This is a genomic window from Oligoflexus tunisiensis (assembly GCF_001748245.1).
GTDB classification, from domain to species: Bacteria; Bdellovibrionota_B; Oligoflexia; order Oligoflexales; family Oligoflexaceae; genus Oligoflexus; species Oligoflexus tunisiensis.
This window is the reverse complement of sequence record NZ_BDFO01000001.1, coordinates 4,013,924-4,071,594: the sequence shown is the minus strand read 5'-3', so window position 1 is coordinate 4,071,594 and position 57,671 is coordinate 4,013,924. Positions and strand designations below refer to the sequence as shown.

42 protein-coding genes, 1 tRNA gene and 1 pseudogene (1 of these 44 cut by a window edge) are annotated in these 57,671 nt (G+C 50.3%); 12 read left to right on the top strand and 32 right to left on the bottom strand.

All coding sequences use genetic code 11. The features are described from left to right. The 4 genes from OLTU_RS16965 to OLTU_RS16950 all read right to left on the bottom strand — a co-directional run. On the bottom strand, window positions 1–1,130 hold the 5' end (the start) of the coding sequence (locus OLTU_RS16965; RefSeq protein WP_176736707.1) for a 7TM diverse intracellular signaling domain-containing protein. It extends 1,681 nt beyond the left edge of the window; 1,130 of the gene's 2,811 nt are visible here — the first part of the coding sequence; the start codon lies at window positions 1,128–1,130; its stop codon lies off the left edge, out of view. Window positions 1,131–2,017: 887 nt separating this feature from the next. Then, window positions 2,018–3,283, bottom strand: a complete 1,266-nt coding sequence (locus OLTU_RS16960; protein WP_369696353.1) for an IS256 family transposase — start codon at window positions 3,281–3,283, stop codon at window positions 2,018–2,020. A 308-nt stretch (window positions 3,284–3,591) separates the two neighbouring features. Continuing rightward, window positions 3,592–3,825 (bottom strand): hypothetical protein, encoded by a 234-nt coding sequence (locus tag OLTU_RS16955; protein WP_141733951.1) that lies wholly within the window; start codon window positions 3,823–3,825, stop codon window positions 3,592–3,594. After that, complete coding sequence (locus OLTU_RS16950; protein WP_141733950.1) at window positions 3,826–10,173, bottom strand: FG-GAP-like repeat-containing protein; 6,348 nt, start codon at window positions 10,171–10,173, stop codon at window positions 3,826–3,828. It lies immediately after the preceding gene. Between the two features lie 351 nt (window positions 10,174–10,524). On the opposite strand from OLTU_RS16950, the gene OLTU_RS16945 reads away from it, so the two are divergent. After that, window positions 10,525–12,057, top strand: a complete 1,533-nt coding sequence (locus OLTU_RS16945) for a hypothetical protein (protein WP_141733949.1) — start codon at window positions 10,525–10,527, stop codon at window positions 12,055–12,057. Window positions 12,058–12,135: 78 nt separating this feature from the next. Here OLTU_RS16945 and OLTU_RS16940 read toward each other — a convergent pair whose 3' ends face one another. From OLTU_RS16940 to OLTU_RS33220, 3 genes and pseudogenes are all read right to left on the bottom strand, one after another. Beyond that, window positions 12,136–12,576 (bottom strand): hypothetical protein, encoded by a 441-nt coding sequence (locus OLTU_RS16940; RefSeq protein WP_141733948.1) that lies wholly within the window; start codon window positions 12,574–12,576, stop codon window positions 12,136–12,138. Between the two features lie 330 nt (window positions 12,577–12,906). Then, on the bottom strand, window positions 12,907–13,614 hold the full coding sequence (locus OLTU_RS16935) for a rhomboid family intramembrane serine protease (protein WP_245676825.1): 708 nt from the start codon (window positions 13,612–13,614) through the stop codon (window positions 12,907–12,909). Window positions 13,615–13,674: 60 nt separating this feature from the next. After that, window positions 13,675–13,953 (bottom strand): annotated as a pseudogene (locus OLTU_RS33220) (zf-TFIIB domain-containing protein); the annotation flags it as partial. Between the two features lie 316 nt (window positions 13,954–14,269). On the opposite strand from OLTU_RS33220, the gene OLTU_RS16930 reads away from it, so the two are divergent. Next, window positions 14,270–17,284, top strand: coding sequence for a WD40 repeat domain-containing protein (locus tag OLTU_RS16930; RefSeq protein WP_141733946.1), 3,015 nt, complete (start codon window positions 14,270–14,272; stop codon window positions 17,282–17,284). Between the two features lie 313 nt (window positions 17,285–17,597). Here the strand turns inward: OLTU_RS16930 and OLTU_RS16925 are convergent, their stop codons facing one another. Further along, entirely contained in the window at window positions 17,598–17,972 is a 375-nt protein-coding gene (locus OLTU_RS16925) for a hypothetical protein (RefSeq protein ID WP_141733945.1), read from the bottom strand. A gap of 552 nt (window positions 17,973–18,524) precedes the next feature. On the opposite strand from OLTU_RS16925, the gene OLTU_RS16920 reads away from it, so the two are divergent. Together OLTU_RS16920 and OLTU_RS16915 are read left to right on the top strand one after the other, a co-directional pair. Next, window positions 18,525–18,893, top strand: coding sequence for a hypothetical protein (locus OLTU_RS16920; RefSeq protein WP_141733944.1), 369 nt, complete (start codon window positions 18,525–18,527; stop codon window positions 18,891–18,893). 23 nt (window positions 18,894–18,916) lie between these two features. Then, on the top strand, window positions 18,917–20,638 hold the full coding sequence (locus OLTU_RS16915) for a S8 family serine peptidase (protein WP_141733943.1): 1,722 nt from the start codon (window positions 18,917–18,919) through the stop codon (window positions 20,636–20,638). A gap of 138 nt (window positions 20,639–20,776) precedes the next feature. On the opposite strand, the gene tnpC is transcribed toward OLTU_RS16915, so the two are convergent. From tnpC to OLTU_RS16885, 6 genes are all read right to left on the bottom strand, one after another. Further along, on the bottom strand, window positions 20,777–22,336 hold the full coding sequence (tnpC, locus tag OLTU_RS16910) for an IS66 family transposase (RefSeq protein ID WP_141733942.1): 1,560 nt from the start codon (window positions 22,334–22,336) through the stop codon (window positions 20,777–20,779). A 26-nt stretch (window positions 22,337–22,362) separates the two neighbouring features. Then, a complete protein-coding gene (tnpB, locus tag OLTU_RS33215) occupies window positions 22,363–22,722 on the bottom strand; it encodes an IS66 family insertion sequence element accessory protein TnpB (RefSeq protein WP_141733941.1) in 360 nt (119 codons plus the stop codon). Further along, window positions 22,719–23,006 carry an IS66 family insertion sequence element accessory protein TnpA gene (tnpA, locus tag OLTU_RS16900; protein WP_141733940.1) on the bottom strand — a complete coding sequence of 96 codons (288 nt, stop codon included), beginning with the start codon at window positions 23,004–23,006 and terminating at the stop codon, window positions 22,719–22,721. Before tnpA ends, tnpB begins: the two co-directional genes overlap by 4 nt. A gap of 478 nt (window positions 23,007–23,484) precedes the next feature. Then, window positions 23,485–23,727: a hypothetical protein gene (locus OLTU_RS16895; RefSeq protein WP_141733939.1), complete on the bottom strand. Its 243-nt coding sequence runs from the start codon at window positions 23,725–23,727 to the stop codon at window positions 23,485–23,487. 7 nt (window positions 23,728–23,734) lie between these two features. Then, complete coding sequence (locus tag OLTU_RS16890; RefSeq protein ID WP_141733938.1) at window positions 23,735–27,397, bottom strand: RHS repeat domain-containing protein; 3,663 nt, start codon at window positions 27,395–27,397, stop codon at window positions 23,735–23,737. A gap of 1,775 nt (window positions 27,398–29,172) precedes the next feature. Continuing rightward, window positions 29,173–29,538 (bottom strand): hypothetical protein, encoded by a 366-nt coding sequence (locus OLTU_RS16885; RefSeq protein WP_141733937.1) that lies wholly within the window; start codon window positions 29,536–29,538, stop codon window positions 29,173–29,175. 24 nt (window positions 29,539–29,562) lie between these two features. Here OLTU_RS16885 and OLTU_RS33210 point away from each other — a divergent pair, with 24 nt between their 5' ends. Further along, window positions 29,563–29,793: a helix-turn-helix domain-containing protein gene (locus OLTU_RS33210; RefSeq protein ID WP_141733936.1), complete on the top strand. Its 231-nt coding sequence runs from the start codon at window positions 29,563–29,565 to the stop codon at window positions 29,791–29,793. Between the two features lie 272 nt (window positions 29,794–30,065). Here OLTU_RS33210 and OLTU_RS16875 read toward each other — a convergent pair whose 3' ends face one another. The 3 genes from OLTU_RS16875 to OLTU_RS16865 are packed head-to-tail and all read right to left on the bottom strand — an operon-like array spanning window position 30,066 to window position 31,884. Continuing rightward, window positions 30,066–30,878, bottom strand: coding sequence for a hypothetical protein (locus OLTU_RS16875; RefSeq protein WP_141733935.1), 813 nt, complete (start codon window positions 30,876–30,878; stop codon window positions 30,066–30,068). Window positions 30,879–30,890: 12 nt separating this feature from the next. Further along, entirely contained in the window at window positions 30,891–31,178 is a 288-nt protein-coding gene (locus OLTU_RS16870) for a hypothetical protein (RefSeq protein ID WP_141733934.1), read from the bottom strand. A gap of 10 nt (window positions 31,179–31,188) precedes the next feature. Beyond that, window positions 31,189–31,884, bottom strand: coding sequence for a hypothetical protein (locus OLTU_RS16865; protein WP_141733933.1), 696 nt, complete (start codon window positions 31,882–31,884; stop codon window positions 31,189–31,191). A 976-nt stretch (window positions 31,885–32,860) separates the two neighbouring features. Between OLTU_RS16865 and OLTU_RS16860 the strand changes: the two genes are divergently transcribed. Further along, window positions 32,861–33,907, top strand: coding sequence for a hypothetical protein (locus tag OLTU_RS16860; RefSeq protein ID WP_141733932.1), 1,047 nt, complete (start codon window positions 32,861–32,863; stop codon window positions 33,905–33,907). Between the two features lie 37 nt (window positions 33,908–33,944). Then, entirely contained in the window at window positions 33,945–35,234 is a 1,290-nt protein-coding gene (locus tag OLTU_RS16855) for a DUF2135 domain-containing protein (protein ID WP_141736809.1), read from the top strand. Window positions 35,235–35,596: 362 nt separating this feature from the next. Here OLTU_RS16855 and OLTU_RS32920 read toward each other — a convergent pair whose 3' ends face one another. Both OLTU_RS32920 and OLTU_RS16850 read right to left on the bottom strand, forming a co-directional pair. Continuing rightward, window positions 35,597–35,719, bottom strand: a complete 123-nt coding sequence (locus OLTU_RS32920; RefSeq protein ID WP_281181237.1) for a hypothetical protein — start codon at window positions 35,717–35,719, stop codon at window positions 35,597–35,599. Window positions 35,720–35,800: 81 nt separating this feature from the next. Further along, window positions 35,801–36,448, bottom strand: a complete 648-nt coding sequence (locus OLTU_RS16850; RefSeq protein WP_141736808.1) for an IS5 family transposase — start codon at window positions 36,446–36,448, stop codon at window positions 35,801–35,803. 163 nt (window positions 36,449–36,611) lie between these two features. On the opposite strand from OLTU_RS16850, the gene OLTU_RS16845 reads away from it, so the two are divergent. After that, window positions 36,612–38,063: a serine hydrolase domain-containing protein gene (locus OLTU_RS16845; protein ID WP_141733931.1), complete on the top strand. Its 1,452-nt coding sequence runs from the start codon at window positions 36,612–36,614 to the stop codon at window positions 38,061–38,063. Window positions 38,064–38,316: 253 nt separating this feature from the next. On the opposite strand, the gene OLTU_RS16840 is transcribed toward OLTU_RS16845, so the two are convergent. Beyond that, on the bottom strand, window positions 38,317–38,670 hold the full coding sequence (locus OLTU_RS16840; protein WP_141733930.1) for a hypothetical protein: 354 nt from the start codon (window positions 38,668–38,670) through the stop codon (window positions 38,317–38,319). 254 nt (window positions 38,671–38,924) lie between these two features. After that, window positions 38,925–39,857, bottom strand: a complete 933-nt coding sequence (locus OLTU_RS16835) for a hypothetical protein (RefSeq protein WP_141733929.1) — start codon at window positions 39,855–39,857, stop codon at window positions 38,925–38,927. A gap of 257 nt (window positions 39,858–40,114) precedes the next feature. On the opposite strand from OLTU_RS16835, the gene OLTU_RS16830 reads away from it, so the two are divergent. The 3 genes from OLTU_RS16830 to OLTU_RS16820 all read left to right on the top strand — a co-directional run bounded on the left by OLTU_RS16830 (window position 40,115) and on the right by OLTU_RS16820 (window position 42,868). Then, window positions 40,115–40,561 (top strand): hypothetical protein, encoded by a 447-nt coding sequence (locus OLTU_RS16830; protein ID WP_141733928.1) that lies wholly within the window; start codon window positions 40,115–40,117, stop codon window positions 40,559–40,561. Window positions 40,562–40,974: 413 nt separating this feature from the next. Further along, a complete protein-coding gene (locus OLTU_RS16825; protein ID WP_141733927.1) occupies window positions 40,975–41,328 on the top strand; it encodes a hypothetical protein in 354 nt (117 codons plus the stop codon). 508 nt (window positions 41,329–41,836) lie between these two features. Beyond that, on the top strand, window positions 41,837–42,868 hold the full coding sequence (locus OLTU_RS16820; protein ID WP_141733926.1) for an IS481 family transposase: 1,032 nt from the start codon (window positions 41,837–41,839) through the stop codon (window positions 42,866–42,868). Between the two features lie 609 nt (window positions 42,869–43,477). Here the strand turns inward: OLTU_RS16820 and OLTU_RS33205 are convergent. From OLTU_RS33205 to OLTU_RS16780, 8 genes are all read right to left on the bottom strand, one after another. Next, entirely contained in the window at window positions 43,478–43,597 is a 120-nt protein-coding gene (locus OLTU_RS33205) for a glycohydrolase toxin TNT-related protein (RefSeq protein WP_369696385.1), read from the bottom strand. 197 nt (window positions 43,598–43,794) lie between these two features. Next, a tRNA-Val gene (locus OLTU_RS16810) sits at window positions 43,795–43,871 on the bottom strand. Window positions 43,872–43,991: 120 nt separating this feature from the next. Further along, a complete protein-coding gene (locus tag OLTU_RS16805) occupies window positions 43,992–46,007 on the bottom strand; it encodes a hybrid sensor histidine kinase/response regulator (protein WP_141733925.1) in 2,016 nt (671 codons plus the stop codon). A 15-nt stretch (window positions 46,008–46,022) separates the two neighbouring features. Then, a complete protein-coding gene (locus tag OLTU_RS16800) occupies window positions 46,023–46,472 on the bottom strand; it encodes a response regulator (RefSeq protein ID WP_141733924.1) in 450 nt (149 codons plus the stop codon). After that, complete coding sequence (locus OLTU_RS16795) at window positions 46,469–50,011, bottom strand: CHASE domain-containing protein (RefSeq protein WP_176736703.1); 3,543 nt, start codon at window positions 50,009–50,011, stop codon at window positions 46,469–46,471. Before OLTU_RS16795 ends, OLTU_RS16800 begins: the two co-directional genes overlap by 4 nt. A gap of 192 nt (window positions 50,012–50,203) precedes the next feature. After that, window positions 50,204–51,367, bottom strand: coding sequence for a hypothetical protein (locus OLTU_RS16790; protein WP_141733922.1), 1,164 nt, complete (start codon window positions 51,365–51,367; stop codon window positions 50,204–50,206). A 300-nt stretch (window positions 51,368–51,667) separates the two neighbouring features. Then, window positions 51,668–53,041: a malic enzyme-like NAD(P)-binding protein gene (locus OLTU_RS16785; protein WP_141733921.1), complete on the bottom strand. Its 1,374-nt coding sequence runs from the start codon at window positions 53,039–53,041 to the stop codon at window positions 51,668–51,670. 217 nt (window positions 53,042–53,258) lie between these two features. Continuing rightward, window positions 53,259–54,188, bottom strand: a complete 930-nt coding sequence (locus OLTU_RS16780; protein ID WP_141733920.1) for an ABC transporter substrate-binding protein — start codon at window positions 54,186–54,188, stop codon at window positions 53,259–53,261. 249 nt (window positions 54,189–54,437) lie between these two features. On the opposite strand from OLTU_RS16780, the gene OLTU_RS16775 reads away from it, so the two are divergent. Further along, complete coding sequence (locus OLTU_RS16775) at window positions 54,438–55,562, top strand: ThiF family adenylyltransferase (RefSeq protein WP_141733919.1); 1,125 nt, start codon at window positions 54,438–54,440, stop codon at window positions 55,560–55,562. Here OLTU_RS16775 and OLTU_RS16770 read toward each other — a convergent pair. The 3 genes from OLTU_RS16770 to OLTU_RS16760 form a co-directional block, all read right to left on the bottom strand. Continuing rightward, window positions 55,559–56,353, bottom strand: coding sequence for an energy transducer TonB (locus OLTU_RS16770; protein ID WP_176736702.1), 795 nt, complete (start codon window positions 56,351–56,353; stop codon window positions 55,559–55,561). The two genes, OLTU_RS16775 and OLTU_RS16770, sit on opposite strands and share 4 nt — an antisense overlap. Before the next feature lie 110 nt (window positions 56,354–56,463). Further along, window positions 56,464–56,754: a rhodanese-like domain-containing protein gene (locus OLTU_RS16765; RefSeq protein ID WP_141733917.1), complete on the bottom strand. Its 291-nt coding sequence runs from the start codon at window positions 56,752–56,754 to the stop codon at window positions 56,464–56,466. Window positions 56,755–56,759: 5 nt separating this feature from the next. Continuing rightward, window positions 56,760–57,623 carry an MBL fold metallo-hydrolase gene (locus OLTU_RS16760; protein ID WP_141733916.1) on the bottom strand — a complete coding sequence of 288 codons (864 nt, stop codon included), beginning with the start codon at window positions 57,621–57,623 and terminating at the stop codon, window positions 56,760–56,762. Between the last annotated feature and the right edge of the window lie 48 nt (window positions 57,624–57,671).

Genomic DNA, 57,671 nt, shown 5'->3' with positions numbered 1-57,671 from the left:
GATTCAGCCACACGATGGAAGGCGCTGGAGAATCGCCGGGCCAGCAGAAAGGACTGGAAAAAGATGAATGTCAGGAGACCGAAGGCGCCGATGGGAACCGACTCGAAAACCTCCTGAATCAGAAGGATGTCATGAATGGTTACCGTGGCCATGATAAAGGCTCCGGCTGAGAATGTCTTCGCACCGTCCTCGCGCCTGAGGCAGACCAGAGTCATGACGCGGACCAGATAGATAATGACCACAGCCGTGAGAATCTGAATGACAGCGGTCCTGTCGATGAAGTCGCGCGGCTCGGCAAAGATCGTATAAATAACGAATGAGCCGTTTATGATCACCATGGCCTGGGCGAGTCTCTTCGAGAAATAGCGTGGGAACAGCTCATGAGTGAAGAAGGAGAAGAAGGCAGGCGCGAGCATCCACACCTGATGAGTCCTTATAATGCCAGCGAACGAAATGCCTGGCACGATGATATCCACCACGCGTCCCTTGCCTGCGAGCATATAGATGGCAAGAACGAGACAGAGAAGCCCAAAGTAAAGAGATGAGCGATCATCCGTACGTAGAGCGAAGAGACAGATATGGTAAAGCCCCATGATAGCCAGTGCGCCGAGGATGGAGAAGGCGAAGCCAATATCTCGTTCACGTTCCAGCGCGATGGCTGCAGGTTTGCCAAGAGCAGGTGGGCTGTGGGTCAAGCCAGCCCGGTAGATCTCGAAGCTGGACGCATGGATGACAATATCAAACTCGAGGCCGCGCGGGAGAAACGTATAGTAACGTTCGGCAATCCGGGGCGTATAACGTTGAGGCTCGGCCTCTGGTCCCACTTTCCCAATCTCGGCAATCAGCTTCCCATCGATAAAGATCCGGCTGGCTGCATAGATCACGGGAACGTAGAGAGCCAGTTCCTCGACCTTCGCGAGCCTGATATGGGCGCGATATGTGGCGTATCCAAAACGTGGATAGGGCTTTTCCGCTTTCGTCCAGCTGCCTGGAACTTTGATCAGCTCGTATGGTGGCGGAGTCGGACTCTGGAATGCGAGGGGTTCGATGAACTTTGACCAGTGGAATTGCCAATGACCTCGAAGAGGGAGGCTCGGGTTTTGTTCAAAGTTCCATTGCCTGAGATCCACGATACCGTCTTCGACGTACGCCTTTTGCTCAGCCTGCATCAGGTTTGAAAGCCCGAAGCAGAGAAGGATGATGAAACATGTCCGGAACCAGGAGAACATCCCATGAGCCTTACTGAGTAAAAATGCGCATCTTACGCTGTTGCCTGCGGCGTCTCTTCAAAACCATGAGCAGGCAGTTGATGCATTGTGGAGAGCGATCTGGCAGAGAAGGGCCGGCCGGATAAGCTGGATCCAGCCCGGTCTCATATGCGGCACTCCTCAAGCAGTGATCCCACAACGACTCTTTCGTTTTCGTACAAACTGCACGCTTACTTAATGAAAGTCATTTGCAGGTGAGCCAAGGAAACTGCAGGATGCCTTGCATTAGGCTGATTTAGGCTCTCGGAGTTGCGAGGATGCTATTTCCAGCTGTGTTTCCGGAGCGGAGCCGTCATCGAGCCCCTTCATGAATTCAGAATCAATTTTAGGAATTCTCAAAGGTCCCTGAGCTTTCGCAATAGGAGTCAAAGCACCGATCGCTCCCGGAGAGTTCGTAATGGTATGTAGTGCAAAACATTCGTTCCTGCACCGACCAGCCGGCTTATGCCTGGCAGGCTTCATGACGCCATTATCGGATTAGCATCAAAATAGCACTGCGTTGGTTCCATTGGATCAGAAAAAATGTGCACTTGTGGGAACCTCAAAGGGATCACAGGGCCATAAGGTTTTGCGATGATAGCGCTTCGAGCAGTACGGCCTTCGGATAGGAACCAAGGGTCGAGCGTTCGTCCCGACCCTTGCTCTCTCAATCGAAATCGAGCCGTTCGCTCTCCCTTTTGAGCGACTGATTGATGTATACGATCCGCGAGCTTACGAGAGATATTGTCAAATGTTGTGGATGAAAGAATTTAGGCAGCCATCTTTATCCCGTCCTTGAACTTCACCGTGATGTCGATCACGTCCGCCAATAGCTTGTGCCCGTTCAGCTTCCGCCACCCTTTCTTCGCATCCATCAGAAGCTTGAAAGTCATCGCAACCGTGGCATCCACAGAACCGCATCCCTTCGTTCGCTTCGTTCGCAATCGGACCGTGGCGAAGCTCGACTCAATGGGGTTCGTAGTTCTGATATGCCGCCAGTGTTCGGCGGGGAAATCGTAGAACGCCAAGAGCTTATCGTTATCCTTCACAAGGCATTCGGCCGCGCGGGGATGCTTCGCTTCGAAGACCTCCATAAACCGCTTAAACGCCTTCTCCGCGCTTTCGCGAGTCTCGGCCTCGTATATCTCGTGGAGCATCCCTTTAGCCTCTGGCTGCCTCGATTTGGGCAGCTTGTCGAGAACGCTTGCCGTCTTGTGAACCCAACAACGTTGTCCTTTGACCTCGGGCATGACCTCAGCGAGTGCGGCCCAGAAGCCGAGGGCTCCATCGGCTATAGCGAGTTCCGGAGCTGGTGTCAGGCCTCGATCGCGCAGCCGGAGCAAGATCTCTTTCCAACTCGTCGCGCTCTCTCGATAGCCGGGTTCGACGGCAAGGATCTCTTTGTTGCCCTCGCTATCGGCGCCGACGATCACCAGCATGCACATGCGCAGATCCTCGCCCAGTCTGATGTTAAAGTATATGCCGTCGGCCCAGATGTATACGAATCTTCTTTTACCAAGTGGCGATTCGCGCCACTGCCTATATTCGTCTTGCCACACCGACTTTAAGCGAGTTACCGTACTGGCGGAAAGTCCTGGAGCATCTTTCCCGACGAGGGATGTCAAGGCATCCGAGAAGTCGCCAGTCGATACACCCATTAAATAAAGCCACGGAATCAATTCTTCGATAGCTTTTGTCCGCCGAAGATAAGGCGGGAGTAGCTTAGAGTGAAAGCGCAACCTTTTCCCGGACTCATCACTCCTGCGGTCATTGACACGAGGAGCCTTGATAGGAATATCGCCGAGACCAGTCTGTATCGTGCGTTCAGGCATGAAGCCGTTACGCACGACGAGACGTTTTCCCGTCTCGTCCAATTGCTCGGCATGTCTTCGGATGTATTCATCGACTTCAACCTCGATGGCCTGCGCCAATATCTTCCTGGCTCCCTCACGCAGTACCGTCAGTAAGGGACCTTCGGATTCTCGTGGAAATTCGATCAAAGCATTGCTAGTCTTCCTCAACAGCGTATTTCCCATAATTACAGTTACGGGTTGTCGGTCGTAGTGGTCCGACTAAGATACGCTGCCTTCCTTCAGCTCATCCACAACTTCTGTTTATAACTCGCGCCAAATTTCTCGACACCTTGGTCATCCCTCACTTTTGAAGGTGTGTTGGCACATGCTTTGTAAGCGCCTCATGAACACACGTTTGGAAACCAATCCCGCCTGATCGTATCCTGCCCCTATCACCCGCAGCTGGTGATCAGAAAACAGTAATATTGTATCGGCCAATAATTACTGGATAGTCCGACCGTAACTAATCAATGATCATCCTAAAATATCTGTCAAGAACCTGCAGCAGCAAGCCGGTCGCGTGCTTTTTCCAGTGTCCTTTTGTAGTCTTTTTCCAAGGGTTCACTCAGTAATTTTTCGAGCTTTGCCTCCAAATTCCAACTCACGATTTTTTCAGCCTCGTGTTCGAAGAGGCCTGCTAGGTCAGTTGAGTTGGTTCTTGCCAACCACTCAAAGAGAACAAGCGCTTCATCACCAGAAAGGTCTAACTTAACCTGTCCGCTCATTTACAGTCCTCCATGGTTCAAGACATTCTGCGCCTGGGCGGGATTGAGTCTCCAGCCACTAATAAATTTCCCTGCTGGGTCTGTAATAACATTTAATTGCGTGGATGGATTAAGATAATGTACCACAGGGTTGCCTCGATATGTCCCCTGAATTATTGTTACCCCTTCGCTATTAATATGTTGATTCAGTGCAGCACTAAATTTCGATGAATTGGCTTTGCTGTAATTACCCAATACGTCAAAATCAGAAGCATGCTTGAATTTGGCCTGTAGCTGCCTCGTAGAATTAATCAGCACTTTGCTGCTTTCTCCAGCGGCTACTACATTCCTCACTGTGCCTATAGCAACTGTTGGGCAGAATCTGGTTCCGGTTTCTCCAAGAGAAATACAGGCTCCTTCGCCGAACAAGTTTTTCTCTATCTTGTCGCCAAGCCAATCGACGAATTCACCGATCAACGGCGTTCCATCTTCCAGCCCCGGTTCTTCTCCCAAATGTTGTGCATCATTAAGCAATCTCCCCATGGCTGCAGTCAAAGCGCCTTGCTCAAAAGTTCCTCCTGTTGCCTCAGAGACTGTGCCACCGACGACAGCTGCTATTGCCGCGTTGGATGCATACTCCCAGCCTTTGGGGCTATCGCTAAAACCGACGCCGGATTCATCCAACCCCTGCCCGATGGCTTGAGACAGTCCAGCTGATAAGAATCCGGATTCAAACTTCCCACCCGAAGCAACAGCTGAGACACCGCCAACAGTTCCGTGTGCCATGACTTTTCCGACCCGGACAGCAGGCGTCATCTTCGCTTTATCAAAAGCTGACCCGACCAGAGAAAAAGCCGCTCCAGTGATCGCGCCATTTAGTGCAGCCTTCGAATCCCCGCCCGAGGCAACGTAGGAGCTGGTATAGCCAACAGCGGCCGAATAGGCCATCTGCTGATACCAAAGGGCACCCGCGCCTGGCCCTATCCAGCTGGCAGCCGCTGAAACTGCGATGGACATGACAAGGCGTTGATTCTGGGAATTGCTGATCCATGTCCGTCCCTTTTCCCAGTTATGAGAGAGGAACCTGCCGGGGCTGGTAACGAAATCGACCACCCCTTTACCGACATTGGAAATCTGTCTTCCCCAGTGCTTGAGAGTTTTGCGGCTGAAAAAGTGCCCAGTAGGATCGTTATAGGCGAGGGGATTGTTCATCACATAGGTGTATCGATTCAGGTTTTGAATCTCGGTTGGATCCTGAACATAGGGATCTGCAGAAAGGAACAGCCCGATCGTAGGATCGTAGATGCGGCCTTTCATGTGGATCAGATTCATTCCATCAATTTGCTCATGCCCTGTAAAACCACGGCTGGTGGCTTTCGGCTTGAACCCATCAATCCAGCCAAGGCTCGCGCTATCTCTTCGCTGTCCGAAAGGATCGTAATCAAATCTTTCCGTCACCTGACCAGAGTGGTTAGCTACCGCCAGATTCGAGCCGAGATAATCCTTGTAAAGATAGTTTTCGCGGTACTCTGAGCCCTCCATCTCAACCACAAGAAAACCACCAACATAATGCCGCTGAACCGTGCCTTCCTTCGATTCATAGGTTTCAAAACCCTCACCTGCATAAAGGGTTCGGGTCTTTTCACCATCCACCAGATCCTCACGGCTGAGCAGCTGCCCGCCCAGACCGTAGACAAATCGTGAAAAGTTGTCACCATCTCTGACCTCGGTAGGCAGATCAAGGGCATTGTAAACAAGGCTTCTTTTGTCCGACTTCAGGAAATTCCCTCGGCCATCCGCGCAGAAAGTCCTGGTCCCAATTTTCTTCAGGGCAAAGGGGCTGTTCACGCCGTCAGTACAGCCCTGACCGTATTCATAGGTTCCCACGTCGCTGCGGGACTCAATCCGGCCCATTGCATCGTATTTCATTGTGACAGTTTTGAGATCAGGGCCTGTGAAGGTTTCAAGTCTATCGATCGGATCATAAGTAAACGACTCTGCAACTCCCGTCACAGCGTCTTCGCGGGTACGGAGATTGCCGTTTTCATAGTAGTCATAGGACTTCGAAACCAAACTTCCAAGGTCCGGGGACGTTGCGATATCCGCTGAAACCCGATCGTTTCGCTCATCGCGGTTCACATAAACGGTGCTGCCATTGCCAAGCTTATAGCTCTGGATGGTGCCGCTTGGATAAAGCTCCTGAAGCTTCCAAAGCGCTTTTTGCGAGCCCTGGGCTCTGATTTCCGTAAGTTCGCTGACGCCGCCATAAACATAATCCACGGCAAAGCCGCTGGGATATCCGACCTGCTCGACACGCCCAAGGCCATCATATTTGGTCCAGCTGCCATAGGTTTTTCCAAGCAGGACCTGAACGGTTTCGGACGGTCTTGATAAAGGGTCATAGTGATAAGTCACGGCTGAATCTGGTCCATTGGCCGTGGCAGGCATGCCAATGCCGTTGGGCTGAGTATCATAGGTGAAGGTCTCGACGAATGGCGCCTTCCCTGTGAGAAGCCTTGTCCTGTTCAACATACGACCCAGGGCATCGTATGATGTCTCACTGCCAGTATTCTGATTTGATTCCTCGGCCGGCAAACCGAAGGCGTTGAACGCGGTGACTGTTGTTCCGGTGGTCGGATCCACCATAGTGGTGCGACGCCCATGGACGTCGTAATCCATGCGGGTGATATTCCCGGCATTGTCGATGAGGGCGGTCATCCGTCCGGCTGCATCGTATTGATAGGTGATTGTCTCACTTTTTGCGTTGGTGACCTGCAGCAAGAGGCCACGCGCATCCTTTTGAAAAGTTTTCGCGCGCCCAAGGGCATCGTATTGGATTGTTGTCAGACCATCATAGACAGTCTCGACATGGGTCTGATCCGGAAAATCCGCGCGCTTCTGTCGATTGCGATCGTCGTAGGACAACTCCGTCCAGTGTTTTGGCTGCTCACCCACGAAATAAGGTTTGGATACTTTCCAAATCAGACCATTCGGATGCCAGATCTGGTCCTGTGCCATCTGTTTCTCAGTGGAGAGACTTCTAACCGATCGAAGCACCCTCCCGAATGAATCGAGATAGGTCTTCTCTTCGCCAAATCCCGGAGTTGAAGCCTTCTGCCAGGTCCCAGCTTTGGAAGGACAGGATGCATCACAGTAACCACGTTCGATCCGGGTAGTCACAAGTGAGGGTGTGGTAATCGTCTCAATTCTATTGGCCTGATCATGGGTGTAGCTGGTCTTGAGTCCATTGACATCCCAGGCATCCGTGACGAGTCCAGTCTCTGGATCAACAGCCTGTGAGGCCACATGACCAAGTGCATTTACCTGATCCCGCACAAAGCCCTGACTATCGTACTTCGTTGATGAGGTCACCTGGGTGAAATCAAGCCTCTTGCCATGTTCCGGCCCCCAGCTGGTGATAACTGCATCAACAAGTCCATAAGGATTCAGGTTCCGCTGAAACTCCTTCTTGATCCAAAGAGGCGAATTGGGCTCTTGCAGCTCGAAAGACATACGCCCGTCGTTATCATAGTCAAACTCTGTGATATTGGTAATTTTTTTGGTATTCGATGAATCTGACTTCGTGGCTTTGATCTGTTTCACGCGGCCGATCTGCCACGTAGCTTCGTCATTCTCGAAAACCGTCTCCACGACAGTCTTATAGGTTCCATTTTTGTCCTGGACCTCTGTCTCCACATGCTTCGCATTTCGGAAATCGTCATATATATTTTGAACCTTGACCGTGTATATCTCCATGCCAACTTCATCGAAGAAGCGGGACGTCGAGGACTTTTCATAAGCGAACTGATGGAGAGGATGATCTGCAAAAACCTTGATCTCCAACTCACTGCTGGTGCTGCTGACAATCCTGCGGCCACCATTCAGTGAAAAAGTCTCAACCTTGACAAGGCTGCCATGGACCAGACGGTCTGTGTCGTGACTATAGTATTCGTGGGTTTCAGTGCCCGAATTGTGGTCGAGAGCCCTGCGTTTTGCAAAACCAATGAAACCAAATCCCTCTACATCAAAGGCCCCGTCCTCGTAGCGATAACTTACCTTGAAATCGGAGCCATTGCTTCCGGTCCTGCTGATTTCCCTAACGACAGGGAAATGCCCGGCAACAGGGATTTTTGGATACTTTGGCTGGTTTGTCTTTGAATACACTCGAGAGTCGGAAATGTCAGCGTACGTGAAGCTTGTGGAATTGCCGAGTCCATCCTCAATGCCAACCAGCTGGAGCGGGTCACTTTTGATGTTTGCACCCCAGTATCCATTCTTTGATGAGAAGAGAAACTCCAGGCTGCCGTCGCCGTTCAAATCCTCAATCTCAATTTCGCCGGCAGACGAACTCCAATCATGTAATTTCGTGAGCCGCGCTGAGACCACAGGAGACTTGCCATCAACTGGCCGCCCCTCTCCATATACAATCTGCACGCCATCCTTTTTGAAGCCGACAAAATCGGCAAAGCCATCCCTGTTGGCATCAAATAGAAAACGCCTGTCATAGGTGCTATCCCAGCGTTTGGATGCCACCTGATCGGAAAGCCACTTCTCGTCCTGGGCAAATCCATGACCGGTATTGAGCGCCACATAAATGCCATCACGAGCATAGCCGACGAGATCGATCAGACCATCGCTGTTCATATCCGCTATACGGCGGAATACAGTCGAATTGCTGTAAAAGCGATCATACCCGAAACCATTCATCCATTGAGTCGGTTGATCAAAGCCAGTGCCGTTGCCCAATGCAACCTGGACATCGGTTCGCCAGAGACCGAGGATATCGATCAGACCATCGGCGTTGACATCGACAAAGAAGCGAGGATGTTCAACCCTTGACCACCGATGATTGAAGCCCATGGCCTCGAGGACCGGTTTTTCACCACCGACAAAGGTTCCATTCTGGTTAAGAGCTAGATAGACTCCATCCGCACGAATCCCGATAATGTCGGGCAGACCATCGTTGTTCGCGTCGGCAACATAACGGAAGTCCGATCGCACGGTCCAGCCTTTGCCAAAACCGTCACTGATCTTCTCAAATCCTTCATAACCAGTCCCATTCCAGCGGGAGACATAAACCCCACTCATCGTCGCCTTGCTGAGAAAGACCACAATATCAGGGTATCCGTCCTGATCCATGTCATTCAGAGAGAACATGTCGTAGCTTGGATTCCAATTTTCCGTCTCCGACAGGGGTACTGCAATCTGCTCTCCCATTCCGTTCCGGCTGCCAAGGCTATAGGCAAGCTCGCCCTTTCGGATCGCGATGAAATCAGTAAATCCGTCCCCATTGATATCCTGGAAGGCCCGACCCGCATTTCCCGCGGACCACTTTCCGGCAACCATCGTCGAGAATTCCTTGAGGATAAGCGAATCGTATTCATTAATGTCTGGCGTCTGACCGCCCTGATAGTGAAATTTGGTGGCAGGGAAACAGGCCGCGTTCTTGAAGCATTGACGGAATGAATCCAGAACCGGGTAGGCGAAATTTTCGATGTTCCTGTAGGTCAGATGGTAGGACCACTGGACGGCAGATGAAGCAACATCAATCTGGTTCAAAATAAGGCCCGTCTCAAAAGCCTTTCCCGCCACATAGCGGCGCTGCGGGTGCCCGGACTCCATGTACTTGAACTCAACCGAGCGATAATGAGGCTTGTTGAAGACCCGATTGCCACCATAGTAAACCTTGTCAAGATAGAGGCGGCTGCCATTTTCGAGATAGGAAAATTCGATTGCGTTGCCGCTCCTATCCTCGATTCGATTCATATACCAGGTCAATGGGGTGGTATCGTTTCCATATTCACGGCTGCCCTTGCCTTCACCGAGTGTCCACCTTTCACCCGACCTTGCGATCACCTCAAATGACTGGCCGTTGAAGCTAATTTTTTTGAAATCGTCCAGATAGGTCCGGTAGACGGCGCCAGCTTTAAGATTTTGCCCTTCTACAAGCAGAAGCTTTTTGCCGTCCATGCAAATGCTGTCCTTATCATCAAGGCTTATCGCCCTGTGCGCGCCTTCGAATTTCTTATGGGATGGACAGCGGCTTATGGAGCTTATCCCAGCGAGACTCCAGCCATAGCCGGCAATGTCTCCAGCGCCCAGGGAGGAACTGTAAACCAGTGAAAGTTTAGGTGAAAAGCCATTGCCGGACGGTAAAGTATCCAAAGTGATGGTGCTCTGGGCATATCCCGCCTGAGAGACCTCCGCTGCAATAGGCATGGATCCCAATATTTTCGGCAGTTTTTCACCTTCTTCAGAATCCACGATCGCATTGAGTGAGGACGTGCGCAATTTTGTTTCACGTGAACAGCCAGCCGTCACCATCAGGTGGGTGATCTGCAGTGCCGTTAGGATTCTGAAAAGTCTCATGCAATAACTCCTGAACTCATCTTTCGATCCTGGGTCAAATAACTTTGAAAGTTAGTAGGGCTGACTCGCAAAGCGCTATTGGTCTGCGCTAGAGGTGCGTATATACCGCATCTGCAGTTGTTTCAATACGGTAGCAGGCAATTAGCGAGCTCTGAGAACGATTACTTTAATTAGCTCGATTTTATTACGGCTTTAGAGGCCATAATGGATTAGGGTCGGAATGGAAGCAGATTTTAGGCTGCACTTTCGTTAAATCTCGTGGCCATCTGAGCGAGCTCGCTGGGATATCTTGCGCTTCATTGTTGAGGTGCGTGCTCTAAATATGTTTGTTTCAAAGGATAGGATAATGACATGAAAATTATCAACATAGCAGCAATTTCATTCTTCCTTGCAACCTTGTCTGTGGAAGCTTTTGCACAGTCCGAACCACTGCCGCTTAACACGCGAATTAAGCCAAATGAGGTCGACGGCCTGACGAAGTCATTCGATATTTACGTTGAAAACACTAGTAACACGCGCCCTGTTTACTGCAAGCGGGCATACTTGACTGCTTACATTGGCCGTGACAGTGATTCAAATGAGTGTCGTGAAGATTACTTTCAGAGAACAAATTTGAATATCTTACCCTTTGAGTTGGCAAGCAATGAGCCGATTTTACTTGCCAGGGAACTTTCAGAACGTGGAACTGGTTATATAGATTTGCTCGGGGGTCGTAAATATCTCGAGAGTCTTCATCCTGTCGTGCTCGACTACATGAATCCATCCGTTAAATTCAAATATTTCCTTCATAATAATTTTATGAGAGATCCCAGAACATTTGACCGGTCGGCCTATCCTTATAATTCCACTTCAAATCTTGGCAAGAAAGATCTTGAAGATTTCCTAAGGTCAACGGGCGAATCACCAGACAATGTTGAATTCTGCGCTAGAGAACAGCTGTTTCTGGATTGCGGTTTCAATTGTTCTAATGGAGCAAAATATGGCTCCAAAGAAACTTCTAGAGTAAAAAATGGTGGAGGAGAGATCCAATCTTTATGCAACGAGCGTGGCGAGGAAATTCCCGATCCTAATACATTAAAGTGTGATTCGGGTTATTTGCCGAACAAATCAACGTTTGAATGTGAGATCATTTGTGAGGATACACATCAGAGGAACCCAAAAACGAATACGTGCGAACCCAGGACTTGTGCACGTGGGGAGATTTGGGATGAGCCTACGAGAAATGGGACTATCACTTATGTTTGTGACTCTGGCGCGCCGAAATTTAGTGCATTGAATTGCAACTATCCCCAGGAATTCTATACTCCTGCTGGCACATCCTGCGATCGCAAGGGCAAATCCGATCGATACAGACCAGGGAATCCTATGATACAGACTCAGTGTGCGAAACAAGGGGAAGGACCTTATTGGACTGCAGTTGAATGCAGAAAATCTCAGGCAATTGTCTACGGCCCATATAATGATTATCCATTTGGCGGCCGATATCGAGTTACTTTTCATGTAGGAAAGATTTCCAATTTCGCCCCCGGTGCTGCAAACACTGAAGTTTTTACCATTGACGTTTATGGCAACCAACGAGTTCTTGACCAACGAGTTATTAAACAGTCTGACTTGATAAATTATCCACTGAGAGTTGATAGTTTCACAGTTCTCCAACTGTATGGTTTCAACGCTGGTTTTCCTGATACGTTGATTGAAACAAAAGATGCGCTTAAGCCAGACCCGACATCTCCCGAAGAAAGGAAGCAGGCTGGCAGATGGGTTCAGATTGTGCTTGAATTCGAATCATTGGATGAGATTAAAGGCTTGGAAACAAGAGTTTGGACGAATAACGCTGTAGTTAATGTTGCCGGAATTGATATTGAATTCATGCCTTATCAGTAAGGCTAACCTCAATTGAGATTTTTCAATAGCAGGGACCTTTTTCGGTCCCTCTTTTATTTAATTCCTTCGAATATTTGCTTACTGCTTGAATGAACATGAAATTTCATAACCATGCTTTTCATTGATTTCCATTTTTGCATGGTAGCTTGCCACTGTCTCTCCAGAATCTGAAGATCTCTTGAAACCCCACTCAAGTTCAGCTGATTTTTCTTGTACTGACTGAACCTTCAGGTCGGAAACATTCTTATCACAAGCAGATTTTATGATTTTCTCAAATGAAGCTTTGTCAAAATCAACTAGAAAGGACCGAGATGGTCCTATTTCTTTTACCTTTATCGTAGTTCCGGCTGTTGATTCAACCTCTCCATTTAACGTAGCAATCTTGTTCTTCACCAGAAGGTCTATGAACGGTGCTTCTTCTTTACTTACCTCAGAAGTGTTTCTTAACGTAAATTCGTGACTTGTTTTGCATGCTGGAAATGCAATAAAAAATAGAAGAAAACAGGGAGATTTTCTCATGTTGATACCGATTGAATAAAGAGTTTTTGGATGTTCTCTTATATGTTATTGCAATTCTAGCTATTTGAATAGAACAATTTTCAGCAAGGCCCTTCCCCCTGTCGCCTGCCAGCACGCGACGTGAGGAATTCTGTAGTCACCTGCAGAAGATCATAACGAATCCTTAATCCCATCGAACTCTGTGAGGAGTGGGGGCGAGTCATAGCGGATCGCAAACACTCGTTCGACTTCGCGCACAGATACCCTCAGATACTTGGAATGTGGTGTTCGTTTGGAATGCTATGGTTGAGGAACTAAAGGGTTTATCCTGGATCTGAAGAGAATCCGAACTCACATGAGGCTGCAGTCGTGTAGTTTGAAGATCCGCTTAAATAAATGACCCATCCCAAGGCCAATGAAAAAACCTAAATCAGCTACCAGCCAAGCATTCCAAGGTACGTCGCTGAATAGAAGCACGACGGTTTGGATCGAAAGAAGCACGCTGATCCATACTTTAGCTGAAAGAATTAATTCAAGGGACAGGTCGGCGATTCCAAGCTTTTCGAAAAGGATAATGGAAGCACCTGCCAACACTCCGACTGGCCCACCCGCAGCAATAAGAGGAGTGTTTCCCTCTAGAAATGGCAGGATGCCTATAAAGCTCAGGCAATAACCTGCCAGATAGAGCAGGGTGTAGCGCCCTGATCCCAGGAACTCTTCCAACCTAATGCCCGCGATCCATAACAGCACAAGACTGCAACCGAACTGAAAGTAGTTGGCGTTAAGAAACATGGAAATAAAAAACTCAGGGATCCAAACGCCTTTGTCCCAGTTCCAAGCATTTTCGAATGAGCCTGAGTTGACCAGGAGAATGAGTGTTAGGTTGAGTACAGCAAAAAGCAAAGTCATGGGCTTGCTACGCAAGTGCAAAAAATCCCATGCATAAAATGTCGATGGGAATGGATTGAAGTTAGAGGAAAACAATTTCACATGTTCTGCGCCGATTCTGGCGTATTTTTGGTATTCGTAGCGCCTTTGCAATTCAGTGTCGACTGCCATGTGGCCGACATCTTCCGGTCCTTTCTGAAGGCGCCGATGCGCATACTTCAAGAACTGGTGGAACTCATCCTGGGCGAACCACACCCCTTGACATTGGGAGCACTGCTCGATTGAGTTCCTATAACGATTATGCTCGAGTATTTTTAGTCTTCGCCCACTGCAGTGCGGACAGAATCTAACAGATTCATAGCCAGTATCTCTATAGAATTCCAGGATTTGGGCTCGATAGTGTTCGGCTATCTGCGTTCTCTCATGAAGATGGCCTTGGCAGACGTCGCAATAAGAAAGCTCCTTATGGATCGTCAGGTACCTTTTGTCTTGAGAGCACGAGGGCAGCATCTTGGGTTGTTCCTTGACCAGGGTCTCCGAAAAGCGCTTCTTTCAGAGGCGAACCTCTCATTAACACTGAGTATTTAGGCTGTCAATTCCTTCAAAGCTTTGGAGAACAGTAGTTTGGGTGATTGTGAAATGCTTTGAAAGTCCAAAGTTCAGCGTCCAGCGGCAACAAGTCGACATAAATTAGTGGGCGGGCAGATCCAATTATTGGCCCTCGGTCTAATTTCATAAGTTATTTCCATGGTTTGCAGGCAAAAGCGTTGCAGGGCATGCGGTTTGCAAAACCCCTGCTGTGGATTGTAGTGGCTGGAGGCTCCTGATGAGATTGCTGCGGATTTTGGTTGTTGCTGCTGTTGGTTTGCTGTCCAATAATTGTACAAAGCTCAAAAACCGGGTTCTTCCTGTGTCTTATACCTGCGGCGAGGACGCCAGCAATTGGTCAGAGCGCTTCGTCAAGGTCTATGACTCGCAGGACGAAGGCGCAAGCGGCCGGAATATTTCCGCTCAGCTAAGCGGCCTTGAGCTGGTCACAAGTGAGAAAGGGTGCGTTCAGATTCCTGAGGACAAGCAGTCCGGGGTCCTGACCATTCGCGATAATCGCCCATCCAAGCAGGAGGGGAAGATTTTCTCAATAGATGAACTGACTTACCCTGCCTCGGTCCGGATGGAAGTTCTCTCCGCCCTCGTGCCTCAGATCAACTGTGCAGGTGACGCCTTTGCGACCAATTCCACGAAACTGGACATTTCCGTGGCTGGACCAACGCTGTCCCAGCGCGAACGCTTCAAATTCAAGGCTGCTTTAAAGAAGGGTGAGTCTTCCACTCCAATTCACTCCACATTGGACGAGACGACCCTTCGAGTTGATCTTGGAGAGATTCTGGTTGATGGCGATTATCAAATTGAAGTCATCAGCGCGGACGAGCTTCGCCGGGAGGAATCAGTAGTCAAGGTATGCCGTATCAGGATCGACAGGACGGTCCCGACCGCAGGTGTCGAATTGCCAAGAGTCGCTGGAGGGGGGCAGGAGCTTCCCCGGGTCAAGACTGATGAAAAGATCCGACTTTCAAGTGACGACAGCAGTTCCGAGATTTTTGTCTCCATAGTTTCCCAGGAAAAGGCCGGGGGAGAGTGCAGCGGCACGTTTATTCCTGCTCAGCTTTTTGAGACCCCTAAGCAGGGCAGATGGCTTCTCTGCTATTACTCTCGCGATCCTGCCGGCAACACCTCGAAGGTTCAGAGCATCCAGTTTGAAATTGATGAGGAGCCGCGGAGGGTCCTCATTGAAAAGCTTATCGATAACGCCAAGCTCAATGCCGAAAAGTTCAGATATGAAGCCGCTCAGGAGAGCATCGAGCGGGCTTACTCTGAATGGAAAAAGCTTGCTCTCATGGATGATCAGAAGGCCCTGATCGCGGAACTCAAGTCAGGCTTCTATGAGGTTATTCAAAGATCTCATCTGAAAGGAAAAAAGGCCATTGAGACCTATGCAGCCGCGCTCCCCCTTGGTAAGGGCAGGGCGGTCATATTCCGTGAGACGGACATGGCTCTTATCTCCATGGGAAAGGATGCGGTCCTGAGTGGTCAGGCGGATCTGGGCATGGTGGAAGGCTTTGCTGTTGACCCCGGGAAAAAACGGTTTGCCGTCGGAGACTCTGATGGCAGGGTTCGTGTCATTGACGAGAAGCTCAAAACGGTATTGGATTATGAAGACCCCGACTTCAGCACCTTTCAGAACATGGCCTTCTCGAAAAATGGGAGCCTTTTTGCAGCAGGATCCGTCTATGGATCGCTTATGGTCTGGGACCTGAGCGGAAAAAGGGTCATCCTTGAAAAAGCTCTTGAAGGACGCATTCATGGACTTGCCTTTGATCCGAAGTCGGAAAAGATCCATGTCGCGGCCGATGTCGCCATCAAGTCCATAACCCTTGACGCTGCGAATACCGAAGTGGAACTGGCGACGTTTGATGAAGGCATAGAGGGAATCCTGCCCCTTGATGACAAAACCCTGCTCGTCCATACCGCTGAGCGTCTTACGACGATCGATTTGATTTCCAGAGCCACTATGGACGTTTTCTCAAGCAGAGAGTTCGCTATCGAGGATGTCCGGTTGAGCCCGGACGGTAAATTCCTGTCGGCCAGAACTGAAAACGGGACCGTCAGGGTTTTCTCAAGGGAGAAGTTCACCGAGGTCAAATCCCCCGAACTTGCTTCCTTCAAGACATCAGTCATGGCTTTGAATGATTCCAGGCTTGCCGTAGTTGATGAGAGCGGCTTTATACGTGCTTTCAATCTGCCCGGTCTTGAGCCATCGGCCTCTTTCCGTCTCGCTGAAGGCGAGGCTATTCATACTATTTGGTTTGGTGACGCCAATATCCTTTATTCAAACACTTCCAATAGTCTTGCGAAGTGGGATCTTTCAAACCCTCTCCTGAAGCCTTTCCCAATTCCGGCAGGGCTCAAAACGGACGAAATTTCTGACGCCTCCTTCTCAGCTGAGAGCGTCCTCCAGCTGGCATTCCGCGACGGAACCCTTGTAACGGTGTCAGGCGGAAAAGCCAAAACGGAAAAAACGGCTGATGGCATTGGCTTTGGTTATACCGTTATTGGGCATAACACCTTGATCCGATTTGGATTTGAGACGGCCATGATCTTTAACCGGAGCAATCCCGGAACACCTGTGAAAATCTTCAAGGTTGATGAGACAACGAGGCCGGAATCGTTCCTATGGAACACGGTGGATGATAGCTTTTTTCTCGGCTCGGAAGGGTACCTCAGGCTTTATAACACCAAGGGCGAGGTGAACCTTTCACTTCAGACGGTTCAGCCTCCCTATCCGGTCCTGAAGATAGCGGAAGCTGAAGACGGCGGTCCCATTATATCGGGTGGCGAGCGGCGTGGGGTGATCTCAATTTGGGCAGACCGGAATGCCATGACCGCGCCAAAGGAGTTCGACGCCCATGAACTCAAGGTCACAGGTCTGACCTTTGTTGGAAGGGAGAACCGCTTTATCAGTGCTTCTGAGGATGGAGCCCTTGGCCTTTGGGCGGCGGATGGCGCCTCCATACGAAAGGTCTCAGCCCATCCAAATGAAGTGAGGCAGCTTGCAGTTCATCCCACCGATGGGGAAATTCTGACGATCGGTGATGACACGGTCCTGAGAGTCTGGGGGCAGGATCTGAAAGCACTCAGCTCCATTTCGCTGCCGGCAGCTGCCCAGCTATTGAGGCTGGCACGGGACAACGGCCGAATGGCTGTCATTCTGGAAAATGGGCAGGCGATGGTCGTCCCTTCTTCACTTGAAGAGCTTCATAAAATGTTGAGCCGCGCTCCTTGAAACATCGCGTTTCAATTCCTCTGGAGTGAGCATAGGGGCCTTGTCGACAGGAGAAGCATCAGCCTGGGAATTGGGACTCTTGAGGGGAATGGATGTGCAACAGGCCAGCATGAACACAACCGAGGGGACGAACGTCTCCAATTACGCATGCGGCACGCCCCAGCGTACTCCTCTGTTCGGGGAGGATTCTGCTGCGTCTATAGCATTGGTGAATTTCAGCAGGTTCTTTTGAAAAGGGGCTGCAATACCCGCCCTGGCTCCGGGTGTGAATACACCCGGCAAATTAAAGGCCGGTCAGGCGTAAAAAATCCTCTTAAGGTCTGTAGATAGTGACTTCGATTCCTATACCCATGGTGGTCACCTTCTCAAGAACTCCGGAATCAAATCCGATGCTGGTGTAGGGAGCGTTCCCAAAATCCTCAGGTTCCACGGCTAGATCGAGAGTGGCCCGAAAGCCCAAGCCGATAGCGTCCTTGATTTCATTGGCAAGCAGGCTGACGCCACTCAATATTTCTGCCCGGTGATTTTCGGGGTCAGAGTCCCCTGCGATTGTACAGGCAAACCAGTTCGCGTCCTTTCTTAGTCCGGTAAAAGCGCCTTTTCTGAGGCGCTCAATTCTTTCGCCAATATTGATTAGGTCGCCCAGTTTTTCATCTGAATCACAAGTCATGCGTAGTACGGTATACATTCAGTCAAACCCTACTTCAAGGACACTCGGATTTTCAATACTCCATTGATAGGTCAAACCAAGGTAAGCAATAATTGAAGAAAACCATAAAACATTTCTATTATCATATTTTCCAAATATTTCCATCATCATCGCTGCCGTCGTCGTCTATCTGATAAGCTGTAAAGCCAACTTCAACTCCAAGGCTGGCAAGCTGCTTCAGAGCTTCAGACGTAAAACTTAGATTGCACTGGTCAGAGTAAGCCACATTAATTTGAAGATGTGACTCTGAGGCCCCATTTTTTAGTGCGCTCGTGACATGCGAATGCACTCAAAAACCATATGGCCGCTATAGCCATGGCAAAGGCCTCTGGGAGAAAAGTGAAAGTTATCTATGATGCGGCTATAGATCTATCAATCTACTCAACTCAAGTCTCCGAGATATGGCCCGCTGACAAGTGTGCGAACGTTGCTCAGATTGTGGTTCTGAACTGAGATCTGCTTGGTTTTGGTAAATTATGGAGCGTTATATTTTGCGCAACGCACCGAAAGAAAAATCAGTGGAGAATCTTAATGATTAAGCTGTCCCGTACTGTTTTTGAAGCATTGATTCTAGGAAGTCTTTTGACAACACCCTTATCTATATACGGTGCTCAGCTCACCCAGACAGGTTCGAAAATAACGCGCATCATCACACTGACCCAGACATACCCCATAACAGCTGCGAGAGGAACAACTCTGATATATTCCAGCGCCGGCTTCGGAAACGATTGTGATGCGGTGGCAATTAGTCCGCTCGACAAAGAAACATTGTCTGCGGCTCTCATGGCAGCCGCCGCTGGCAAGTCAGTTACGTTTAACTATGACCCTCAGCTTCGTCCCTCTTGGACAGGTATTTACTGCAACCTGAATGCATTTGAAGTGATTAATTTGAATCCCTGATATTAAGACAAGGAAAGAATTTTATGGGTTTGAAGCAAGTAGTAGTCGGATACAGTATCGGGCTTGTATCTATAGCAGTCTTGGGTTGGCTATTGCATTCAGAGTCCAAGCAGGAAAAATCCGCTAGCCTATATAATACTATTAAGGAACCTGAGAGATCTGTTAACGAAGTGAAGGAACCCGAGAGATCTGTTAACGAAGTGCAAAATCCTATATTGGAACCCGTGAAAACTGAGATTACAGAATCGGAAAAAACACCTGAAGTGAACGGATTGTCAAAATTCTTTGAAGAAGAAGAGTTCGATGGGAAGATCTATCTTGACGTGAAAGATACAGCCCCGCTTATAAAAAAGAGGGACCCAATAGTTATTGTGAATTCTCGTGTCTTTAAGATCTCTGCAGATTATAGATACAGCGCGGACAGGGACGAAATTACAATTGTAAGGCTTAAAGATAACTCATCTGAAGCTGCAAAAAAGCAGTTATCGGACCTTGGTATACAGTTTCATTCATATTTGAACGTTAATGCTTTTTATGTCACTGGAATAACCAAGGAAAATATTGAGGAGCTGTATGGTTCAGGGCTTGTAGATGGAATTGTGCCATTAAATGCAAGGGATAAAATCTCTCCTGAAGTCTGGAGTAGGGGCCCAATTGCGCAAGCAAACGGAAAATATTCTGTAGCAACATTTATGAGCGATCAAGATAAGCAAGTTGTATCGAACGCAATTACTCAAGCCGGAGGCAAGATTACGCAGACAACGGACGATTCGATTGTCGCGGATTTTGCTCGTCTCGAAGATATAGCTGAGATTGCGAAACATCCGTTTGTATATGCTCTTCAATCCGGGCCTACACCACCAACAGTCAACAACAATGTCGATTCAGCCGCAGCATCTCAAGTTACAGCAGGCAATCGTGCTGCATGGGGTGTAAATGGAACAGGAATAACGGTGGCCATATGGGATGGTGGGCGAGTCGATACTTGTCATACGGATTTTGGAGCGCGGGTATCACTTATAGAAAATCCTATGGCATGTGATCTCACCACCTATAATCCTAACAACTATGATGACCATGCGACGCATGTTGCTGGAACTATCGGGGGTAGTGGAGCAGGAAATGCGAATGCAATGGGGTTATCTCCTGGAGTAATTATTCGCTCGTTCAATTTTAATGGTGATGTCTTCACTGAGATTGCCAATGACAAGGCTAATCATACTTTATCGAACCATTCCTGGGGAAGGATAGACGGTTGGGACTTTCGCGATCATGACAACAGTGCCGCCACTCCGAATTGCTGGCATTACTACGGAAATAATTTTGGTCAATATCTAAACGACTCAAGACAGCTCGATAAGCTTTCACTAGGGTATCAGCTTCTAGTTTGGGCTGCCGGAAATGATCATAACGACATTCCACCACAAGCCCCGGCAGGGGTTCCGCTTCCACCTCGTCCTGCGAATCTATGTGCAGCCGATAACTGGCCAACTCTTGCTGCTGACCCAAATTTGGCAGGGGTAAATGGTTTTACTACGATTGGGCCGCTAGCTGGGGCTAAAAATATCATTACTGTTGGCAGTATCGTACCTCCAAATGCAATAAGCGCATTCAGCAGTCGTGGTCCAACATTGGATGGTCGAATTAAACCTGATATTGTTGCAGATGGAGACAATACTACTTCAACAGTGCCAGACAATAGTAAGCGCCTCATGAATCCACGTCTGGAAACCAATCCCGCCTGATCGTATCCTGCCTCATCACCCGCAGTCGGTGATCATAATAGAGTGGATTAAAAGACGCCAGATTTCGCCCTTTGGTAAAAATGCAAAATCCGTGCGTGACGAGGCCTCAGGGCAGCACGTTTCAGGCGGGTTTTTCGATCACTTTTTTGATGGATTGTACGGCCTGAGCGGGTAGTGATGCGCAGCACGATGCGGCAGAAGCATTTCCAGCTGAGCGAGGTTTTTTGCGGCTGGCAGCTCTTTGAAAATAAGGTTCAAGTAATCAAACGGATCGATGCGATTGGCCTTGGCACTTTCGACAAGTGAATACAGGTTGGCACTCGCATTCGCTCCCGCCTGCACCGCAGCAAAAAGCCAGGCTTTCCTGCCAAGTGTAAACGGTCGAATATGGGCTTCCATAAAATTATTGTCGATAGGCAGTCGACCGTCACGTGCGAATGCCGCAAGATTTTCCCAATTGGATAGCGCATAATTCACAGCTTTTCCTATTGGCGAGTTGGGAGGAACGGCGTTCCTTTGCACCTCAAGCCACTCCAAAAATCTATGGAGAACAGGCACTGACTCACTCTGTCTCGCACTCAATTTTTCATCTGCAGCCTTATCCTTGATGCGTTCCTCAACGCCATAAAGCCGTTTAATAAAAGCGAGGGCATCAGATGCCAGCGGTCTTTCTGCTTTCGGGTCCGCCCTCTTCGCAAACTTTTCAGCTTCCCAGAAACGCCTGCGTGCATGCGCAAAGCATCCCGAGATGTTATAGTTCAAGATATTTTGCAGGCTCTCATAGACTTTATAGGCGTCTGCAACAAGATAGCCGTTGAAGTCTCTGAGCAGATCGGCGGCGGCCCTTTTGCTTCTATTGTCGTAATATCGATAAAGAATAATGGGTTCCGGTCCTGAGCGTGCCAGGCACCACATGTAGCTCTTGCTTTCCGGAGTCTTGTTTGGTTCGCGGAGCACCTGCAAATGAGTCTCATCAGCGTGAATGACTGGCGATGCGATGAGATCATCATGAAGCAAAGAAACGAGAGGAGCTGCAAGCTCTGCTGCTTTGATCATCCAGCGAGCCATGGTTGTCCGATCCAGTTCGATGGATGCGCGCTCAAAAATGCGTTCCTGTCTGGAAAGCGGAAGCCCATCAACATATTTTTGCGTCGCGATATAAGCCAACAGGCCAGGTGTCGCAAAGCTTTTGGGAATTGGATCTAAAGGCTTTTCCGCGGAAAAGATCTTCACGTCTTCACAACACGGGCATTTGTAGCGAGGTGTGATCAATTGAACAACATATGCCTTGGCTGGCTCAACTTCGAGTTTTTCAACGGTCTCGTCGCCAATTTTAACGAGAGCCACTTGATGGATGGAGCAGGATTTCTCATTATCCGGCAAATCCATAATCTTCTGCACGCGCGGAAGATGATCCGGGAGCGGCCTTCTCTTGCCTCGGAGCTTTTTTTCAGGTTCGGAAGTCTGCTCTTGTTTTATCTCTTGAACCAGGTCCGATTCCGCGGTCTCAAGTATTTCCTCCGGCTCGTTGAACAAAAGACGCATTCCTTCAGGGTCTGCAATGAATCGTTCCTTCCTGCTGCCGAAGAGATACGTAGCCAAGCGATTATATTTTATCGTGAGACCGGCAATAATTTCGAGAAGCTCTTCTTCAGAGCGTCCCGAGTATTTTGATTTTATGGTTTCAGTCGAATTCATGGTGCGAACATCAGTAGCACAAGATCTTACTGAATGCTCGTGAAATTTAGCGGTTGGTGCATTTTTATTTTCTCAATGTCGATTCCCTGAAGGAGCCACTTGAGCTGCCTTTGGGAGATTTGCATTTTCCCTCCCTCAACCTTGCGAGGCCACTTGAATTTTTCCTTTTCCAAAGCCTTGCTCCAGAGCGCGAATCCCGTCAAATCCCAGTACAAAAGCCGTATGGAAGATTTCCTCTTATTGGTAAAAACAAACAGTGTCCGCGAATCCAGCGGTTCCTCTCCAAAAGCCTCTTTCACCACCGCTGCCAATCCATAAGCCTGCTTTCTGAAATCCACTGGTTTTACTGAGAGGAGCAAACGGGAAAAATTCCCTACGTCTTTCATAGCGGCACCTCGATCACCGCTCCGTAGGACGTCGTGATTCTAAAAAATTTCCTGGATGGTGACGAATTTTTCACAGCGGGTACCGTCACTACTGGATCAATGGAATCAACTTCGATAAAGCCTTCTGTATCAGGCTCTCTGTCTTTCGCCGCAACCATTTCTTTCCAATGCCGAAGTGAGGAAATTGATATTCCATGCTTCTTGCAAAATTCCTTGCGGGTCATTTCGCTTGATTCCCACTCTTTGAGAATTGCGCGACGTTCCTTCATTGTCCACCTCTTCATTCATTCTCCTTATGAATGGATTGTGATCGAAAAAGACCATATAGTGGCCGTCCTGTGAAAGCTTTTCTCCCGTTGACTTTTGTACTTTTACCAAGCTCCACACGGAGGCGTTCGATATTTTACTCTATTATGATCACCGACTGCGGGTGATGAGGCAGGATACGATCAGGCGGGATTGGTTTCCAGACGTGGATTCATGAGGCGCTTACCCTTTATCTACTCAAGGATCAGAAAAGCACAAAGCCTCTTTGGCATTTTGATGAGCAGGTAGAGGCGGTGGTGGGCTGGTATTTGAAGGGTTTTTCGACGACGTCGACAGCTATCGATAAGCTAAGCGACAGAAGTAGTCGTACGGCAGCCAAAAGGGGCCGCGTTGCTTACCTCATTAATAGAAGAAAAAATCCATACAGGCCTTTATGCTTAATGGGGGTCTAATTCAAATTAGCAATATGTGCGCGCGGTACAATACATATCAATATCATTCGTCCAATAGAATAAGTTTCTTAATTCTTTCGTGAAGACTTGGATCAACATTCGCTTCATTATACAAACATATCGACAGTTCCTTCTCTTTTTCAAAGTCGGATACATGACCGTGATTATCTTCAGGTTTTTGAATAAGATGTTCAAGCGTATCTCTCAGTTCGCGAGCCTCATCCATTGTCAGGCAGAGCGTAATGTTGTTAACAATTTTATCTGCATCATTGTCTAGAATTCTCATGTAAACCTCAGTTGGGTGGAACATTTTTAGGATAAATTGGACCTGACTTATGCCATGTACCGTTGATAATTTCTTCCACATGGGAATGTGGATTATTATGTGGTTGTGGTCTTTTTATGTCAAACCGAACCTTTTTCAGTCCATCCTTCGACATTAATACGATGTCGCCTGCTTTATTCCTAATAAGCTTTCCCCCGGGGCCGATGTATTTTAGAATAGCATCAGCGGCTGGGGTTATAGCACGTGAAGCGGTAGCAACTCCGAGTGCTTCACCAGCACACATTACCGCGGCGCCACCGACTATGCCTGCAGCAGCACCAATTGCGACTCCTTCTGGAGCTGGCTCAATCGCTCCCTGCGGCGCAGGCCAAAACGCTGGATCATCAGGGCGAAGCCCATCAGGATCGATGAAATTTACAGGATCGTTGTTGGAATAAGCATACAAATTCCAACCGCCATCAAACGTAATGGGGTCCTTGTTCAGCCAGCGTCCTATAGACGGGTCATAGTCCCTCGCACCGAACCGGAGAAGTCCTGTTGTCGAATCATAAAGACCACCGGCAAACCCAAAAGGCTGAAAGCCAGGGTTGGTATCCTCCAATACTTTACCCCACGTATCAAAGGTCATCTTCTGGACAACTTCATTGTTCCGCGTATCAACAATGAATATAGGGCTCCCCAAATGATCATGGATGACGCGGTAAGTAATGCCGTTTTTCACAATAAGATCAGGGCTGTTATATTTAGTGCCATATATGAATGTCGCGCGAACAGATCCGTCTTCGTTCAATTGAGCGATAGGCTTGAGTTTATCCTGGTAAATGAATGCATCTGTAAACGCGTTGGAAACCTTGCGCTGTATCCTGCGATCCAATCCGTCCACAACATATTCAACGACTGCTCCGTTTTCCTGTCTAACTTGCAGGAGGTTTCCAAGATTGTCGTAGAGATAGTCGATACTTTCCTCGCTGATCCTATGAGTCTTTTTCGTCAAAAATCCATTGCGGCTATATGTAAACATCCATTCGGAATTGGAAATTAGCCGATCATGTTCATCATACACCTCGTTGCCGCCGCTGGTAAAACGATTCCCATTGGCATCATAGGAGAAAGCGCTTGTCACTACTCCGTCAGTTGTCTCAGAGAGTAGTTGGCCAATTGAATCAAATGTAAATGTCTTGTTAGTCGTAACTCCATCTGCCACCCTGCTGATGCCTATAATGCGACCAAGGCCATCTCTTGTGTAGTTGGATTCTAGAAAATCGACCCCTCCCAATGTGTTCAATTCTGTGACTGATTCGCCAAAGGAATTGTACGTAAATTTTGCACGTACACTTCTTACTTTCGTTGATGTGATAAAACCTGTTGAGGGAGAACGTACTACTGACAAGTTATTTACAACTGCCACTTCCCCTTCCGGGGTAAATTGATAATCTGCAACAGGCTGCCCGTTAACTGAAACGCTGGCGATGCGATCATGAGATCCCCAGGTGAAACCAACCGTTCCGTTTACACTTCCTGACCACTCATACTTGGTCGGGTAACGGCCTATATATTGGAAACTAAGCAAATCGTTATTCTGTGACTGAATGGAAGCGATCTGTCCCCGGTAGTTGTAATTATATGTTTTGAGAATATTTGGCCCGCTTACAGACGATAGTCGACCGTAAGAGTCATAACTATAATTTAATAGTGATAGATCAGGATGAATAACGCGCGTAAGTTCGTCATCAGCGGAGTAAGACCAGTTCCATTGGGTAGTTGCTCCTGCGACTATAGGCTCAAGGTTGGTGACAGGTAGATCCTTTTTGTCAAAAGTGTACCTATACAATTGCTCATTTGGTGGAAGAAGCCAATTGAGATTGCCATTGCGATCGTAATGGAAAGTTATAACTTTTGAATTGGGCAGCGTAATCGTTTTCAGGCGATCTGCTAGCGTATAGGTATACTTGGTTACCTGCCCTAGGGCATCGGTGTACGATGCGACAAGGCCTCTGGCATTGTACTTATATGATGATACTCTTGTAGATCGCTTTACCTTTGATATCCTTCCCCTTGGGTCGTAAATGAATCTCCACGGGGCCTTGTTACCGATCCGGAGCGAACTCGTGAGACCTAGTGAGTTGAAGGATTCTGTTATGGTTCTGCCGGAAGGAGTCGTTGTAAGAAGGGTGTTTGTCGACCTAGTATAGGTTTTTCTGAAAAGTCCCAAACCTTCCTTTTCGACTTCTGTCTGGAAACTTTCAAGTGAAAGCGGGTCACCTGGGTCGGATTGAATATAGCTTCTATTATAGACAGTATTCGAGGTTTGAGGAATATGTACGGTGCTTTTGGTTAAGTAAAATCGCTCTGCGAAACGTGGATCAGCTTTGTATTCCATGCGATAGCTGGTTCCAGTTGTGTCTACGAAATCCTTCACATAACCATCAGGCGATACAGTAAGTTGCTCTCTGCTTCCATCAGGATATGTATTCGTCATCGACGATGCGCTAGTCTCATAAATTGTCATTCGCCCAAGAGGAGAGCTAAAGAAAGTCCTGGAAGTATGGCTTCCATTGGATGGATTTATTTCGGAGTAAAAGGTGATGTCCTTTACGTTACCCTTGAAATCCGTAGCGCTTACCAAGTAACCGCTACTGTCATAAGAATAGGACTTCGTTCTCCCCTTGGCATTAGTGAAAGTTGCCATAAGTCCAGTTTGTGAACCAGAATGATATGTAAATTGAGTTGTTTCGCTCCTTGGATTAGTTATGGATGCGATGTAACCCGATGGGTCCAATGAAATTGTTGTGACTCGCCCATAGGGGCTTGTTATGCCTGAGAAGCGGCCCGACCCATCTCTTTGGATAGTTGTACTATTTCCAGCTCTATCCTGAATGGACAGGAGCAGACCTGCCGAATCGTGAGAAAAGGTATATATCTTCGCTCCTGTCAGACTATCATATGTTGCGAGGTGCAGTCCGTTCTCGTCAAATTGGTAGATTTCGCTTGTATCAATTGAAGGAACATTGATCACGCCTTGAGCGTTAGGAACATAGGTTGCCGTGGATTTGGGATCTTCAATTGGTGTGCGCGCCCCCATGCCTAGGAACAACATCTTCGTGCTTTTATCGAATTGGTGATAGGCACTGAGGCTCCAGCCTCCTAGACCAAAGCGATCCAGTTGATCTGATCTGCCAATGTAGGCGGGAATCTTGCGATAGAGTTGAACATTTGATTGGCCCATAGGTCCACGTTCCATATGGAATGTTACCGTCGCTTCTCCAAGCTGCGTTCCATTTAATGGGTTGCCATTACTATCAGTCCCATCCCATTCAAACGTCGGGGAAAGCGATTGCAAAAGGCTTGGCGCATTAATGTCATATGATTTTGTAAGTGATCGACCGCCGACGGAAAGAGTCGCGTCAATTTTTATGATCTTTCCATACATATCAGGCAGGTCTGTGGGGGCGATAAAAAGTCCGAGGTTTGAGTTAGCAGGAGCTGAACCAGCGGTTTCCCGTGATGCGTAATGCAATGAAAAGTCAGTTCCAACGACGGGTATGGTTTGAGCTACTGATCGATCGCGACAGTCAATGTGAGATCCGGTCTGTGCTGAGCTTAGCGAGCCACTGGAGCAAGTTCCTTTGGGCTGGGGATCCAAGGATACTTCTATCTTTGGATCAATCATGTTAGACGAAGCGAGACAATCGATGGATTTGATGTCCCAATGATCGCCATTAAAAATTGCGGATGGCTCACTATTCGCTTTCTGAAAGTAGTCTTGCGCATAGCTGTTTAAATCATCAGTAGTGAAAATCTTAGGGCTCGCATTATCGAAATAATCCTGAAGTTCATAGCAAAAATAAGAATTTTGAATACTGCCTTGTTCAGAAATTGAATTTGAGAATCCGCAGTGGATCGTTCCTTCACCTGCCGGATTACCCCTATTGGAAAATGTGTAGTTGACTACACACGAAGCTTGGGAAAGCTGGCAATTCGAGAATTCAGAGTAGTCCTTTGGCCCAATACTTGATCATATGTGAGTTCTGTCGAAACACTTCCGTTAAGTGCAAAATTCAATCCTAGGTCGCATGTCTGAGCCCAAGCGATTGAGTTCCCGAAAGTTAATAAAGCAATCAATTTAATTGCAAATAGGCGAGCGGCTAACATGCGGTACTCTCCGAGTTTTGCGGTATTTATTCTCTTATCGGAAAAACGATGACCTTGGATTCCTTACACAAAGTATCTTTTGTGGAAAATCGTTGTGCTTTCAGGAAAGTAAAGTTTTCTTAACGCTGGAATTGAGCTGTTAAATTTGACGCAAGCATTCCAGGATTTGTCTGGCTCAGAGCGGAGCAAATAAGTTTTGAAAGAAGAGCCAGGAGTGACCGTGAACTCGGTATTCTTGAATGGATGTTGGACTTTCCCTGGAATTGAAGCAGAACAGCAGGCTTTGAATCAATCCACTGGCAAGGTGGTATCTGAGAATAGGTCGATATGCACCGAAGGTTCACTTTGGTTAGCGGTTGGACCCGGAAGGGAATTCTGTACGAGAGAGCGTCAGGGGTGAGCCATTCGCGTGTCTGTATTCGATGGACGAATGCATGGTCAAGCAGCAGGACAACGAAACGTGGAAGCCTGAGGGGTATGTCGCCATCCCCAAGGCGGCGAGGCCGTCCTCTCGCTCGCTGATCCCCCGCTCCAGGTTCCCGAAGGAACTTCGCGGCCGGAAGGAATGTGTTCAGGTTTGATTTTCCCGAAACCCGTCCTGAAAACCATACCCGCACAACGGTATCTTTCAGCGTGTGATGAACTGAAAGCAGGTTCGACTTCTCTATTCTTCTGAAGGACGAGAAAAAAACGAGGCCCACATGGCATTTTGATTACCAGGTGGAAGAGGCGGTCAATCTGCACTCTGAGCGATACTATGACGAGATCGATGCAAACTGCGCCAAGTAGGTGACAACAGAAGGTGAGGTTCACACTGATCACAAAAAAAGGGACCACAGTACTGCGATCCCTTCGATCTGACTCAATCAAGCGGTCCCGGCAAGTCTCCTGCGAATCTGGACTGATACCAGCGACATTACGCGCTTGGAATCTCTTCTGGTTGACCAAATTCGGAGTTATCTGCAGCCGACTTCGTCAGTCTTGCCGCTGTTATCATTGCAAGTCATTTTCCAGTTGCCGTTCGGGTCACAGCTTCGTGATCTTCCAAAAGCATCTCGGTTGGTTACTCTACCTGCTGATCCACCTAGGCTGGGTGCCTTATGCTTATATTGGCAGCTACGAGATTCAGGTGCAGTGTCAACTGGTGTGGGAGCCGGTGTGTTTGTGCCCTTTGTTATCATCCAGCTGAAGCTCTTAAACTGAATGTTCTGTGCTTCTGCCATAGAGAATGCGTAGAGGCGGTCACGGCAATTGGCGAAGTCAAAGTCGTTCACCTGAATTTGTGGCGAAATGTCAGTGGCTTCTGTACCAGCCCGGGATATGGATGATGTCGGAAAACACTACGGGTTTGTCGCCGCACCACACCATGACGTGGGCCTGACTGGTTTTTCTCACGTGGCCAAGGTCGGTTTTGACTCTGAAAACAGCTTTTGCGATAAGGAGGCGTCTTCCCGGTAGCTCAAGCTCAGAGTCCTCTTTCGGACTCAGTGTTGCTTGAACGGTCAAGCTCGCCTCTCCCTGCTCGCGGTTTGGTCCCTGGCCACCAGTGGTATGAATTGAAAGTGGGTCAACAGGTTTTCCATATATATCTTCCCCGAAAGGATAGAGGCCCGTATATGGCTGAGTTGTGGTGATAATGATGAAGGGGCGGAAATCCATCGGAACCTCTCTTTTGAGGCATGTATGCACCCAGGTACCTTGCTTAAAGCGGTCCGCGAGGACCGTGGCTATTCGCTACGAAAAGTTGCCAGAAAGTCCGGTTATTCGCCAAGCTACATATCCGATATTGAGTCCGGAAGACGGCTGCCACGAGTCTTTGCTCTGGAGTGCATCTTGGCAGCACTTGCAGCTCCTGACAAAAAGCGGGAGGTCTTCTCGTTATACCGTGAGGCGAAGCTTGCAGTTATCTGCTAAAGCCTATCGCCCGCTGCTTCCGTCTCCATTACTCTATTACATTCACTAGCTGTGAGTGACGGAGACAGGATGCGACAAAGCGGGAATGGATCCCATTCGCCGGTTTAAGAGACTCACAGAAGAACGTGTCTAAGAACTTGAGGACGATCAACAACGATTTAAAAGTGTGGTTCTCATGGTGACCTCCAAGACTACGGCAGCAAAAGACCAATTGAGGAATATTCAGCCCCCCGAGACGGGGAACTTATGTAGCAGAAAAAAGAGGAAAAAACCTAATTCATCAGGAAGAAACCGATCGGGTTCGGCGGGATCCCAGGCTGGGACAAGTGCTTGAGCGCCTCGTCGATGCTGCCGATCTCGCAATGGGGAATAGTCCGAGTGGGAGGTTGGTTCTTGACCTTGGTTAAGTAACTTAGAGCCCTCTCACGCAGCTGTTTCGCTTCGGCCGAGTTGCTATCCGCACGAACCTTTTGCACGACACGGTTGGAAAGGTCAAGGTTCTCGTATGCCCAGTGAGAATAATAGTATTCCCCCAGGAGGCACTGGACGTAGGACATGTCCTTTGAGTTCGGGAATTCCTTTTCGAAGTCCCGCACATAGGCTTCCCAGCGATCCAGGTGCCAGAGGATATGGCTGACCAGGACGAGCAGCATTTCTTCCCGGTAGCGGGAGGTCTTAAATAGTTCTACATGGCGCTTCGCGTAGTCATTGGAATACTCGTAGAGCTCGGTGGAGTAAACGAAGATTTTTTTCCTCTTCTCGAGCTTCAGCTTATCGAACTTCTGAATGTTGAGTTTCTCGATTTGAGCCAACTGTCCCTTTTTCTGAAGGGGTGTGAAGACCTTGTCGGAATACTCGAAAAGGCACTCGAGCGTGACATTCTCCCCTATATAAAGACAGCGGTCGAGGTTGTGATCCACTGTCCTGTCCGCAAGGCATCGGCTGGCCAAAAGGGAAGCTTCGCAGTACTTCTTGCGTTTCTGAAGATCTACGAGTCTATCCAAATCCCGCTTTTCGAACGCGAGAGCCTCTCCTGCTAAGATCAGGAGGGAAACAATCAGCAGCCAGGCGAGCCTTGCATTCATGGCCTTTGCCCTTTACGGATCATACTCAAGGTGGCAGTGCAGCCCAGTGCCCCGGCCATGGATCTTCATCTCATATCCTGAACCCAACCCGGGCGCCACTTTAGCACAAGCATCGGAGATTTTATCACTCCAGTCGGAGTAGGACAATGATCCTCGGATGGGCACGATATCGCAGGCATCACCGGTCTGATGCTTGCTGCTGGGTTCGCTCGATCGCAGCGCGGCATTATACTTCGGGTTGCGCCAGGTTCCGTTCAGTTTCAACGCATGCCCATATGCTATCCTGGCCGTATTGAGCATCCTAAAGGATTTATTTTCCTTTGGGAATCGCGTGTGTCTCGAAAAACACCGTGCACTGGCCCTGAATGCAGCGGGTATGATGTTCGCGAGGAGGAGATTCTCCAGCCTCGCAGTAGGAAGAGCCAAGTCCTGGGGAGCGGAGTTCACAGTATGTGGTGGCCTTCACTCCACTTCGGTCAAGCGCCTCATCGCGCAGACGCACATTGTAGGCCACGGTCTCATCAAAACAGGCGCGCTCCTTGTCGAATCTTGAGTGTTCCGCGCAATCGAAATCGCTCATGCAGCTTCCGTCGAGGCTGCGAGCTTTTTCGTGCAGATCATGATTCTCTGCCACTGCAGACGCACAGCTCTGCTCAAGGGTTTCACCTATCTTGACTTCATACCGATTGCGGATGGCCCTCCCGGAATAGCGGCTGCGCTCATCGCTGAAGATAAAGGCTCGGGCAGCGGCGGCATGGGAACCGACGCTCTGAAACGCATCGATAAACTGAAACTTGTCGAGGTCGGAAGTGACTGAACCGTACCTCGGGACACCGCGGAAGGGAACGGCAAGGATATAAGTGGCATCCTTATCGAGCTCATGAATTTGGCAAACGTCTTCCAGTATTTGAACTCCACCGGTATCAGCTGCATCATTGGAGGCCGGTGTACAAGTCAACTCAAGATCCATCACGACTATGGGCTCATACGGGGGTGAGCACACCAAAGACATCTCCCGAAGGCACGAGGATTCAGGAACTGTCTCAATTGGAGGGGAATCACTAACCACCCTCGGGCTGTCTTTGCAGCTCGAAAGAAAGATGCTGATGATAAGAAAATTAAACAATGAAGCAGCGCCCCATCGTCTTTGCCATCTTGAATTCAATCGGTAACTCCTGCATTTAACTATTCTTCCTGCAAGGTTCATTCCCCTTCTAAACTGCGGGAAATATTCCACAGCGCCTGTCGAATGCGTGGACATGCTTGCAATTTTAGGTCAGCTTCCTACAGGCAACGGCTGAATTCTTACCCGAATCTTCAAGGGCAAACCTCTTGTCATTACCTCTCTTGACTTGATTGAAGGGATTTCTGCATCACCTGAACGTCCGGGAAGGCCATGCTTTCACCTCCGATGACGCCCCTTTATATGAATCACTGCTGAACCTGAACCTGCACTCGGGGAAAGGACCCGAGAATGATCATGCCCTGTTCGCCCAACTCCAGTTTCATTGACTGACGGCTCTATGCGAGGCGCAGACCTGAGAGGCTTGATATTACCCCACTAGGAAGGGCTTCATGAGCATATAAAAGCCCATGGCGCGCTCCACTATGTTTTTGAAAGCTCGCGCCGGATCCCTCACCTTTTGAGTGATTCATCTCCAGTCAGTGACCAGCCGGCACACAGTTCCTCTGCTCGCATATCGAACTAAGTCTATGGACTTCAAAGCCTAATTCAGGACAGAAATTTTGGCCAAAAGTTTGCAAATAAACTGAGCAAAAAAGCCTTTATTTCTCAACCTGACGAGCCCTGTTTCCCCGATCGCGACAGTCGAAAGCACTCAATCGAGCGGGCAGTACTTGCCATCATGCAACTGAAGGGAGCGACATGACATAATTCGAAGCGACTCGGCATGTTGCCTGCTACAATTCCCAAGAGGAGTTCCCTTTCCGTACCGACACAGATTCCTTCAACAGGAGAAGGTATGATTCTGACGAAAGTCAAAGCGGCATCTATTCTAGCGGCAGTCGCGCTTACGGCTGCCTGCACCAATTCGAATGGAAGCCAAGGATCCAGTGATAACGCGAAGTCAGGCCGAAACAAATCCAAGCCAGCGCATCAGCAGCTGGCGCTCGCGTCTGGCCCTGCATTTCAGTCCCCCCAGGCCTGCGTCGACCTCCTCGGCGCAAAGACGATCGTGGCTGGCAAAGTCTGCACCGCAGTCGAGAACGATACTTTGAAAGTCGTATACTCGACTCTGAATGGTTGGACTTTGGAGGACATGCATTTTTGGGTGGGAACGGACCTTTTGAAATTGCCGGCAACAAAGAAGGGAAACCCGATTCCAGGCCAGTTTCCTTACAAGCAAGCGGCGCCTTCTGGCGCTACGAGTAGCGAATTCATCGTGCCACTGGCCAGCCTTGGCATTGATCCCGCGTCCTGCAGCGACACGGTGCTCCATGCTGTGGCCCACGCCGATATTTATAAAAAGCTTGCTAAAGGCAGTCAGCGTGAAGGCGCTTACGGAGCCGGTCCGCGCATCCTGGACAAGGGCAACTGGGCGACCAGCTTCGACATCAATATCACCTGCGCTAACGATCCACGGGCTACTCTAGCGAATCTGGAAGCGTCAGGAAAGATTCCAAAGCTCGAACGGAGCGAGACCATCGCCGGCCCTGACAACGACAACAACGGCGTGCGAGATGATATCGATGCCATCATCATCAAGAAATATGAAACTGGTCCACAGCGCCAAGCTGTCCTTCAGCTGGCAAAGGCCATGCAAAAAACGCTTCTGACGGACCCATCCGATTCCCTCGCCGTCCAGACTGCCGCCAACACAGTGTCGCGCGCGATAGGCTGCGTCTTCGAGCAGTTTCTGACGAGCACTGCGGAAACTCCGGAACTCGTCGCGTCGCAAATCCGGTCCTACACGGCCAATACCAAACAGCGCCTGCAGGCCTTTTTGCAATACGACAAGGCAATGAACGGTAAGGTCATCTCGATACCAAGAGGTAAAGTCTGTGATTAATCTAAAGAAAGCACTTGGAGTTATTGTTTCGTTGGCCATGACCATGGTCTATGCGGCCTCTTCTTACGCCCAATCAGAAGCTCCGGAGGACGCCTGCGTCAAGGCAGGCTACACTTTTGGCTTTTTCAATGGTGTTTTAACAACATCTTACGATGCGAACGTTGTGCAATACCGCCTGATAGCCATTCATGGCAAAAAGGGCCCTACGGGAGAAGAGATCAAATACGAGGTGTTTTACAACGCGACCAACGGCATAGAGGATTTTGTAGAGGTCTTCGCGCAGAGGCTTGAAGAACAAAACGGCATCCTAGAGGAACGATTCGAGCTGTTCTTCGAGGCTTTGACAGGCGATGGGCCTTGGTGGTCGAACATCATCGCGGCCATCCCAGAGGCAGCCGACATCCTGTCCGAATTCAGCGACTGGCAGCAGACCCAGGGTCTTGAATTGCTCGCGAGAGGATTTGCGGAGCTTTCCACGGCCGATATGTACGCAGATCATCGAGCACTCATCGATTCTGCAGCGATCGAAGGCCGGAAAATGCTTTTCGTGGCGCACTCGCAGGGCAATTTGTTTGTCAATAAAGCCTATTCTTACGCTGTCTCGAAAACATCGGCTGCGGCCGTCAAGGTGGTCCATATCGCGCCCGCGTCGCGGACACTCAGTGGTGAATATACGCTCGCGGACAAGGATATCGTCATCAATTTCGCGCTCAGGCTGGATGGTGACGTGGAGTGGGCCAATGCACAGATACCTGGCTATCTTCTGCGACCAGCAGGCCTGAATGGGCAGAAGGACTTCCTTGGACACGGCATCCAGGAGATTTACATAAACCCTGCTTTGGCCATCTCTTCGCGGGTGAAGGGGCAGATTGATGCCGCGCTCGCCTCGCTCCTTCCGCCGCCCAAGCAAAATGAAAACGAATCCATCGCGTTTTTTACGGCTACCCTGACTTGGGATGGCAGCGGGGATGCCGACCTGCACGCATTTGAGCCGGGCGGTTTCCACGTTTATTACGCAGCCAGGGCTGGTGCCTCGGGCTATCTTGATGTCGACAACACAGCCGGCTTTGGCCCCGAGCATTACTACGCAACGTGCGACGCAGCCACGCTTCGTACCGGGACTTACCGCATCTCAGTCGCAAACTGGGGTCGGGCCGATGGTCGCACTGCGACCGTCCTCATCGAGTCCAACAAGGATGGAGTCCTGGCCACGAAGTCACTCACGCTGGGGGGCAGTACGGGCAGTACTCCTACGCATCATTTCTTTGACGTCATCGTTAGCAGGGATGAGGAAACCGGAATCTTCTCGGCTTCGGTAGGCCCATGAAGTACTCCTCTAGCTGCCGCTAAATAGGCAGTTGGGCCAGGTCCTTCACCGAATCGACTCCAAGGTGAGTCCAAGGTGAAGCCTGGCCCTTGCTTTTTTTCGGATTCCACCCGCTTCCCCGGGGCTGCTTCTTTTAATATATTTCATTCCAATCATGTTGGACTGAATTGAGAAGTTTAGATCTGCATGCAGGAATTTCTAAGCTTTTTTGTAGTTTACAGAATTAACAATTAGAGATCATAGATGTCGTCGTTGATGCCGATAATGAAGAGATTGAAATATCCCCAATAGTCACGAATCGGAATTAGTTTATGATAAGTTGCAAATTTTTGTGCATTCTGGCTCTCGTTCCGTTGGCCATATCATGTAGCGGAAAGCGTGAAAATGAAACGACTTATCCACTGAATGCGAGTCAGGTTGAAAGAATCAGCTGGGGTGGGCTTGAATTGAATTTCGGCGAGATAGAAGAAATCGACGTCGTTCATGACACAACCATTCATTCTTCGCATGGGGCTCCGATTGAAGGGGAGACTCATAAATATAAATCAGCAAAGTTGACTAAAAGCCTATCCGAAAACCCCGGCAATACGAAGCGCTGTTAGTGCGAAGCTTATGTGCAGCAATGCTTCGTAGTTGCAGGCCTTCTTCTCCCACCTTACTTTGAGGCCGCGAAACTGATTCGCCCACGAGTGAATATGCATTCGTTTGCGAAGCCGATTCCTTGGGCGTCGGTACTTTCTCTTTTTTAGAGTTTTTTGAACAATCTGAGCGTCATGGATGTTCGCACCTGCTATTTCGCAAGACAACGGGACACCACGTCCGTCGACCAGGATGGAGCGTTTGCTGCCAAGCTTGCCTCGATCTGTCGGATTGCGACCAGTTTTTTCTCCACCGAGCGGTGCTTTGACAGTCGCTGTATCAAGTAACTGATGCTTCCAGGATGTCCCGCGAAGTTCTTCATATTCGGTCAGGGCCAGCTTCCATATGCGCTCGAAAATACCGAGCTCGACCCATTCCTGAAAGTAGTCATGAATGGTACTGCTGGCTCCAAACACCCGTGGTATAGCGTTCCATTGGCATCCTGTCCTCATCTTGTAAAAGATAGCGTCAGCCACTGGTTTTAACTTTTGCAGTCTTGGTCTGCCCCCTTTTCGAGTAGTGCGTGGACGGGCAGGAAGGAGCGATTCCATTTGGATCCAAAGTTGTTCAGGCATTCGGTACCGATCAAAACTTCTCACCACGACAACCTCAAAAGCCTACAAATTCAGCAGGTGGAGATGGTCAAGAATACCGACTTATACTACAATATCAATAAGTTTCGAATACGCTCTGTGACGATATGTTTCGCCTGATCTGTAATAACGAAAGGATGAATCAATGTACCTTCGTTTTTTGATATTCTCTGGGCTTCTTGCTCATTCGCCAATTAACGCCAAGCCCATCGAGCCAAAGACAGCTTCGTTACAGTTACGAGCACAAAAGCTGCTTGGGTTTTGTAACACGTCAGACATGAACGGCCTTACACAGACATTCAGAGATCAGGTTTCCGCCAAGATATTGAAGGATATTCCTGCTGAAGTTATGTCTGATTATATGCTTCGGCAATGTCTGGATCATGGTGGTTTTGAGATCAAGAATGTACAGAATACCTCTCCCAAATCACTAACAGCCACGCTAGTTGGAAAGAAAACCCGTGTTGAGCTAGAACTTTATCTGAGCCAAGACAGCAAAGGCAAACTTGAAATGCCGTCGCTGGACCCGATGCCTCTGCAAGGATGGAAAATTCCAGCGGATCTAAGCGATGCAGCCATTATCAAAGCAATCCAAAGCGACGTTGAACTTCTGAGCGACAGCGATCTTTTTTCAGGAATCGTCATGATCGCTCGCGATTCCGAGGTCATCATGTCCGAAGCACGAGGTTATGCTAACCGTGATCGAAAAACGAAAATTACAGGATCGACCCAGTTCACGCTAGCTTCTCTTTCCAAGATATTCACAGCTGTGGCTGCTGGACAGATGGTTGATCAGAAGAAGCTTTCTTTTGACGATAAAGTTAGCAGATTTTTTCCAGATTACCCGAACAAGACTGTGCGTGATCAGGTGACGGTTGGCATGTTGTTATCGCACTCGGCTGGGATGGGCGATATTTTAGATAAAAGACCACCCGCCATGCTCAAGGATGGATGGGCAAGGGCAGCTGCTTTTGTTCCATTAACGGCGCTGGATGAATTGGAATATACACCCGGCTCAAGACAGGGTTATAGCAATGCAGGCATAGCTTTGGCGGGGGCGATCGTCGAGAAGGTATCCGGCATCGACTATCCGCCGTATATTCGTAAACACATATTTGAAGCTAGCGGTATGATCGCAAGTGATCCCAACAATGTCCCGTTCAAAGGGCCTCAATTAATAACACCTTACACACGTCGAGGAGACGATAACAAGCCGCATCAATGGAAAGTTGCGACTGCTGATCTCGGCAGTCCAGCGGGCGGAGCAATCTCGACAGCTGATGATCTTTTGAAGTTTGCCCAAAGCCTTCGCAATGGAAAACTTATCAGTAAGACAACATTTGATTTGATGAAAAAGACGCGTTTCGGCCCTGGCATTTCGTCTGGTTACGGATACGGCATGTCCACTGAAACGATCTACGGTCAAGAATGGATTGGACATAACGGTGGTTTCGATGGAGTCAGCACAGAGATTTCTTTGATGCCTAATGGGCCCTATACGCTGGTGATATTGGAGAATCGAGATCCGCCAGCATCCGAATGGCTGGGAACAAGAATCCGAACCATACTAAGCGCAAAGTTGAAGCAGGGTCGCTAGAGGGGTTGCGTCTTGCTTCACTTCTTTCAGTTAGCTGAGGTTTTCGGATAGGCTGTAAGAGAACCTCTTTATTTTGAGGCGCTTCCGGGGTGACTTGCGATAAGGCCAGTGGCCATGGGCTTTTCAAGGAATTTTTATTTCAGCGCGGAAGCGCTGAGTATATAGCATCTCGGATAGTCTCTTCGATCCCAGGATAGGCTCTGGCTGCGATGAATGCATACTGGAACTGGGTCAGCAGGGGCTATTGAAATTGTTATACATCGCGAACCCCCTTTCTATAAAATCCGATTCTGTATGTTCCAACCCTATTAAAATGGATAAAATTTTCGAAGTTTATGTTTGTAAGGACGATTTCATGATTTTCAGTTAGTCTTTGCACTTCATTAACTGCATCCAGAGTTGAAATTTCTCTGCTCTCATGTCTGTCTACAACTAGAAAAATTGTGCCATCTTTGAAGTTTGCCTTTATTATTTCATCTGCAGTTCTGGTTTCAAATAAGCTGCCGACGCCTATATACCTGTATTCCGATTCTTCTCCTTCCTTATTAATCCAGACCACTTGGCGTAATTTCCTTCCGCATACAATGAATATGTTCTTGGAATCCATAAAGTTTAGCATCTCTTCCATTCACTTAAGAATATCGTGGGTGACTCTGTCCCTCAAAAGTTTAAACATAACAGTTTTAAGGATCGTCCGCTGCTTCCGTTTGACTATTCATCTTATTACTCTTCAGGGATCGGCTTCAAGTTGAAAGGTCAGCAGCAACTAATGCCACAGCACATCTTAGAGCATGACAAATCCTGCTGGCATCGCTGCGTTATTTTGATTGATATCTAGAGAACTGAGAAACGGGATGATTCTCAAAAGCCCCAAGCTCTTCGGCTTTGCTTTTTGCCCTGTTCTTCGTATTCGCAGGTCGCCACAATATTTTCGTCAAGAATGTCATTTTGAGAATTAAGAACCCGCACTTTGATACCTTCGATCTCAGGCGTTATCTCAACACGCTGATCGAAAAATCCTTGATAGCGTGAGATACTGCAGGTCTCCGTCAAGACAATTTCGTCCCGACTGTGGTTGCGCATAACGTCAACCATGCCGGGCAATGGCCGAAGGTTGGTTATTTCACAGGAATAGCGATAGCGAACCCCAGTATCGTCCGGATGCGTAGCGTCATAACCATCTTCAATCCGCTGTTGATATTCCACCTCAATAGGCAGCTGGGAGAAGTGCAGCGTACGAGCAGTAAATTCAAAATTTTGCGTCGCGAGGGACATAAATCCTCTGTCAGGCACGCCTCGTGGGACTTCTATGGTCTCTGGGGTAGCTGATTGCGTTTGGATCACAGCTTTGCCGACCTGTGTTTTGGCGTTCCAAGAAAGGTCAAATTGAGTGGCTTGATCGTCCGGGAAAGTTAGACGACATATGCTGTCCGAAAGTTTCTCGACAGGATAGTTTTCCACCAGTATTTCCGAAAACAAGTTCGAATGACATGAGACACCAAAGTCACGAAGTCGATTGTGAAGGCTGCCATCGTTTACAGGCCTTTGCTCATTGAGGGAGGGTTCCCACTGCTCCTGCGGTTGGAACAAAATTTCCTTTGGCATGACAACACGCAAATGCGCGCGTATGGGAAAGTCTACATCGGGCAGCGCGACCGTGGCACGACAGGTTTTGACCTGAGCAGTCTGCCAGTCACGACAGTGTTCGCTTTCACAAAGAAATCCACAACCTGTCGTGTAAATTATGCCTTGTAGAATAATAGAAGTGGCCGCCAAAATATGCCTTGATGTCATTATTAGGCCTCCGGTCACTCAGGAATATCGTTACTTTATCGGGATTCAGAACTTGAAACTCAACTTCAAATTGAAATGGGTCTACGGGGTCGGCATGTTATTGGATAGCTGCCACATCAGGCTTTAGTGTTAACAGCCTATCCGAAACCCCTGCAGTGCGACCTGAGGAACGAGTGCTTGGGGTTCTTCTGGATCGATGACTTCAAGGCATGTTAAGATTAGGCAGGTTGCCCTTGGTCTGTGGATATGGAGGAGTGATGAGGAGCCTGAATATTCTCGTGTATGGTTTGATTTTTGTTTCAGGCTGTGGGAAGGATTCTGAATCCAGTACCAGCCCTCCCATTATAAATGCAGCCTGTATTTCAAATCCTCCTGCAGAGGCTTCAGAAGGCCAGGATGTAGTCTATTATTGCAAGGAGTATGAGGCGGTCCGAAGTGACGATTATAAGGCTCAAGGTCAATGCAGGCTAACCGACGTTCTGCGTGGTTACTCGGCCGAGTGGCGGCCCAATGAGTCCTGCCCTGTGCAAAACCTTCTTGGGAAGTGCCGGCTTACCGATGATGGATACCCATTAACGACGTTCTATTATTCGTTTCCCGAAGGTCTTTCCAGCTGGCCCAATACAGTTTCAACTGCTGAAGAGCATTGCATAAACGAGGATGAGTTCTCCAGAAAGCCAGCCGGGAACTGGATTACCACCTGATTTTGTCAGCTATTGAAGATATATCATGAGCACTTCATGTATAGCCATGAGAGTTAATTGAGGCTCTGGCGTGTAGACTCCTATTTAAATTAATGAGCAGAGCGCGATAGGCTCTCAACAAATCCTATGTGTCAACCGGAATCGTATGAAGAGTATTCGCATTCATGCGAGCAGCAGATTCCCTCGTCTTTCATGTGCCGGGAGTTATCCTTCAAAAAGCCTGATCAGAGGCTTTGGGCGGAAGTTACCGTTCCGGCGGGTTCGATAATATATGAAGGCGTCGCTGCACCGCAGTACTTGAAAGCTGTAGGATCTAGTTTCGACGTCGGGCAGCTATTGGGTGGTGGCAGTCAAGTTTACATCAACGAATTCATTGATAAGCAAAAATGGTCCTTCAAGTCAGGGGATTTTTGATGGCTAGAATCGAAGATGTTGAAGATTGGTTTAAGTCGATAGAAAAATCTTGCTTCGGATTGGTTTTGCCAAACGGTTGGTTCGGCAGACCCTATGATAATCAGCATGTCATTAACGAATTTCGGGTTAGTGACAATGAGATCTATTTTAGATTCGATGATTTTCGTGAAGTAACGGTTTTAAATCCTAAATTTTTTATGGTCGAAAAGGATGAATCCGGACGAACCAATCTGAGAATTGGTGACTTCAAAAATATGGAATTTAAATGGGTTCCGTATGGTGAAGAGGAGAAAAAGCCTAACATCTCGAACTTTGCGTCTGGAGAGATGATTTTGATAGGGTATTATATCTGAGGTACGGGGTTCATTTAGAATTGCTTCTAGCGAGTGATACGGTCAAAACAATAACCCCAAGGATGGTAATTTGGCGCCTGTTCTGACTTATGAAGAATTCTGAGAACAGATATCAAGCGTTTTGGCTCTTGAGGTCTGGTCTTGTTCAAATTGTGAATGCGCCTTACAGCCAAATCGTGGGATGAAAGTTACAGAGGTGTTTATGAACAAGGCAGACAATAGCACTGACCAGATAGTTTCTCCGCAAACCAAGGTGTTCCATGAAAATGAATGGGGCTACATCGAGGTCACTAAAAAACCATCTTTCATTAACGTCTGCCAAGAACTAGATAGTTAAAGTTGCAGCTGAAGTAATCTTTGTAGATTTTTATTTTCTCATCGAGAATGCCTATTTGTAAAAGCCACGACTTGATCTGACAACATACTGAAGAAATTGGTAGAGTTACCCCAGCAACAAACAAAAACAGATGGATCCGCCAAGATCCAAATGTAAGGGGTAACTCTTAAGATGAATTCTACTCAGAAACTGATCAAAAACAAGATGGGTCTTTTAAATTTAGCCGAAGAGCTGGGAAATGTCTCCAAGGCCTGCAAGGTCATGGGTTTTTCCCGAGATACTTTCTACCGTTATCGTGAGCTTGTCGATGAAGGCGGAATCGAAAACCTTGTAGAAAAGACCCGTCGCAAGGCCAATCACAAAAATCGAATCGATCAGACTGTTGAAGACGCTGTAAACCAAATCGCAGTGGAATTTCCTGCCTTTGGCCAAGTCCGAGCAAGCAATGAACTGAGAAAACGAGGGATCTTCATTTCAGCTGCTGGCGTACGTTGTGCTTGGGTACGCTCCGATCTGGAAACCTTCAAGAATCGCCTGAAGGCATTGGACAGGAAGGTTCAGGAGGAGGGCATCGTCCTCACGGAAAGTCAGATGATCGCGCTTGAAAAGAAAAAAGACGATGACGTCGCCTTCGGCGAGATCGAGACTGCGCACCCTGGCTACCTGGGCTCCCAGGATACCTTCTATGTCGGCTGCCTCAAGTGCGTTGGTCGGATCTACCAGCAGACCTTCGTTGACACTTATTCCAAGATCGCTATTTGCAAGCTCTACACGACCAAAACCCCTATTACAGCCGCTGATCTTCTGAACGGTAGGGGCATCCCTTTCTTCGACCAGTACCACGCGCCTGTACTTCGTATTCTCACCGACCGCGGCACGGAGTATTGCGGGAAGCCTGACTCTCATGACTTTCAGTTATACCTTGCGATGTGTGACATCGAGCACACAAAAACCAAGGTCAGGCACCCTCAAACAAGCGGCATCTGCGAGCGATTTCATCGCACAATTCTCAATGAGTTTTATCAAGTGACGTTTCGGAAAAAGATCTATCAAACGCTTGAGGAGCTTCAGATTGACCTTGACGTTCGGTTGGCGGAGTACAATAACGAGCGAACCCACCAAGGTAAGATCTGCCTCGGCCGGACGCCGTTGGCGACATTCCTGGACGGCCTGAAAACAGTGAGGGAAAAGATGCTGAATTAAACTTGAAATGACAGTCGGAAACCCATATCTGGTCGGTTGTTTTCGCCGTCAAACCCTCGTCCTTAATAAGGTTTGGGCTGTTCACGAGTTTCGTATTATCTCGCGTGGTCGTGACAAAAGCTCGGGGAGAAATCATGCAATCATTTGGAACCTCGATCTAAGTGAAGTGCTATTTCACTTCAAGCTTAATGTCTCTTAGCTCTAGGTAGTGCTTGGGTACACGGCTGTATGACGACCAATTACTCTGAAAAGTATCAAATTGGTTTCTTTTGATCGAAGCAAGTCGCGTGTGTCCCACGGCCGGGCACACCATGTGTTTCGATGAAAAATTTGCCGCTGTAAGGACTTTATATCGTAGCTCACTAACCCGAATTATATTTTCCCTTTCTGTTGGTAGACTCGAAACGATTTATCATCTTTTACCGAAACCCGACCATAGTCCACATCAATAAAGATATTCCGGCATTTGCAACCTATTGAGTCTTTGGGGAAACTAGGGATCGAGATTCCGCAAAGCTGGCATTCATAGAACATGTCGGAACCTGTTGGGTAGCCTCTTTGTGTGTCAACAGCCAGATATTTTTTCATTTTAGTTGCCTTATTGCTTTACTACCCCAGTATACCGCAATCGAGGAGCTGCTGAACTGTCATATCAAGTTCATATTGAACCCCACCTTCAGGCTGTCCGAACCAAGGGGCGGCAATGCCTGGGTTTACTTTAAAGGGGATTCGTAGAAGGTCAGAGGTTTTCCTCGGAATATGCCGGTAAGGCCGGCGGGACTGCGGAATAGTATTGACGGAAACTTACGGGGACTCGGGACACACACTTTCCCACGCCCGCGAACGCGGGCTCAAAACAAGTCCATGTGACCGCGAAGCGGGCACTTATCTATTTTGGATTTTTATTGGATTTTGTTTTGGAAGAATGGTGGGGATACGCAGACTCGAACTGCGGACCTCATGCGTGTGAAGCATGCGCTCTAACCAACTGAGCTATATCCCCACGATCTGTAGAGGAGGCGAAATTATTAAGTTTTTGCCCCCTTGTCAAGGGACAAAATGGAAGAAAATGAACAACCCACCCCCCGGAAACCCCCACCACCACGCTATTTCCACGCACAAACTACATAGGAATGGCTCGCCCTTCCTTCTGTGCCGACCGCAGGGCCTCGGTTTTCAGCAGTAACTTGGAACTGCTCTGGATCAATTCCATGGGACGGATGGGCTTCCCGAGATGGATATCAAACGACGCCGCAAACGCCTGATGCCGGTCCTCTTCCCGCACATAAGCGGTCAGGGCGATCGATGGGATCTGGAAATCCGGGTCGATACGCTGGCGGATGCGTTTGATCACGCTATAGCCATCCTCATCGGGTAGGCCAATGTCACAGATGATCAGGTCCGGGCGGACTTCCGTGATACACTGCAACGCCTCCTCGCCGGACGCAGCCTCCATCACCCGGGAACCGGCCCGATCGAGGACCCGGCGAATGAGCTCGCGGGCATCCCGCTGATCATCCACCACAAGCACGTGCCGGCCGCGCAGGACCTCGGAATAAAAGGGATGCGAGGTCTGGGCTCGTTTCTCCTGCGAAGACGCGGGATGAGGCAGCGGCTGGGCCTCCTCGCCAACTTTCAAGGGATTCAAACAAATCGTAAATTTCGCCCCCTGATTTTTCCCCGCACTCTCCACATGCACCGTTCCACCATGCGCTTCCACGATATGCCGCACAATGGCAAGACCAAGACCAAGCCCCCCGAAATGCCGGGTTTTCGAACCATCCTCCTGACGAAAACGCTCGAACACATACGGTAAAAATTCCGGCTCGATGCCCTTGCCATTATCCTCGACGTCCACCTGCAGACGGCCGTCCACACGGGTCATGCGGATGGTGATTCGGCCATCGTTCGGGGTGAATTTCACCGCGTTGTTCAGAAGATTCCAAAACACCTGCTGCAGACGGCATTTATCCCCCAGCACCGGCTCACAATCCTGCGTGAACTCCGTCCGGATGCTGATATTCTTCGAACGGGCGGCAAGCTGCACGGAAACCAGAGCCTCGTCCAGGACATCCGAAACATATACGGGCTGCATATCCAACGTAAGCTTCCCGGTAATGATGCGCGACACATCCAAAAGATCGGTAATCAACTGATTCTGAATCTGCGCATTGCGGTTGATCGCATCCAGCGAATACGCAAAGTCCTCGCTATCCGGCTGATCCATCGACAAAAGCTCGGAAAAACCGATGATCGCATTCAAGGGCGTCCGCAGCTCATGGGACAGCGTCGCTAGAAATTCATCCTTGATGCGATTGGCTTCCTGCGCCTTGTGATAAAGTCTTTCCTTTTCCTCCGCACTGGCCTTGCGCTCGGTCTCATCACGCATGATGCTGGCAAAACCGAGGATTTCGCCATCCGCACCGCGCAGGGCGTTGGTGACGCCTGAAACCCAGAACGGCGTTCCATTCTTGCGAATATACCAGTGCTCGCTCTCCGCACGGCCATCACGCAGAGCACCCGCGAGCTCCTGCTCGGGTACGCCGGTCGCACGATCCTCGCGCGTAAAGATGGAAGCGTAGGGCAGGCCGATGAATTCCTCTTCGCTGTAACCCAGAATTCTTTGAACCCCATTGTTCCAGCTTTTCATAAAACCATCCGGGCTCAACATAAAGATCGCATAGTCCTTGATGCCATCCACAAGGACCCGCATGCGCTCTTCGCTCTCCCGTAGAGCCCGGTCCGACTTTCGCTTTTCGGCACGCACCTTCCATTCAAGGATCTGGATTTCCACGGCCGCTCCCAGCCGGGAAAGATTGTCCTTCATGATGAAATCATGGGCACCAGCCTTGATCACCGATGCGGCACGCTCCTCGCCGATGATGCCGGAGACTATGATAATGGGAATATCGAGTCCGGAGTCACGCAGGACCTGCAGAGCCTTAAGGCCACTGAAGGTCGGCAAATTGTAATCTGAAAGAATAATGTCCCAATTTTCCTGCAGGCTCTCCCGCAATTCCTTTTCCGTTTCAACGCGCCTGACGCTTACATCATAACCACTGTCTTCCAGGGCCGCAGTCAACAGGGCGCTGTCCAACTCAGAATCCTCGATCATCAGGACTTTGAGAGATTTTTTCATGCCCGGCTCCCAGGTTTAAACGATACGAGGCGCCTCATTCAGCACCAGCCAGTATAACGAAAGTTGGCGAACAGCCTCCAGAAAATTACCAAAATCCACCGGCTTGCGAATATAACTATTGGCCCCCAAATCGTAGCTGGTGAAAATATCCCGCTCCTCCAGCGAGGTGGTCAGAACTATGACGGGAACGAGTTTGAGCCGATGATGGGCCCGCATGCGCTGCAGGACATCCAGACCGCTGAGCTTGGGCAATTTCAGGTCAAGCAACACAACATTCGGCGTGTCCGCGGGGTTGCGGTGGGCATACATGCCGCGGGCCAGGAGAAAATCCAGAGCCTCGGCCCCGTCGCGTGCAACATGAATTTCATTCAGCAATCGATTTTCCCGCAAAGCCATGAGAGTCAACTCCTCATCGTCTCGATTGTCCTCCACCAGGAGGATGCTCTTTCGAGAAAATTGACTCATACTGTATTCCTTTCGCTACAGGCCAAAGTGAAGTAAAACGCTGCGCCTTGATTCACGTGACCCTCGGCCCAAACCTTGCCTCCGTGTCGATGGATAATCCTCTGCACACTGGCCAGACCTATACCGGAACCGGGAAACTCCTGCGTGGAATGCAGCCGCTGAAACGGTCGAAACAGCTTCTCCGCATATTCCATATCAAAACCCGCGCCATTATCCTTGACGTGATAAACCGGCTGCCCATCCTTGAGCTCGCAACCAACTTCGATCCAGGCTCCAGTGACCCGCTGGCTGGTAAATTTCCAGGCATTGCCCATCAGATTTTCCAGCACGGCCCGCATGAGCACCGGGTCAGCCACCACGTGCATGCCCTCCTGAATGCGAAACTCCACCTGACGATGGGCTTCGGACTCCATCAGAAATCGAGCCACGGATTGAGCGAGTGCGGTCAGATTCATCGGCGTGCGTTGCATCTCCTGCCGGGTCAAGCGGGTCAGGTTCAGCATGTCATCGATCAGATGGGACATGCGACCTGCGGCGTCCTTCACGCGCTTCAGATAGTGCTGCCCCTGTTCATCGAGGCTGGCCGCATAGTGTTTCTCGAGGATGGTTGTGAAGCCATCGATCCCGCGCAAGGGCGCGCGCAAATCATGGGAAACCGAATAGGCGAAAGCCTCCAGTTCATGATTGGCCGCCTGAAGCTGGGCGGTTCGATCCCGCACGCGGGCTTCCAGCTCTTCATTCAGAGTCCGCAAATTTTCTTCGGCAGCCCGCCGCTTGTTCAGCTCGTTTTCCGCCTTTTGAAAGAGGGCGGCGTTGTCGATGGCAATGGACGCCTGCACCGCGATTCCAGCGACCAGCGTCTCGTCGGATTCGCTGAATTTGTCGGGTTCCTCGTGCGCGAAGAGAAGACCGCCCATGACGTCGCCACGGCGTGATTTGACCGGGACCGCGAGACAGCTTCGCACCGGCAGTTGCCCCGGAGGGAAACCAAGGAAAGAAGCATCCTGTTCAAAACGCGGGTCGCGGGTCACATCACCCAGGCGGAGAATGCCCTGACCCATAAAGGTTGGCTCGAAAATTTTCGTGTGGCGCGGCATCGGCATCGGCATCGGCGCAAAGGATTCATGGGGAACCCCGCTGAGTGTGTAGAGTGTAATGGTCTCGTCCTTTTCATTCATCTTTTTATAGAAAAAGGCGCCGAATCCGGCTCGGATGGCCTCGGTTGCGGAATCCGTTATGGTCTGCAGGAGACGGTGCAGATCCAGTTCCGCTGCCAGACTCCTGCCGATCTTGTGGAGCGTTTCCGTGGTCCGCATCTGTTCGCGGAGCAGGTGCTCCTTGGCTTTTTGATCGGTGATATCGATGGAAACTCCATCGAAACGCTGGGCCTGTCCCTGGCCATCATAAAAGGCCCGACCGATGGCCCGAATCCATTTGATGGCGCCGGTCTCGGGATTGACTGTGCGGAATTCCATATCAAAGGGACTGCGATGGAGCAGAGTGTGGGCGATCCCGCGCCGGGTTTTTTTCCGATCCTCGGGATGCAGTCGCTGCAGAAAGAGTTCAATGGTGACCTCGGTATCGTGTGGAAGCCAGAAGTGCTCCTTGACCCAGGTATTCCAAATCAGTTTGCGAAAGGGGAGATCACAGAACCAAAGGCCGAGATTGACCGAATGCGTGACGAGTTCAAGGCGCTCCTGATTGACCTGCAGCTCCTCTTCCATTTTCCGAATGCGGGAGAGGTCGGTGATCAACGCAAAAAAACCGTCCGTGCTGATGCCATCCGGCTTGAAACGCGGCACATAGGTGATGTTGCTGGGCCTGAGACTGCCATCACTGTGTTCCAGGACGGTTTCAAAGCTGACCCTTTGTCCCTTCATGGCCGCATCCCGGTAGTGTTTTTCCTCTTCGGGATTGGTCAGGAACGCCGACCAGAGCTTATCAATCGGCAGGCCCTGCATGGTGGAAAGGGAGCGCCCGAACCAGCGTTCATACTCAGCGTTGAGGAAGCGCAAGGTTTGCTCGGCATCGGTATAGGATATTAAAGCGGGCAGGGCATCGGTGATGATACGAAGTTCCTCCTCCCGCGCCCGGCGTTCCTCCTCCAGCTCCTTCAAGCGATGAATGTCGATCGCCACCGTCACCCACTGCATCACCTGGTTCGCGGCGTCGAGCACCGGGGAACGTCGCGCCAGATGCCAGCGATAGCTGCCGTCCTCGGCCCGGCGAAACGGAATCTCAATTTCGCCGATATTTTTGGCGTCCGAGGTCGCGAGCCAGTCCTTCAGCCTTTGATGATGCGCGGGATGCACGACCGACTCCCAATCCTCCCGCAGGTTCACCGACCTGGCCAGCCCGGTATATTTTTGCCACCAGCGATTGATATAGGTCATGACTCCATCAGGCGTCGCCGTCCAGACTCCATGCGTGGTGGTTTCTGTCAGCACGCGATAGCGCTCCTCGCTGTTGCGCAATTCCGCTTCCGTGCGGCGCCGTTCGGCCAGTTCACGCTGAGCCTCGGCGAGCAGCAGACGTTCATTCCTCACCTTCATGGAATGACCGAGGAAGAGAATGAAGACGAGCAGACTCAAAAGGATGCCGACGCCCAAAACATAGTGCGGAACCTGGTTGGCGATGATCGCCTTGAAGGCTGGCAGCGAGTGCACGTAAAGAGTCCAGGTCCGGCCGGGGATCTTCAGCGGAACGGCCTTGTCCAGATAAAACTCCCGTTCCGTCAGAGCTTCGAAGATCCCGTTCCGATCATAGAGCAAAGTATCGGACCTGATGCCGGTGCCATCGAAGACTTCAAAGTCCACCTCCATGCCCGCGTGCGGTTCGCCAAAAATGCCGGTGAAAAAGTCATGGGAACGGAAAGGGCTGTAAACAAATCCGAGCAGCGTATCCTGGCGCTCCTCCAGCGTCTCGGGAGCCACTTCCGTTTCATAAAGAGGGAGGTAAATCAGAAAACCAGGCTGGCGATCGGTCCGGGTCTCCTGCACGAGCGTGACCATTTCCGTGGCATACGGCAGCCCTGAATCGCGGGCCTTGTCCATGGCCTCACGTCGCACGGGATTCGTATGCATGTCGTAGCCAAAGGCCCGCTGATTCCGCCAATCAAAAGGTTCGAGGAGAATGATCGAATGATACTCAGGACGGTCGTCCATCGGTTCAATATCATATTGCCCATCCGTCGCCCGCATCGCTGCGACATGCGCGGCCAGCTCCTCCTTGGGAATGCGCAGCGTGAAACCGATGCCCTGGATGCCCGGATAGTTGCTTGTGATGTCCACACTCTGGATATAGGTGCTGAATTCCTGACGGCTGGGTATGCCGCGAGTCTGAAAAAAGCCCCGGGTCTGATAGAGTGTCTGCACATAAGTACGCATGCGCATTTCAATCGCGTCCGCGATTTCGTTGGTTCGTGTTTCAAAGCGAACACTGGCCTCACGTTCCACGGTTTGTCGGGACATGATCCAAAGGATGAGGGTGGCACCCAGGCAAAGAGCAAGCATGAGATAGGAAAAGAAAAAATGGCGCATGTGCGAACACGCCCGCGTCCATTGCCTGTTGGGTAAGTGACGCAAAACCATCTCCCTGCTCCTGGAAGGTCAAAGTCGGGCTTTTACTTGTAATTCACCACCTGGACCGGTGCAATAAAAAAGCCCCGACGGTCGATCCCATCGGGGCCTGTGGCGATTCCAGGATCCACCCGGAGGTGGATCGAGTGATGATTACCTTGCGACTTTGTTAAAGACGTGGATCCACGAGCTGATCCCGTTCTCCACTTTTTGATCCAGGACCCGCAGAACCATCAACTGATCGCCGGTTTTGGCGAGAATTTTGTAAGTCCGTGTCTGGGCGATCTCGCAGCTGGCGGTCCCGGCCTGGCAGGCGAGGGCAATAGCAGGGTCAAGAACGGGAGTAGGAACCTGATCGGCACTCATCTGGGTCCAGCGGTTGCCAAAAATCAGTCCAGCCTGCTCGCCCCAGGTCAGCACAAATTCATCGACGGTTCCATCCGGAAGAGTGGCGACCACCCGTGCGACACCGTTGGCGTCAAAGATGTACTGGGTGTCGGCGAATTCAGGAATGGTATAGGTTCCTGTGAATTCCGCAGCCGAAGCTGGCGTCTGATACACAGCTTCATCGACAATGCCGCCCGCCGAAATGAAGATCGATTCCTGACCCTCCGCTTTCACTTCAGCCAGGAGGAGGGCACTCAAACCCTGATCTTCAATAATGGTGTAACGAATCGAACTGGTTTCCGAAAGATTCAGCACAAGGCTATCGGCGATGCTCACGCCGAAGGTGGCAGGAGCCTTGTTCAAGGGATCTTCCACCAGAATAGCCTGGGTGGCATCGGAGACCTTGATGATCGCGGATTGATCACCGCTCAAGGGCAGAGCCAGTACGGTGCCGGCTGCCGGTGTCAAGGGTTTCAGGCTGGTGTAATTGACGAAAGGCAGATCCAGATTTTCATATTCCTGGATGGCTTCCGGAATTCCTGATTCCGCCGGGAAGATGTCGCGATAGGTTTCCGTCACATCCGCGACGATCGCCTGGCCTTCTTCAAACGAGAAGCTGAGACTTTCCAATCGGGTGACACCCATCACCGGATTGCCTTGAGCATCCGCACTTTGATAGGGGCTTTCGAGTGGAGTATCAAGAGTGGCGACCAGAACATCACCCTCCGCAGTCCACTTCAGAGTTGAGTAACCATCCGGACGCCAGATTCTGCCCAGACCATCCTCAGTGATCGCTAGCTTGGCTTGAAACGCTTCACCTTTCACGATAAAGGTTTGTCCGGCCAGACTTTCAACAGGGACAGGCGCTGCAAAAACACTCAGACTGGTGCAGAAAAGCAAACCAGACAACGGCAGAGACAGTTTCAGCATTCGATACTCCTCGTTCAAAAAATTTTTGCAAGCTTGGTAAGTTCAGTTGCTGTGTATACCGACCCACTCTGCAGGCTGTAAATATTTTTTTGTGACATCAGAAACCTTCCTCATGTGCTGCGGACGGAGACATAAAGAAAATTAAGGAGTGGAGAGGAAGCGACTCGGGCGGGGAAAGTGAGTGGAGAGGAAGCGACTCGGGCGGGGAAAGTGAGTGGAGAGGAAGCGACCCGGGCGGGGAAAGTGAGGAGTGAAGAGGCCTCCGCGCCGAAGCGCAGAGGTTGGCGGTTAACGTTTTTCTCAATTCCCGCCGCTATCATCCGTGAGTAGAGTGACGAGACGTTCACGGTACGCAAGGATATCGATGGGATGTTGGGCAACACCTGAAGTCATGGCCGCTTCCGCCACAGCGCTGGCAACGATGGCCAGGGCGCGTGGATCGTTCGGCTTCGGAATCAAGTAGTCGCGACCAAATTTGAGCAAACCTTCCCGTTGATAAACTCTTTGTACGGAGAGAGGAACTGGCTGACGAGCCAGATCCGCAATCGCATAGGCAGCGGCGCGTTTCATTTCCTCGTTGATGGTATGCGCCTGAACATCGAGGGCACCGCGGAAAATAAAGGGAAAGCCCAGCACATTGTTAACCTGATTCGGATAGTCACTGCGGCCCGTGGCAATGATCACATCGGGCCGCACGAGGCGGGCCAGGTCGGGCGTGATTTCCGGATCAGGGTTGGCCAGAGCAAAAACTATTGGTTGCGGTGCCATCGTCTTGAGCATGTCCGGTTTTAAAACACCAGCGGCAGAAACACCGACGAAGACATCGGCATCCACCAGCGCTTCGCCCAGGGTACGCAGCGGCGTATTTTTAGAGAACCGACGCTTGTATTCATTGAGGTCATCGCGCTCATCATGGACCACGCCCTTGCTATCGCAGAGGATGATATTCTCAAGGGGCACGCCGATCGAGAGAAACATCTGCGCGCAGGCGATCGCCGCCGCGCCGCCGCCCGAGAAAACCACCCGGATGTCCTGCACCCGACGTGCGGTCAGTTCCAGCGCATTGATCAGGCCGGCCGTGGCGATGATCGCAGTGCCGTGCTGATCATCGTGGAAGACGGGAATTTTCATGCGCCGGCGCAGTTCCTCTTCAATATAAAAACATTCCGGTGCTTTGATGTCTTCGAGATTGATACCACCAAAGGTGGGTTCCAAGGCGGCCACGATTTTGATAAAGGCGTCGGGATCCTCTTCGGCCAGCTCAATGTCGAAGGAATCGATGCCGGCAAATTTTTGGAAGAGCATGGCCTTGCCTTCCATGACAGGCTTGGCGGCATAGGCGCCGATGTTGCCGAGCCCGAGGACCGCTGTTCCATTGGTGATGACCGCCACAAGGTTCCCACGACCGGTGTAACGAAAGGACTGGCTGGGATCGCGGTGGATCATGCGACAGGGTCCTGCCACGCCAGGTGAATACGCCAGGGCCAGATGCTCCTGGGTATCAAGGGGTTTTCGTAATACCGTGCCGATCTTCCCGCGAGGAAACGTTTCATGGTAAGCGAGGGAAGGCGTCTCGAAATCGGCCCCGCGAATGCGTGGCGCTGCATCATGTTCCGCCTGGCTCCGGCGTGCAATTTCGATGCGCACGGCTTCCTTTTCGATTGTGGTTTCCATCGGTCTCTCCTCAATGGTTTAGAGCTGGACACAGCAGACCCTCATAACGAGGGATAACGAAATTGAACTTACACTTGTACACCACTTCGCCTGCTTGTCTACAGGAAAGGGGACCACAGACGGGAACGAAAATCATTTCAGCGAAACTGTAGCGGGAAAGTTTGCTCAACATATGCAGACAAGCGCGTAGCTTTTTCGCAAGGAGGGGGCGGATTCGCTACTTCGCGGTAGGAATGAAGAGAAAGCGGCTGGGGTCATGGGGCGTCTCAAGGCTTCCCGTCTGCAGAAGACTCGTCTGAAGCTCCTGGATCAAAGGCAGGAGCTGTCCTTCGGGATAAAGATAGGCACGCTGTTCGGTCAGCGAAAGAAATTTGTAATCCTGCTGCAAGGTCGTCTTCGGAAGACCGGCGCTTTTCGCCATGAAGGTCAGAGCCTGCTCCGCGTGCTGACCGCGCCAAGCCTCAAGGTCCTGCCAGGTCTTTTCCAATTTCGCGGCCAGCTGCGGCCATTTGATAAAAATTTCGGCCCGCACCGCCACGACATCGACGATCATGCCCGGGATCTCCGCGGAACGAAAGAGGACCTGTATGTTCGGATGTTTCATGATGCTGAGCGAAACGGGGGGAGCCGCCACGGCCAGCTGAATTTCACTCTTCCGGAGGGCTTCCTCCAGTTGCCGGGATTCCAGCGGCAGAACGGTAAAATTCTCGGGCGCGAGCTGATGCTGGCGGAGGGCATGCATGAGCAGAAGGTGGCCCATCGAAACCGGTGTCACCCCGATGCGAGCGCCTTTGAGATCTTTCAAGGCGATTCCCGCATCCTTGCGCGCCACGAGCACGTCCGCTCCATGGGAGGCACCTGGGATGGAAACCACCCGATAATCCAGCGGCTGCACAAGAAGGTCCGCGAGATTCATGCAGACCAGATCGAACTGGGACGCTGCAAACCCCGCGGCATCATCCAGAGTTTGAACATCCACCTCGAGATTATGCTCCTGAAAAATCCTTTGCTTGACTGCCAGAGCCAAAGGACTGCAGCCGGCGTTCCGCATCATCCCCACGCGCAGACGCAGCGGCGCTTCGCAGGTGCAGGCCGATAGCAGGAGCAGGCCGATGAAGCCGCTCAGGACGAGTCCTTTGTGTATCAAGTTGTTCAGAGCCCTTCCTCCGTGAGAGATATCCTTGCCCGGTTGGCTCCGCGGCTCGCTTTCCTCCCGCCTTGTCTCTTTGTTTATACGGCAGTCAATAGGGTGTTCGGCGTAAACCGTGCATGGCTTTTGTACTTGACGGTAAAGTTTCGGGTCTGCGAACCGGCGTTCGGCCGTTGATTCCAGGCATTGAAACCAGGTGGGAACATCGTTAAAGTGGGGGGCATATTAAGACCTGAGGAGGATCCCATGACACAGTCCCGCTATGCGCGCCAGATGGTACTTGCCGAGGTCGGTGCGGAAGGTCAGAAAAAATTGGCTGCAGGCCGTGTTTTGATCGTTGGCGCGGGTGGCCTGGGAGCCCCGGCCGCCATGTATTTGGCCGCCGCCGGCGTGGGGTCGATCGGACTTGTCGATGCGGACCAGGTCGATGTTTCCAATCTGCAAAGGCAGATCATTTATGATAATGCCGATCAAGGCCGTGACAAAGTGACCCGAGCCGCCGCGCGGTTGCAGGCCATGAACCCCGAGGTTCATGTTGCAGCCTACCCGACACGTCTGACCGCAGCCAATGCGGTTGAAATCGCGGCGCCTTACGACATTATTCTGGATGGGAGCGATAACTTTTCCACGAAATTTTTGTTGAATGACCTCGCCTATAAGCTGGGCAAGCCCCTGGTTTATGGCACCATCCTCCGCTGGGAAGGTCAGGCTTCGGTGTTCTGGGCTCCCCATGGGCCCTGCTATCGCTGTCTTTTTCCGGAACCGCCCCAGACCTATGTGCCGAACTGTGCGGAGGCCGGCGTGATCGGAGCGATGGGTGGCATCATCGGCAGTGTGCAGGCGCTCGAAACCGTCAAGCTCCTCTTGAATGGATCCCAGGGTCCGCAAAAGGATGGGCTGGAGCCTTTGGTGGGTCAGCTCTTTCACCTGCGCGCGCACACGATGGAAACGCGGCGTCTCGCTTTGAAAAAAAATCCGGACTGTCCCTGCTGCTCAAAATCACCAGCGGATATCGTCCTGCGCGATCTGGACAATGCCTGCGATGCGAACGCGGCGAAAGATGTTCCCAACTATGCCGCCGCGGAACTTGCCGTGGGGGATCGCTGGCGGGACTTCATTCCTCTCGATATTCGCGAAAGTCAGGAATGGTTGCGCGGGCATCTGCCGGCGGCGCATCACTGGCCGCTTTCGAAGCTGCAGGAAGGATTGCTGCCGGAACTTCCCACCCGCAGCAAACCCGTTCTGGTTTACTGTCAGAGTGGAATTCGTTCGCAGCGGGCTTTGCAAATTCTTCGGGCTGCCGGCTGGCAGAACCTCGCGCATCTGAGCGATGGCTTTGGCGCCTGGCGCGGACCCGTGGTCTTTACCTAAGGTTGTTTGATCGGGGGCCGGGCCAGACGATTGAGTCGCAGGCCGAGGTCACAGCTCGTCATGAAATTCCTGCTGCCGACCAGCCGATAGGTAAGCGTTGTTGTGGTGTTTCGGGCCGAGTTGGGTTCCTTCGCCAGCGGTGCATAACGCCACCGACGCAAGGCCCTCAGAGCACTCTTTTCCAAAGCGCCCTCTGGGTCCTCATCAATGATTTTGAAGTTGGTGGGAACACCGGCTTCGTCAATGTCATAATTCACTGTGATAAACCCTTGGACACCCTTGAGAGCCATTTCCCGAGGCATCTGAGGCTTTTCCTGGCGAATTCTGCCTGGCAGCGGCCGCTCATTCTTTGGCGGCAGCGCGGCGCGGTTTTTCTGCAGGTTGCTGACCATGGTGACAGCCATATCCGGCTCCACCAGCAGAACATGGGTCGGCTCGTTGCGTTCGTAGATTATCTGGGCATGGCATGTCCCCTCCTGCCCCTCTTGAAAGCGCCAGGTGCGGAGGGATTCCTCAGTCAGGCTTTGAAAAGCGGGATCAGAGTGATCCAGGGCCTTAAGGCCGGTGATCTGACCTGTCTTATCAAATTGGCATTCGTAAAGATGCGTCACGCAGGATGCACGCTCTTCGATGGACTTCCAGTCATCATCCGTTAATTCAACAAGGGCGGTGGATTTGAGCACGCCAGCCGGCTTGCCCACAACGGTCAGGCTGGAATGATTCCGTGCTGGAGGCTGGGTCGTGGTTGTGGTACAGGCGCCCAGAAGGAGCAGAATTCCTAATTTTTTCATCGCTTTTCCCCAAGTAAGACCGTCCCGAAACCGGGCACGCAAGCCCGGTCCGGGGTTGCCCATCGTATGAAACATTGACGATGGAGACGAGGGGAATGTTGCAGGAAAAATCAGGAACCGCTTTCACAGTCAAGGTTCAGCTTTTGTGCGGCCTCACTGACGCTTCCGAGATTTTCCACATTCTGAAATCCGAGGGACTTCATCAGCTCCATGGCCCGGCCGGAGCGATTGCCACTGCGGCAATAGACTTTGTAGCAGGCCTTTTTATCGAGCAGGAGCACGCGGTCCTTGAAATCCGCCTGGTTCCAATCGATGTTTTGCGAGCCCTTCACATGAATGTCCTGGTATTCCTCCGGCGTGCGAACGTCCAGAATCACAGTCTGATCCTTGCTTGCTGTCATGCAGATTACTTCCTTATCGGTATTTTAAGATAGGCGATGCCATTCGGTTCCGGAGGCGGCAGATGCCCGGCATCGATATTGATTTGCACACTGGGAAGAAGCAGTCGCGGCGTGTTCAACGTCGCATCCCGTTTTTGGCGGAAACTGATGAACTGGTCGCGCGTGGTGTCCTCCTTCAGTTGAATGTTGCTGCGTTTCTGTTCCGCCACCGTGCATTGAAAGGCCAGCGGCCGGCCTCCCGGCATATAGTCGTGACCCACGTAAAGGCGGTAGTGATCAGGCAATTTATAGAGTCTGCCATGCACCGAATCATAAAGTTCGGCGGCACTGCCGGCTGGGAAATCACAGCGGCCTGTGCCGTAGTCCGGCATGAAGATCGCATCGCCGACGAAGACCGATTCGCCGATGATATAACTTGCGCAGGCTGGTGTGTGACCGGGTGTAAAAATCGTTTCGATCTTGAGCGTCCCCGCCTGCAGCGTTTGACCATCACGCAGCAGAAGATCGAATTGCCGTCCATCCGTGGGAAAATCGGGATCGAGGTTGAAGATGCCTTTGAAGACCTTTTGCACGGCGGTGATGTTGGCTCCGATGCCAATTCTGGCGCCTGGCAGATGCTGCTTCAGAATTTGTGAGCCACTCACATGATCCGCGTGCGCATGGGTCTCCAGAATATAATGGACGGTAAGACCCTGTTCCTTGACATAGGCCAGGACCTTTTCCGCCGAATGGACACTCATGCTGGATGCGGCCGGGTCATAGTCCCAGACCGGATCAATAATGACAGCATCCCGGGTCCCCGCATCATGGACGACATAGGTCAGGGTCCAGGTATCCTTGTCAAAAAAATCCTTCACAGTCTCTTTCATGGAGGGGCTCCTATGGATCGGCATGCCCCATACTGTTTCAATATAAGG

Excerpts from the sequence above, each read along its gene's own strand:
- OLTU_RS16915 (WP_141733943.1), top strand. The coding sequence starts at position 18,917 with ATGGGTTTGAAGCAAGTAGTAGTCGGATACAGTATCGGGCTTGTATCT.
- OLTU_RS16795 (WP_176736703.1), bottom strand. The coding sequence starts at position 50,011 with ATGCGCCATTTTTTCTTTTCCTATCTCATGCTTGCTCTTTGCCTGGGT.
- OLTU_RS16820 (WP_141733926.1), top strand. The coding sequence starts at position 41,837 with ATGAATTCTACTCAGAAACTGATCAAAAACAAGATGGGTCTTTTAAAT.
- OLTU_RS16770 (WP_176736702.1), bottom strand. The coding sequence starts at position 56,353 with ATGAAAAAATTAGGAATTCTGCTCCTTCTGGGCGCCTGTACCACAACC.
- OLTU_RS16805 (WP_141733925.1), bottom strand. The coding sequence starts at position 46,007 with ATGAAAAAATCTCTCAAAGTCCTGATGATCGAGGATTCTGAGTTGGAC.
- OLTU_RS16895 (WP_141733939.1), bottom strand. The coding sequence starts at position 23,727 with ATGAGAATTCTAGACAATGATGCAGATAAAATTGTTAACAACATTACG.
- OLTU_RS16885 (WP_141733937.1), bottom strand. The coding sequence starts at position 29,538 with ATGGATTTCCGCCCCTTCATCATTATCACCACAACTCAGCCATATACG.
- OLTU_RS16945 (WP_141733949.1), top strand. The coding sequence starts at position 10,525 with ATGAAAATTATCAACATAGCAGCAATTTCATTCTTCCTTGCAACCTTG.
- OLTU_RS16930 (WP_141733946.1), top strand. The coding sequence starts at position 14,270 with ATGAGATTGCTGCGGATTTTGGTTGTTGCTGCTGTTGGTTTGCTGTCC.
- OLTU_RS16855 (WP_141736809.1), top strand. The coding sequence starts at position 33,945 with ATGACCATGGTCTATGCGGCCTCTTCTTACGCCCAATCAGAAGCTCCG.
- OLTU_RS16800 (WP_141733924.1), bottom strand. The coding sequence starts at position 46,472 with ATGAGTCAATTTTCTCGAAAGAGCATCCTCCTGGTGGAGGACAATCGA.
- OLTU_RS16860 (WP_141733932.1), top strand. The coding sequence starts at position 32,861 with ATGATTCTGACGAAAGTCAAAGCGGCATCTATTCTAGCGGCAGTCGCG.
- OLTU_RS16830 (WP_141733928.1), top strand. The coding sequence starts at position 40,115 with ATGAGGAGCCTGAATATTCTCGTGTATGGTTTGATTTTTGTTTCAGGC.
- OLTU_RS16875 (WP_141733935.1), bottom strand. The coding sequence starts at position 30,878 with ATGAATGCAAGGCTCGCCTGGCTGCTGATTGTTTCCCTCCTGATCTTA.
- OLTU_RS16890 (WP_141733938.1), bottom strand. The coding sequence starts at position 27,397 with ATGATTGATCCAAAGATAGAAGTATCCTTGGATCCCCAGCCCAAAGGA.
- OLTU_RS16840 (WP_141733930.1), bottom strand. The coding sequence starts at position 38,670 with ATGGATTCCAAGAACATATTCATTGTATGCGGAAGGAAATTACGCCAA.
- OLTU_RS32920 (WP_281181237.1), bottom strand. The coding sequence starts at position 35,719 with ATGAACGACGTCGATTTCTTCTATCTCGCCGAAATTCAATTCAAGCCC.
- OLTU_RS16825 (WP_141733927.1), top strand. The coding sequence starts at position 40,975 with ATGGCTAGAATCGAAGATGTTGAAGATTGGTTTAAGTCGATAGAAAAA.
- OLTU_RS16955 (WP_141733951.1), bottom strand. The coding sequence starts at position 3,825 with ATGAGCGGACAGGTTAAGTTAGACCTTTCTGGTGATGAAGCGCTTGTT.
- tnpB (WP_141733941.1), bottom strand. The coding sequence starts at position 22,722 with ATGAAAGACGTAGGGAATTTTTCCCGTTTGCTCCTCTCAGTAAAACCA.
- OLTU_RS16935 (WP_245676825.1), bottom strand. The coding sequence starts at position 13,614 with ATGGCAGTCGACACTGAATTGCAAAGGCGCTACGAATACCAAAAATAC.
- OLTU_RS16775 (WP_141733919.1), top strand. The coding sequence starts at position 54,438 with ATGACACAGTCCCGCTATGCGCGCCAGATGGTACTTGCCGAGGTCGGT.
- OLTU_RS16850 (WP_141736808.1), bottom strand. The coding sequence starts at position 36,448 with ATGCCTGAACAACTTTGGATCCAAATGGAATCGCTCCTTCCTGCCCGT.
- OLTU_RS16870 (WP_141733934.1), bottom strand. The coding sequence starts at position 31,178 with ATGCTCAATACGGCCAGGATAGCATATGGGCATGCGTTGAAACTGAAC.
- tnpA (WP_141733940.1), bottom strand. The coding sequence starts at position 23,006 with ATGAAGAGGTGGACAATGAAGGAACGTCGCGCAATTCTCAAAGAGTGG.
- OLTU_RS16835 (WP_141733929.1), bottom strand. The coding sequence starts at position 39,857 with ATGACATCAAGGCATATTTTGGCGGCCACTTCTATTATTCTACAAGGC.
- OLTU_RS16925 (WP_141733945.1), bottom strand. The coding sequence starts at position 17,972 with ATGTATACCGTACTACGCATGACTTGTGATTCAGATGAAAAACTGGGC.
- tnpC (WP_141733942.1), bottom strand. The coding sequence starts at position 22,336 with ATGAATTCGACTGAAACCATAAAATCAAAATACTCGGGACGCTCTGAA.
- OLTU_RS16845 (WP_141733931.1), top strand. The coding sequence starts at position 36,612 with ATGTACCTTCGTTTTTTGATATTCTCTGGGCTTCTTGCTCATTCGCCA.
- OLTU_RS16785 (WP_141733921.1), bottom strand. The coding sequence starts at position 53,041 with ATGGAAACCACAATCGAAAAGGAAGCCGTGCGCATCGAAATTGCACGC.
- OLTU_RS16760 (WP_141733916.1), bottom strand. The coding sequence starts at position 57,623 with ATGAAAGAGACTGTGAAGGATTTTTTTGACAAGGATACCTGGACCCTG.
- OLTU_RS16765 (WP_141733917.1), bottom strand. The coding sequence starts at position 56,754 with ATGACAGCAAGCAAGGATCAGACTGTGATTCTGGACGTTCGCACGCCG.
- OLTU_RS16920 (WP_141733944.1), top strand. The coding sequence starts at position 18,525 with ATGATTAAGCTGTCCCGTACTGTTTTTGAAGCATTGATTCTAGGAAGT.
- OLTU_RS16940 (WP_141733948.1), bottom strand. The coding sequence starts at position 12,576 with ATGAGAAAATCTCCCTGTTTTCTTCTATTTTTTATTGCATTTCCAGCA.
- OLTU_RS33210 (WP_141733936.1), top strand. The coding sequence starts at position 29,563 with ATGCACCCAGGTACCTTGCTTAAAGCGGTCCGCGAGGACCGTGGCTAT.
- OLTU_RS16950 (WP_141733950.1), bottom strand. The coding sequence starts at position 10,173 with ATGAGACTTTTCAGAATCCTAACGGCACTGCAGATCACCCACCTGATG.
- OLTU_RS16790 (WP_141733922.1), bottom strand. The coding sequence starts at position 51,367 with ATGCTGAAACTGTCTCTGCCGTTGTCTGGTTTGCTTTTCTGCACCAGT.
- OLTU_RS16960 (WP_369696353.1), bottom strand. The coding sequence starts at position 3,283 with ATGGGAAATACGCTGTTGAGGAAGACTAGCAATGCTTTGATCGAATTT.